Annotated in this window: 51 protein-coding genes (2 of these 51 cut by a window edge); 31 read left to right on the top strand and 20 right to left on the bottom strand. The window is 44.9% G+C overall.

Annotated elements, in window-relative coordinates; all coding sequences use genetic code 11:
• From R7Z10_RS09845 to R7Z10_RS09830, 4 genes are all read left to right on the top strand, one after another.
• Window positions 1-571: the 3' portion of a DNA polymerase III subunit delta' gene (locus R7Z10_RS09845; RefSeq protein ID WP_054729226.1), read on the top strand. The gene continues 392 nt to the left of window position 1, outside the view; only the last 571 of its 963 coding nucleotides appear in the window; its start codon lies off the left edge, out of view; it ends in the stop codon at window positions 569-571.
• The gene (locus tag R7Z10_RS09840; protein WP_005372957.1) at window positions 562-1329 is read left to right on the top strand and encodes a TatD family hydrolase; all 768 of its coding nucleotides are present in this window, start codon (window positions 562-564) and stop codon (window positions 1327-1329) included. Before R7Z10_RS09845 ends, R7Z10_RS09840 begins: the two co-directional genes overlap by 10 nt.
• Before the next feature lie 444 nt (window positions 1330-1773).
• Window positions 1774-3204, top strand: coding sequence for a PTS glucose transporter subunit IIBC (gene ptsG / locus R7Z10_RS09835; protein WP_005372959.1), 1431 nt, complete (start codon window positions 1774-1776; stop codon window positions 3202-3204).
• Between the two features lie 211 nt (window positions 3205-3415).
• Window positions 3416-3817 carry a hypothetical protein gene (locus tag R7Z10_RS09830; RefSeq protein WP_005396996.1) on the top strand — a complete coding sequence of 134 codons (402 nt, stop codon included), beginning with the start codon at window positions 3416-3418 and terminating at the stop codon, window positions 3815-3817.
• Window positions 3818-3885: 68 nt separating this feature from the next.
• Here R7Z10_RS09830 and R7Z10_RS09825 read toward each other — a convergent pair whose 3' ends face one another.
• The 3 genes from R7Z10_RS09825 to R7Z10_RS09815 all read right to left on the bottom strand — a co-directional run bounded on the left by R7Z10_RS09825 (window position 3886) and on the right by R7Z10_RS09815 (window position 6604).
• On the bottom strand, window positions 3886-3981 hold the full coding sequence (locus tag R7Z10_RS09825) for a MetS family NSS transporter small subunit (RefSeq protein WP_005372963.1): 96 nt from the start codon (window positions 3979-3981) through the stop codon (window positions 3886-3888).
• Window positions 3978-5444 carry a sodium-dependent transporter gene (locus tag R7Z10_RS09820; protein WP_005372966.1) on the bottom strand — a complete coding sequence of 489 codons (1467 nt, stop codon included), beginning with the start codon at window positions 5442-5444 and terminating at the stop codon, window positions 3978-3980. Before R7Z10_RS09820 ends, R7Z10_RS09825 begins: the two co-directional genes overlap by 4 nt.
• A 569-nt stretch (window positions 5445-6013) precedes the next feature.
• Entirely contained in the window at window positions 6014-6604 is a 591-nt protein-coding gene (locus R7Z10_RS09815; RefSeq protein ID WP_054574791.1) for an outer membrane protein, read from the bottom strand.
• A 127-nt stretch (window positions 6605-6731) separates the two neighbouring features.
• Here R7Z10_RS09815 and R7Z10_RS09810 point away from each other — a divergent pair, with 127 nt between their 5' ends.
• Both R7Z10_RS09810 and R7Z10_RS09805 read left to right on the top strand, forming a co-directional pair.
• Window positions 6732-6824: a YnhF family membrane protein gene (locus tag R7Z10_RS09810; RefSeq protein ID WP_005372970.1), complete on the top strand. Its 93-nt coding sequence runs from the start codon at window positions 6732-6734 to the stop codon at window positions 6822-6824.
• A gap of 44 nt (window positions 6825-6868) precedes the next feature.
• On the top strand, window positions 6869-8020 hold the full coding sequence (locus R7Z10_RS09805; protein ID WP_005372971.1) for a patatin family protein: 1152 nt from the start codon (window positions 6869-6871) through the stop codon (window positions 8018-8020).
• 108 nt (window positions 8021-8128) lie between these two features.
• Here the strand turns inward: R7Z10_RS09805 and pyk are convergent, their stop codons facing one another.
• Window positions 8129-9571 (bottom strand): pyruvate kinase, encoded by a 1443-nt coding sequence (pyk, locus tag R7Z10_RS09800; RefSeq protein ID WP_213905687.1) that lies wholly within the window; start codon window positions 9569-9571, stop codon window positions 8129-8131.
• A 410-nt stretch (window positions 9572-9981) separates the two neighbouring features.
• Here pyk and R7Z10_RS09795 point away from each other — a divergent pair, with 410 nt between their 5' ends.
• Window positions 9982-11199 carry an ROK family protein gene (locus R7Z10_RS09795; RefSeq protein WP_005385828.1) on the top strand — a complete coding sequence of 406 codons (1218 nt, stop codon included), beginning with the start codon at window positions 9982-9984 and terminating at the stop codon, window positions 11197-11199.
• A 363-nt stretch (window positions 11200-11562) separates the two neighbouring features.
• On the top strand, window positions 11563-12516 hold the full coding sequence (locus tag R7Z10_RS09790) for a chemotaxis protein CheV (protein ID WP_005372976.1): 954 nt from the start codon (window positions 11563-11565) through the stop codon (window positions 12514-12516).
• 72 nt (window positions 12517-12588) lie between these two features.
• Here R7Z10_RS09790 and R7Z10_RS09785 read toward each other — a convergent pair whose 3' ends face one another.
• The 4 genes from R7Z10_RS09785 to R7Z10_RS09770 all read right to left on the bottom strand — a co-directional run bounded on the left by R7Z10_RS09785 (window position 12589) and on the right by R7Z10_RS09770 (window position 18667).
• Complete coding sequence (locus R7Z10_RS09785; RefSeq protein ID WP_318104781.1) at window positions 12589-15663, bottom strand: error-prone DNA polymerase; 3075 nt, start codon at window positions 15661-15663, stop codon at window positions 12589-12591.
• A 27-nt stretch (window positions 15664-15690) separates the two neighbouring features.
• Window positions 15691-17094 carry a DNA polymerase Y family protein gene (locus R7Z10_RS09780; protein WP_318104779.1) on the bottom strand — a complete coding sequence of 468 codons (1404 nt, stop codon included), beginning with the start codon at window positions 17092-17094 and terminating at the stop codon, window positions 15691-15693.
• Between the two features lie 4 nt (window positions 17095-17098).
• The gene (gene imuA, locus R7Z10_RS09775) at window positions 17099-17791 is read right to left on the bottom strand and encodes a translesion DNA synthesis-associated protein ImuA (protein ID WP_170893518.1); all 693 of its coding nucleotides are present in this window, start codon (window positions 17789-17791) and stop codon (window positions 17099-17101) included.
• A 129-nt stretch (window positions 17792-17920) separates the two neighbouring features.
• Window positions 17921-18667, bottom strand: coding sequence for a YciK family oxidoreductase (locus R7Z10_RS09770; protein ID WP_005372980.1), 747 nt, complete (start codon window positions 18665-18667; stop codon window positions 17921-17923).
• A 254-nt stretch (window positions 18668-18921) separates the two neighbouring features.
• On the opposite strand from R7Z10_RS09770, the gene sohB reads away from it, so the two are divergent.
• The 8 genes from sohB to R7Z10_RS09730 all read left to right on the top strand — a co-directional run bounded on the left by sohB (window position 18922) and on the right by R7Z10_RS09730 (window position 28032).
• Complete coding sequence (gene sohB / locus R7Z10_RS09765) at window positions 18922-19983, top strand: protease SohB (RefSeq protein ID WP_170893516.1); 1062 nt, start codon at window positions 18922-18924, stop codon at window positions 19981-19983.
• Between the two features lie 208 nt (window positions 19984-20191).
• The gene (cmk, locus tag R7Z10_RS09760; protein WP_170893514.1) at window positions 20192-20872 is read left to right on the top strand and encodes a (d)CMP kinase; all 681 of its coding nucleotides are present in this window, start codon (window positions 20192-20194) and stop codon (window positions 20870-20872) included.
• Between the two features lie 110 nt (window positions 20873-20982).
• On the top strand, window positions 20983-22653 hold the full coding sequence (gene rpsA, locus R7Z10_RS09755; RefSeq protein ID WP_005385817.1) for a 30S ribosomal protein S1: 1671 nt from the start codon (window positions 20983-20985) through the stop codon (window positions 22651-22653).
• Between the two features lie 213 nt (window positions 22654-22866).
• Window positions 22867-23148, top strand: coding sequence for an integration host factor subunit beta (gene ihfB, locus R7Z10_RS09750; protein WP_005385816.1), 282 nt, complete (start codon window positions 22867-22869; stop codon window positions 23146-23148).
• A 269-nt stretch (window positions 23149-23417) separates the two neighbouring features.
• Complete coding sequence (locus tag R7Z10_RS09745) at window positions 23418-23714, top strand: LapA family protein (protein ID WP_005376663.1); 297 nt, start codon at window positions 23418-23420, stop codon at window positions 23712-23714.
• 18 nt (window positions 23715-23732) lie between these two features.
• A complete protein-coding gene (lapB, locus tag R7Z10_RS09740) occupies window positions 23733-24908 on the top strand; it encodes a lipopolysaccharide assembly protein LapB (protein ID WP_005376665.1) in 1176 nt (391 codons plus the stop codon).
• A gap of 84 nt (window positions 24909-24992) precedes the next feature.
• Window positions 24993-25694 (top strand): orotidine-5'-phosphate decarboxylase, encoded by a 702-nt coding sequence (pyrF, locus tag R7Z10_RS09735; protein ID WP_213973252.1) that lies wholly within the window; start codon window positions 24993-24995, stop codon window positions 25692-25694.
• A 499-nt stretch (window positions 25695-26193) separates the two neighbouring features.
• Entirely contained in the window at window positions 26194-28032 is a 1839-nt protein-coding gene (locus tag R7Z10_RS09730; RefSeq protein ID WP_318104774.1) for an extracellular solute-binding protein, read from the top strand.
• A gap of 60 nt (window positions 28033-28092) precedes the next feature.
• Here R7Z10_RS09730 and R7Z10_RS09725 read toward each other — a convergent pair whose 3' ends face one another.
• From R7Z10_RS09725 to dsrO, 10 genes are all read right to left on the bottom strand, one after another.
• A complete protein-coding gene (locus tag R7Z10_RS09725) occupies window positions 28093-28332 on the bottom strand; it encodes a hypothetical protein (RefSeq protein ID WP_005376679.1) in 240 nt (79 codons plus the stop codon).
• 206 nt (window positions 28333-28538) lie between these two features.
• Window positions 28539-29312, bottom strand: coding sequence for a hypothetical protein (locus R7Z10_RS09720; protein ID WP_005385811.1), 774 nt, complete (start codon window positions 29310-29312; stop codon window positions 28539-28541).
• 102 nt (window positions 29313-29414) lie between these two features.
• Window positions 29415-29993: a membrane integrity-associated transporter subunit PqiC gene (locus R7Z10_RS09715; RefSeq protein WP_054577654.1), complete on the bottom strand. Its 579-nt coding sequence runs from the start codon at window positions 29991-29993 to the stop codon at window positions 29415-29417.
• Complete coding sequence (gene pqiB, locus R7Z10_RS09710) at window positions 29993-31639, bottom strand: intermembrane transport protein PqiB (RefSeq protein ID WP_005376682.1); 1647 nt, start codon at window positions 31637-31639, stop codon at window positions 29993-29995. The genes R7Z10_RS09715 and pqiB overlap by 1 nt, the downstream gene beginning before the upstream one ends.
• Window positions 31632-32963, bottom strand: coding sequence for a paraquat-inducible protein A (locus tag R7Z10_RS09705; protein WP_025767235.1), 1332 nt, complete (start codon window positions 32961-32963; stop codon window positions 31632-31634). Before R7Z10_RS09705 ends, pqiB begins: the two co-directional genes overlap by 8 nt.
• Before the next feature lie 301 nt (window positions 32964-33264).
• Complete coding sequence (locus tag R7Z10_RS09700; RefSeq protein WP_318104772.1) at window positions 33265-34317, bottom strand: c-type cytochrome; 1053 nt, start codon at window positions 34315-34317, stop codon at window positions 33265-33267.
• A gap of 8 nt (window positions 34318-34325) precedes the next feature.
• Complete coding sequence (locus R7Z10_RS09695; protein ID WP_054574783.1) at window positions 34326-34937, bottom strand: c-type cytochrome; 612 nt, start codon at window positions 34935-34937, stop codon at window positions 34326-34328.
• 229 nt (window positions 34938-35166) lie between these two features.
• Entirely contained in the window at window positions 35167-38259 is a 3093-nt protein-coding gene (locus R7Z10_RS09690) for a tetrathionate reductase subunit A (protein ID WP_318104770.1), read from the bottom strand.
• Window positions 38260-38276: 17 nt separating this feature from the next.
• Window positions 38277-39407 carry an NrfD/PsrC family molybdoenzyme membrane anchor subunit gene (gene nrfD, locus R7Z10_RS09685; RefSeq protein WP_318104768.1) on the bottom strand — a complete coding sequence of 377 codons (1131 nt, stop codon included), beginning with the start codon at window positions 39405-39407 and terminating at the stop codon, window positions 38277-38279.
• Window positions 39404-40171, bottom strand: a complete 768-nt coding sequence (dsrO, locus tag R7Z10_RS09680) for a sulfate reduction electron transfer complex DsrMKJOP subunit DsrO (RefSeq protein WP_318104762.1) — start codon at window positions 40169-40171, stop codon at window positions 39404-39406. The genes nrfD and dsrO overlap by 4 nt, the downstream gene beginning before the upstream one ends.
• A gap of 179 nt (window positions 40172-40350) precedes the next feature.
• Here dsrO and R7Z10_RS09675 point away from each other — a divergent pair, with 179 nt between their 5' ends.
• From R7Z10_RS09675 to R7Z10_RS09610, 14 genes are all read left to right on the top strand, one after another.
• The gene (locus R7Z10_RS09675; RefSeq protein WP_318104760.1) at window positions 40351-42174 is read left to right on the top strand and encodes a PhnD/SsuA/transferrin family substrate-binding protein; all 1824 of its coding nucleotides are present in this window, start codon (window positions 40351-40353) and stop codon (window positions 42172-42174) included.
• A 25-nt stretch (window positions 42175-42199) separates the two neighbouring features.
• A complete protein-coding gene (locus R7Z10_RS09670; RefSeq protein WP_186584814.1) occupies window positions 42200-42802 on the top strand; it encodes a response regulator transcription factor in 603 nt (200 codons plus the stop codon).
• Window positions 42803-42904: 102 nt separating this feature from the next.
• Window positions 42905-43303, top strand: a complete 399-nt coding sequence (locus R7Z10_RS09665) for a hypothetical protein (protein WP_005376702.1) — start codon at window positions 42905-42907, stop codon at window positions 43301-43303.
• A gap of 64 nt (window positions 43304-43367) precedes the next feature.
• On the top strand, window positions 43368-45479 hold the full coding sequence (locus R7Z10_RS09660) for a protein-disulfide reductase DsbD domain-containing protein (protein WP_318104757.1): 2112 nt from the start codon (window positions 43368-43370) through the stop codon (window positions 45477-45479).
• Window positions 45476-45991, top strand: coding sequence for a protein disulfide oxidoreductase (locus R7Z10_RS09655; protein ID WP_206953378.1), 516 nt, complete (start codon window positions 45476-45478; stop codon window positions 45989-45991). The genes R7Z10_RS09660 and R7Z10_RS09655 overlap by 4 nt, the downstream gene beginning before the upstream one ends.
• Before the next feature lie 162 nt (window positions 45992-46153).
• Entirely contained in the window at window positions 46154-46786 is a 633-nt protein-coding gene (locus R7Z10_RS09650) for a methyltransferase (RefSeq protein ID WP_318104753.1), read from the top strand.
• A 25-nt stretch (window positions 46787-46811) separates the two neighbouring features.
• The gene (locus R7Z10_RS09645; protein ID WP_318104751.1) at window positions 46812-47567 is read left to right on the top strand and encodes a class I SAM-dependent methyltransferase; all 756 of its coding nucleotides are present in this window, start codon (window positions 46812-46814) and stop codon (window positions 47565-47567) included.
• Window positions 47568-47586: 19 nt separating this feature from the next.
• On the top strand, window positions 47587-48012 hold the full coding sequence (locus tag R7Z10_RS09640) for a GNAT family N-acetyltransferase (protein ID WP_029834000.1): 426 nt from the start codon (window positions 47587-47589) through the stop codon (window positions 48010-48012).
• A gap of 3 nt (window positions 48013-48015) precedes the next feature.
• A complete protein-coding gene (locus tag R7Z10_RS09635; protein WP_318104748.1) occupies window positions 48016-48576 on the top strand; it encodes a GNAT family protein in 561 nt (186 codons plus the stop codon).
• A gap of 230 nt (window positions 48577-48806) precedes the next feature.
• The gene (locus R7Z10_RS09630) at window positions 48807-49940 is read left to right on the top strand and encodes an efflux RND transporter periplasmic adaptor subunit (RefSeq protein WP_005385784.1); all 1134 of its coding nucleotides are present in this window, start codon (window positions 48807-48809) and stop codon (window positions 49938-49940) included.
• Entirely contained in the window at window positions 49933-51204 is a 1272-nt protein-coding gene (locus tag R7Z10_RS09625; RefSeq protein ID WP_318104746.1) for a TolC family protein, read from the top strand. The genes R7Z10_RS09630 and R7Z10_RS09625 overlap by 8 nt, the downstream gene beginning before the upstream one ends.
• Window positions 51201-52415, top strand: coding sequence for an ABC transporter permease (locus R7Z10_RS09620; protein ID WP_021822522.1), 1215 nt, complete (start codon window positions 51201-51203; stop codon window positions 52413-52415). Before R7Z10_RS09625 ends, R7Z10_RS09620 begins: the two co-directional genes overlap by 4 nt.
• A gap of 2 nt (window positions 52416-52417) precedes the next feature.
• Window positions 52418-53701 (top strand): ABC transporter permease, encoded by a 1284-nt coding sequence (locus R7Z10_RS09615; RefSeq protein WP_318104744.1) that lies wholly within the window; start codon window positions 52418-52420, stop codon window positions 53699-53701.
• Window positions 53702-53723: 22 nt separating this feature from the next.
• Window positions 53724-54428, top strand: a complete 705-nt coding sequence (locus R7Z10_RS09610; RefSeq protein WP_318104741.1) for an ABC transporter ATP-binding protein — start codon at window positions 53724-53726, stop codon at window positions 54426-54428.
• A 66-nt stretch (window positions 54429-54494) separates the two neighbouring features.
• Here the strand turns inward: R7Z10_RS09610 and R7Z10_RS09605 are convergent, their stop codons facing one another.
• A complete protein-coding gene (locus R7Z10_RS09605; RefSeq protein WP_318104738.1) occupies window positions 54495-55178 on the bottom strand; it encodes a topoisomerase I in 684 nt (227 codons plus the stop codon).
• Window positions 55179-55253: 75 nt separating this feature from the next.
• On the bottom strand, window positions 55254-56171 hold the full coding sequence (locus tag R7Z10_RS09600) for a leukocidin family pore-forming toxin (protein ID WP_005376731.1): 918 nt from the start codon (window positions 56169-56171) through the stop codon (window positions 55254-55256).
• A 1099-nt stretch (window positions 56172-57270) separates the two neighbouring features.
• Between R7Z10_RS09600 and R7Z10_RS09595 the strand changes: the two genes are divergently transcribed.
• Window positions 57271-57671, top strand: partial view of a DUF1852 domain-containing protein gene (locus R7Z10_RS09595; RefSeq protein ID WP_139059381.1) — the beginning only. It continues 574 nt past the right edge of the window; only the first 401 of its 975 coding nucleotides appear in the window; its start codon is at window positions 57271-57273; its stop codon lies beyond the right edge, outside the window.

Raw genomic sequence — 57671 nt, 5'->3', positions numbered from 1 at the left:
GCTAGAAGAGCCTGGGGCAAAGTGCTTGTTTTTGCTCGTTACCCACAATCAGGAGCGTCTGCTCCCAACGATTCGTAGCCGTTGCCAACACTGGGTTGTTGCGCCTCCGTCAGCGGAACAAGCGATGCAATGGATGCACGAACAAGGGGCGAAGCAAGTTCCTGCTTATGCCTTAAAACTGAATATGGGCTCTCCAATAAAAACATTGGATGCGTTAAATAATGGTGAGCTCGAAGCTTACTTGGCTTTTGAACGCAGTTTTATTAAGGCAATGTCTTCGCCTGTTTCAGACGTTTCTGAGTGTGCTTCTTTAATCGCTAAACACTCAGAGCAATCACTAGACTGGGCATGGTATTTACTGACAGATGCTCAGAAAGCGCAGTTTGGTGTATCAGAAGCTCAAATGCTTCCGGGCGCGACAAAGTTTCAACCGGACAACTATAACGGTTTGTACTCATCAGCGAAGGCGCTGATGAACCTGAAAGCTCAGGTGCAAGCCTTTCCTGGCCTGAACCTTGAGCTACTATCAATGAATTGGTTAATTGAATCACGAGAGGCATTATGTTCGTAGATTCTCATTGTCATTTAGACAAATTGAATTACGACGATCTCCACATCAATGTGGAAGACGTTATTAACAAAGCTAAACAAGCAAACGTAACTGAACTACTTTCTGTTGGAGTAACGCTGGATTCTTTCCCGAAAATGATGGAAATGATCGAGCCTTATGACAATGTTTATGCTTCGTGCGGTGTGCACCCACTTGATGTTGAAAGCGACTTTTCGATGGACGTATTGCGCCACCATGCGTCGAATGCAAAAGTCGTCGCTATTGGCGAAACGGGTTTAGATTATCATTACAAGCCCGAAACGGCCGCGTTACAGAAAGAGCGCTTTGAGCAACACGTTGATCTTGCAGTGGAGCTCAACAAACCTTTAATTATCCATACCAGAAACGCACGTGCGGATACTCTAGATATTTTGCGTAAGGGTGGGGCAGAGAAATGTGGTGGTGTTATCCACTGTTTTACAGAAGATCTTCCATTTGCTGAAGCTGCACTGGAGCTGGGGTTTTATATTTCTATCTCGGGGATTGTTACTTTCCGTCAAGCTACAGAGTTAAAAGAAGTGGTGAAGACTCTACCTTTAGAGAAGCTTCTTATTGAGACAGATTCTCCTTACTTGGCTCCTGTCCCTCATCGTGGCAAAGAGAATCAACCCGCTTACGTTGTCGAAGTCGCTTCTTATATTGCGCAACTCAAATCGTGCTCTCTTTCTGAAGTGGCACAAAAAACCACCGAAAACTTCCGAAATCTTTTTTTGCGATGAAAAAATAATAAGAGCATAAAAAAGGAGCTTAGGCTCCTTTTTTGTTGATAAAAACAACAGATACGCTCACGAGTTTAATGTTTACTAAAAATGTTGATTTAATAACATTCAAAAATCACAAATGTAATTTTGTTACTAAAAATAACATTGAGGCGTATTTTATTTACGCCTTAAAATTAATTATATAAATAATTAATTCTTTATAAAACAGTAATATAAGTGCAATGCAAACCTTTTCATCGGCTGTTTTTGGGTGTGATCCAAGACTTGTTTTGAAACTAAATTTCGTAACTGTGTGGAAAGTTTGAGGGTCATCAATATATATTTAGAGCCGGAAAATATAATGCAGTTGTGGTTACATTTTCATTGGGTGCTAACCTTTAGGCTACGGGGGTGTGCCGTTAGTGCCCAAATAATACTTATAAATTTATCAGGAGCATAAACATGTTTAAGAACCTTTTTGCTAACCTGCAAAAAGTTGGTAAGGCTCTGATGCTTCCAGTATCAGTTTTACCAGTTGCAGGTATTTTATTAGGTGTGGGTGCTGCCCATCTAAGCTTTATTCCAGAGATCGTTTCTAATCTTATGGAACAAGCTGGTGGTTCAGTATTCGGCCAAATGGCACTTCTATTTGCAGTAGGTGTAGCGCTAGGCTTCACTAACAACGACGGTGTTGCAGGTCTTGCAGCTATCGTTGGTTACGGCATCATGACGGCAACGCTAGGTGTAATGGCGGGCGTTATGGGTGTTGAGAAAATCGATACAGGTGTACTAGGTGGTATCCTTGTCGGTGGTGTGGCTGCTTGGGCATTCAACCGTTTCTTCAAAATCCAACTTCCAGAGTACCTTGGCTTCTTCGCTGGTAAGCGCGCAGTGCCAATCATCACTGGTTTTGCTGCGATCATCCTAGGTGTTATCCTTTCTGTTATCTGGCCACCAATTGGCGGTGCAATTTCTGCATTCTCTGATTGGGCTGCACACCAAAACCCACAGCTAGCATTCGGTATCTACGGTGTTGTTGAGCGTTCTCTAATCCCATTCGGTCTACACCACGTATGGAACGTACCGTTCTTCTTCGAAGCAGGTTCTTGTGTTAACGCTGCCGGTGAAGCTCAAAATGGTGTACTAACTTGTTACCTAGTTGCTGATGAAGCATCTCGTGCTGCTGGTAATGGCTTCGGTCAGCTAGCGGGTGGTTATATGTTCAAGATGTTCGGTCTACCAGCTGCAGCAATCGCAATTGCTCATTGTGCTAAACCAGAAAACCGTGCAAAAGTAATGGGTATCATGGCGTCAGCTGCACTGACTTCATTCCTAACTGGTATTACTGAGCCAATCGAATTCTCATTCCTATTCGTTGCTCCGCTACTATACGGTATCCACGCTCTACTAGCTGGTTCTGCATACATCGTTTCGAACACTCTAGGCTTTGTACACGGTACTTCTTTCTCTCACGGTCTGATCGACTTCCTAGTCCTATCTGGTAACGCTCAGAAGATGGTGCTAATGATTGCCGTCGGTCTAGTTTACGCAGTAATTTACTACGTAGTGTTCCGTGGTGTAATCACAGCGCTTGACCTAAAAACACCTGGCCGTGAAGATGAAACGGAAAGTGCAGCTGTAACTTCTGGCTCTGATATGGGCGGTGAACTGGTTGCAGCGTTTGGCGGTAAAGCTAACATTACTGGTCTAGATGCATGTATCACACGTCTACGTGTAGCAGTTGCAGATACAGCAGCTGTTGACCAAGACAAGCTAAAACAACTTGGCGCTGCTGGTGTTGTAGTTGTTGCAGGTGGTGTACAGGCTATCTTCGGTACTAAGTCTGACAACCTAAAAACTGAAATGGATGAGTGGATCCGTAACCACGGTTAATCGCAGTCATTCATAGTAATGCATAAAAGGAGGCTTCGGCCTCCTTTTTTAGTTCCTATTTTATTAACTGACAGTTCCTTTTTAGTGTGATCCTAAACTCATCTTTACTTTTGCCAGTCTTTTCATACATCGCGCTTACTCATCGTTGACATATTGAAGCACCACTATGTTTGAATAGCGCATGATGTTTTTTTAATAATTGATAACGTGTATGAAGAGCAAATTAATTTTATTAGCAGGACTAGTTTCTAGTACCGCAATGGCGGCAAATGAGCCAACGAACTTGTCTGTTGGTATGGCTGTCGATCAACAGTTGAGTGTTGTTGTTGAGTTAGATAATAAGTATCGCGGCATTATCGGTAACGATGGTATGGCGTTTGATTACATCGCTAAACGTGGAACATTCGATCAAAACATGCCAGTGACCTGGTATGTTGGCGTTGGTGGTTGGTATGAGTGGGATGATGAGTTTGGTGTGAGAGTACCACTTGGTGTGAACTGGGATTTATCACGCGGCTGGGACCTTTATGGTCAAATACACCCAGAGCTAGATCTTTACAAAGGTGCTGACTTGCAACTTGGCGGCGCCGTTGGCATCAAGTACAGTTTCTAGAATTGAACTAATGTATGTATAAAAAAACGCCGGTAACTACCGGCGTTTTTTATATGGAACTTAACGTTCTATTGTTTATCCATGGCTCGCTTGATGCAAACGGCAGCGCCGCCCCAAGTGATACCTAAACCAATAACCATCATAATAATTGCGCTGATTGTCATTTTGCTGTCTCCTTGCGGTTCACTGCGTTGATCACTAGACCAAAGATAAAGAGTGCGGCGATAAGTGCCCAGCCTAAAGTTAGATCATAGCCACCGTAGCCTTCAGTAATTAGGGCGTATAGCTTGGTCGCTAAGATAATGGCGAGCATGATTGGTGTAACGAAGCGTAAGCAGATCTCGAACCATTGACCAACAGAGAAATCAGAGCGCTCGTTAACGTAATTACGTACTTCTGGCACGCGCTTCAATAGCCACGCCATCAAGACAATCTCAACCAGACCACCAACCATGATGCCAACGTTGTTTGCAAAGTGGTCTACTAGATCGAGTAGCAGCAGACCGCCATTGGTAGCAAACGCCATAGAGACAACGAAGCCAATACCAATCACAACATTTGCAGCTTTTTTACGGCTCCACTTCAGCTTGTCGATAATGGCTGAAGTTACGGCTTCCATAATTGAAATATGCGAACTTAGACCAGCAACCACCAGTGCAAAGAAGAACAGTGGACCAAGAATATATGGGGCAGGTAGTAGGTTAATTGCCGCAGGTAAAGTAACAAAAGCCAAGCCAACGCCTGCAGATACCACCTCTGTTAACGGCTTACCTTGCTCTTGAGCCATGTAACCCAATACTGAGAAGATCATGATGCCGGCTAGGATCGAGAAGCCACAGTTGATCAACACGGTCATAAACGCGTTATTCGTTATGTCTGACTTTTCTGGTAGGTAGCTAGAGTAAGCTAGCATGATGGCGAAGCCGATACTTAGCGTAAAGAAGATCTGACCATATGCCGCTGCCCATACTTTCACATCCCAAATTTTGCTGAAATCGGGTTCGAACATGTAGTTCACGCCATCTAGAGCTCCTGGCAAGAAAATCATACGTCCGATTAAGAAAATCACCATCAAGAATAGGATTGGCATCATAATTTTAGATGCTCGTTCAATTCCTGATTTCACGCCTTTGGCAATGGCGGTGTAAGTAATTGCCCAAGCAATTACCATGGATAAAGCAATCTTCCATTGAATACTGCCTAAGTCTGTTGGTGAGTTGTCACCTAGCTTTAGGTATTCACTAAAGAAAAATGCGTTGGTATCGGTTCCCCAACCTTGAGTGAACGACAACCCAAAGTAAGAAATCGACCAACCGATAACAGCCACATAGTAAACGGCAATAACTGCAGCCACACCAACTTGGAACCAGCCAAGCCATTCAAATTTAGAATGAATTTTCGCAAGTGTTTTTGGTGCCGAGCCTCGGTATTTTTGTCCCATACTGAACTCAAGGATCATAAATGGAATACCGGCAGTGATCATGGCAAAAATGTAAGGAATAAAAAATGCGCCGCCACCGTTTTCATAGGCCATGTATGGGAAACGCCAAATGTTTCCCAAACCGATAGCAGACCCAACTGCTGCTAAGATGAATCCCGCCCGGGATCCCCATTGTTCTCGCTTCATATTTGACTCCTATAAGACTCCCTGAGGAATGAAGCTCTCTACGTAACACAGTAATAATTGCGCAAACAGTTGGAAGAAAGGACCGCTGTTATCCATCAGCTTTTCTATCCTTAATTCTAACTTCTTATAATTTTATAGAGCTATATTCTGGCTACTGTAAGAGAAAGTAGATTATTAATCTTAAAATTTTGATGTGTGTTTGATAAAACTGAAATATTTATCTGTTTTCACTGATCAGACTAACTTCTAATAATACTTAGCGCAATAGAATCTAAATGTTAATTCAGATGCGTGGTCTGGTTTTAATCTTGTTAAATTTGAGTTTGATTGTGGTTTTGTGTGGGTGGGTGGTTGTTTGTCTGGAATAAATGACTGGGATCTAATAATTGCTTTGGTATTTAAGACTATTTTGATTAATTAGGGCGTACGGCTATCTTTTGTGCACCTATCTAGATGATGCTTCGTTACTTTGCCAAACAATGGTGTTTAGACGATATCCTTTATCGGCTCTGTGCAGGACTCGTTCAGCGTTCTTTGTGACGAGCCCTACAGAGGAACATGCATAAAAATTAGAAGCGGAAACTAAAACCAACATTTGATTGGAATTGGTTCATCCAATCAGTATCGAACTTAATGATACAGTTTGAGCCGTCATTAGGTAGAGTACAGGCGCCAGATGTATCGTTATCAACGACCGTTCCTAACCATCTCAGTTGGGCTGTTAACGCAAAGTTCTTTGAAAATTCATATTCCAGCCCTGCAAAAGCGCTAGCCGAAAATCCGTATTTTTTGTCTACCCAATCCACATCGGCGTAAGAAGCCCCCAAGCCTACACCGATATAGGTTTGCCAATTTGCTGCGACAGGATAGTACATGCTGCTTTGGAAGTGCAGATAATGGATATCTGCCGAGTTGGACAGCTTTTCAAGTTCCGTCGATTGATTGGAGTAAAACAATCCGATCCTTCCTTTTTCTAAGGGAGTCTCGACTGAAAGAGCGTAATTCACTGCGGGGTCGAGATCGTATGTATTACCACTTTCATCCTCTACTTGGCCGCCTCCTGTATAGCCTATGTATGGCGTAACGATGATATTCGCTTGTGCATTGATAGCAGTACTCATCATCATGATTCCTACTAGCCAGCTGAGTTTTTGGTTCATGCCCTATCTCCTTATTATGACTAAGCTAATTGTGATGGGTTAGTCAAAATTGCGCGACTAAATTAAGCAAATCTTGAACATATTTCACACCGGTGTTATTAATTTGTTACATATTAAGGAGGTGTTTATGGAACACGATCTAAAATCCGCATTAATCATTGTGGTGACTGTTTTTGCAGTGCTTTTGTCATTTGGCATCATTGCTATTACAACAGCTTAAGATAACCACTTTTACCAAACGTTTTAACAAAATGGCGTGAGCCTATGATACGTAACAGCGGTATAATCACAGAAAGCCATGCAGAGCTTGATGTAAAAGTTTATGAGCACTTTAGGCATGGTAAAACTGCTTTAGTCACGCAAGGTGGAGGGCAGAGAGGGATTTTTACCGCTGGCGTTTTAGACGCCTTTTTACTTTCCAACTTCGATCCTTTCGATGAATTCTATGGCACCTCTGCCGGAGCACTTAACTTATGTTCTTACTTGTGTCGTCAACATGGCATGGGCAAAGCTTTTATTACCGAGCTGACAACGTCTCCTGAATTTTTTAATCTGTTTCGCTATATCCGAAAGCAGCAGTACTTAGGTTTAGAGTGGGCATTAGAACGGATTCAAGATTTCCCATACAAGCTTGACCTTGATTTAGGTCGTAGTGCACTGGGAAAACGAGGAGCGTTTGCTGCGGTAACGAATATAGAGACGCTATCAGATCAATATCTACCAATCTTGGATGACTCGTGGTTTAACACTATGCTAGCGACATGTGCGATTCCCAAGTTGTACCACGGACCTGTCGACGTAAATGGCAATAAGTTTGTTGATGGCGGCGTGTCTGCCTCTATCCCTGTTCAAGAAGCGTGGCGTCAGAATGCTCGCAACATTATTGTCATTCGCACAGAGCCGTTTTCAGAGATTGAAGCGAGAGCCCAAAGTGAAGTGGGGGATGTGCCTGTCGAATGGTATCGAGAGTCTATCAACTCAGTACAGCAATCATGGCAGCAAAAAGTGAATCAGTGGAAGCTGGATTGGGCGTCGTTCTTCCAACAAAAAATTAATGCAGCACATCAATCGAAGCTTGCAGGGAAAATGCTGTTAAATGGAGGTCGTTGGTTGTTCGGTGCCGATAACTTGTATCGTTTAAGTCATCTGATTGGTGAGAATTTTGATTCAGGTTTAGCCGACATGCTGATGATTCATTATCAAACATTTGAGCTCACTCAGGCCTTTATATCTGCTCCACCTGACGACACTTTTATTTTACAAGTTGCGCCTAAAGAGGGACTTCGTTCTTCTTCTTTGTTAAGTGACCAAGAGTCACTAGAGCATGACTATCAACTTGGGCTTCAAGCTGGGTTTAACCTAGTTCAACTCTATGACCAGCTGGATGTTGAAATTGATGGTAGAGAGAGTGCATAAACCTTCTTACGTTCACGATGTGCGCAATATACAAAGCATATAAATAAGGCTCCATTTTCGGAGCCTTATTTGCGGGTTCTTGTGGTTAACTCCGGTTAGGTATAACTACTACGCTTGTAGAATGCGCATGCAGTTGGTTGAGCCAACAACATCCATTACATCGCCTTGAGTAATAATGACTAAATCACCTTTGTGCAAGAACCCTTGCTCTTTAAGGCTAGTAATAGCTGCTTGAGCCGTTGGTAAACCCGCATCATTTTTTGACTCGAAATATACAGGTGTCACGCCTCGGTATAATGCTGCTCGATTTAGTGTCGATTCATTCCGTGATAAGGCAAATATTGGCAAGCCAGAGCTTAAGCGAGACATCATCAACGCAGTCCTGCCGGACTCAGTTAACGAGATCATCGCTTTAATTCCTTCCATGTGATTCGCAGAGTACATGGTTGCCATTGCGATGGTTTCTTCAGCGGTTTCGAAGGTTCTATCTAAGCGATAGGTTGATAGACTTGCCTCCGACATTTTTTCTGCCCCCACACATACTTCGGCCATGGATTTGACCGTTTCTACAGGATATTTACCTGCAGCGGTCTCTCCAGAAAGCATCACCGCGTCAGTGCCGTCTAGAACCGCATTGGCCACATCCATCACTTCAGCACGCGTTGGCATTGGGCTAGTAATCATGGACTCCATCATTTGTGTCGCAGTAATCACGATACGGTTTAAACTGCGTGCGCGGCGAATCAGTTTTTTCTGGACACCTATGAGCTCAGGGTCACCGATTTCTACACCAAGGTCACCACGTGCAACCATCACTACATCGGATGCGAGAATAATGTCGTCAATAGACTCATTGGTCGCGACGGTTTCTGCTCGTTCGACTTTAGCCACTAACATGGCTTCAAGGCCTGCATCTCTGGCTAAGCGTCGAGCGTAATGCATGTCTTCGCCGTTACGCGGGAATGAAATAGCAAGGTAGTCTACTTGAATTGCTGCGGCGGTAAGAATGTCGGCTTTATCTTTCTCTGTGAGCGCATCGGCTGACAATCCGCCGCCTTTTTTGTTGATCCCTTTATTGTTGGACAGTGGACCACCGACAATCACACGGGTATGCACTTTATTACCCTCTACTTTGGTAACTTGCAGCTGAACGCGTCCATCATCGAGTAATAAAATGTCATTTGGTGAAACATCTTGCGGTAGTTCTTTATAATCTAACCCTACAGATTCTTGATTGCCTTCACCTTTTGGTAAATCACTATCTAATGTGAATTTATCGCCCACATTCAAAATGACTTGGCCGTCTTTAAACGTTGATACACGGATTTTAGGGCCTTGTAAGTCACCAAGAATAGCAACCTGACGCCCAAGTCTTGCTGCAATGGTACGGACTTTGTTCGCACGTTGAATGTGGTCTTCACTGGTTCCATGTGAAAAATTCATACGGACAACGTTTGCACCGGCTTTGATGATCTCCTCAAGTATATTGTCCTTATCCGTTGAAGGACCCAGCGTAGTGACAATTTTTGTTCGTCTTAATTTGGAAGTCATAGATTCTCCGATGAATGTGTGTGTAAAGGTAACTTGAACTCTATCCTTACTTTACGCAATCGCTCTCAAGGTTAGCCTCGTTGCTGAGCCCACACCTTAAAGCTACTTGAATATAAGTATATGCACAGAATGTTTACATTAAGAGTAACCCCGGTAAAACAGACAGATATTCGACAGGCAATGGCCTTATTGATAAAAATGCGCTGCTTTAAAGGCACTACTTCATAATTTAGTGAATAAAAATAAGTTATTTTTCAAACAATTTAACAGGAGTAGATTCTTCGTTATTTGATTGAATACACAAACAAACAGGTTTATACGTGATGCTTGTCACGGGGATTTATTAATTCACTTCACAATTAGTTCGCAAAGTAAAAAAATTGTCCCGTTATAGAATTTCGGAGTGCAAGATGTACATGGCTCAACCGGGCCATATTGATCATATCAAACAGGTCAATGCTGGTCGTGTATATAAACTAATTGACCTAAAAGGTCCTATTTCTCGAATTGATTTGTCCAAGCAGAGTGAGCTTGCTCCTGCTAGTATCACCAAAATCACTCGAGAATTAATTGAAGCGCACTTGATTCATGAAACGACAGTACAAGAAGCGACGAGTCGTGGTCGACCTGCTGTCGGTTTGCAGGTCAATAATGAAGGCTGGCAATTTTTGTCAATGCGTTTGGGGCGGGGTTATTTAACCATTGCTTTGCATGAGTTAGGCGGTGATGTACTGATCGATACTAAAATCGAGATACACGAGCTTGATCAAGACGATGTGCTTGAGCGCCTGCTTTACGAAATTGATGAATTTTTTCAGACTTACGCGGATCAACTGGATCGGGTTACCAGTATTGCCCTTACGCTGCCTGGTCTCGTGAACTCAGAGCAAGGTGTCGTTTTGCAGATGCCTCATTACAATGTCGAAAATCTTGCTCTTGGACCAGAGATATACAAAGCAACAGGCTTGCCAGTTTTCATTGCCAATGACACGCGAGCTTGGGCATTAGCAGAAAAGCTTTTTGGTCATTCTCAAGATAATGACAACTCCGTTCTTATCTCTATCCACCACGGTTTAGGTGCGGGCATCATTCTGGATGGGCGCGTTTTGCAAGGCCGTCACGGTAACATTGGTGAACTCGGGCATATTCAAATTGACCCAAATGGAAAACGTTGTCATTGCGGCAATATAGGCTGTTTGGAAACCGTTGCCAGTTCTCAAGCAATTCGTGAAGAAGTCGTAAGACGAATCGCTGATGGCGAAGACTCTATTCTTGCTAAACAAGAAGAAATGAGTATTGAGAGCATTTGTGAAGCCGCTGCAAACGGTGATCCTTTGGCCGTCGATGTGATTGAAAAACTTGGACGCTACTTAGGCTCTGCAATTGCTATTGTGATCAACTTATTTAACCCTGAGAAAATCTTGATCGGTGGTGTGATTAACCAAGCAAAAGATGTGCTTTATCCTGCGGTTCGTCGCTGTATCGAAGAGCAGAGTTTACCTGTTTATCACCAAGATCTTGAGCTGGTGGAGTCTCGTTTCTATAAGCAAGCCACAATGCCTGGTGCCGCGTTGATTAAGCAAGCGTTGTACGATGGTCAACTATTGATGAAGGTTGTGGAAGGTTAAGTACTTTTTAACATGATGATGTGCCTGGCTGTTGAGACTGCATTTGTAGGTGATTTAGGGTGAGACTTAACGGCTCACCCTTTTTGATCGCCTATTACTAGAAAGGGAATTTGAGTTATGTTGCATTGCTATATCTGCGCCATTCATGTAATTTCCTAAAAAGCTCAAGTAAATAAACAAAATGGCTTTCAATGTGCTGCGTGACTTTGCGTCTGATGCAAAGAGAAGTAATACGCTAAAACTGTTGTACTTTAAAGCTGTGCTCGAAAAGCCAAATATTTTAAGGTTATTTGGTTATATAACCTTGCTGTGTCTGTACTGATTTCGAGTAAAATAAGAATTATCCATAATTTAGGTAGTAGTATGTCCGGAGTGTTAAATACGGTTGACCAGCGTACAAACTTGGTTGGTGAAAATCGACTAGAGCTTCTGCTGTTCACTTTAAATAGTCGCCAATTATTTGCGATTAATGTGTTCAAAGTGAAAGAGGTCATCAAGCTTCCACCGTTAACCAAGCTCCCTGGATCGCACTACAATATTCGTGGGGTTGCTTCTCTACGAGGTGAAGCGGTACCAGTGATTGATTTACGAGGCGCAATTGGTTTTCCTGCTTTACGTGGTGAAGCGGAAGAAGAAAATTTGATCGTGACAGAGTACAACCGCACGGTGCAGGGCTTCTTAGTCGGTCCGGTTAAAAACATTATTAATACGGCATGGACTGAAATTCAGCCGCCTCCTTCCACGTCTGGTCGCTCGAATTACCTCACGGCTATCACGCAAATCAAAGAGGGGGATGCCTCTCAAATTGTCGAAATTATTGACGTTGAAAAAGTTTTAGCAGAGATCGTGCATTACGACGTGACTATTTCGGAGGACATTCTCGATCAAGAACTGGCCCAAGCAATGGTCGGGCGTAATGTTCTGATTGTGGATGATTCCTCTACAGCTCGTAATCAAGTTCGCGATACGCTTTCTCAATTGGGTATGAATATCATCGAGTGTCGTGACGGGCTAGAAGCGTTAACGGTTTTAAAACGTTGGTGTGATGAAGGTAAAGATGTAGAAAAAGAGCTGTTGATGATGATTACGGATGCTGAAATGCCTGAAATGGACGGTTATAAACTGACCCATGAAGTGCGCCAAGATCCACGTATGTCTAAGTTGTTTATCACATTGAACACTTCTCTGAGCGGTAGTTTTAATGAAGCCATGGTACAAAAAGTAGGCTGTGATCGCTTTATATCTAAATTCCAACCGGATCTGCTGGTTGAAGTTGCTCAAGACCGATTACGCCAGATGCTTTCTAAAAGTGCATGATTAGATCTAGTGAAATCAGAGGGAGCGCACCTCTCTCTGATTTTTAACATCTCTCTCCTTAATTCCTCTGTACTAATGGAAATCCCGAGATTTACTTTGTAGATTGTTCAAGTAGTGCGTGCAATCAATCAACTTGCCAGCAATAACGTGCGTGACTTCTCCCTCTCTTTCAAGAATGCCTTTCACCATTAATACTTTAGCGCCTAAATACGCTTGCTTTTGGGCTCGTGCTGTCGCTTGCCAAACGACCACATTAATGTTGCCCGTGTCATCTTCTAGCGTAAAAAATGTCACGCCAGCGGCGGTGCCTGGAGATTGTCTTCCTGTTACCACGCCTACCACTGTGACCAGTGACTTATGCGGCTTCTCTGCCAGTTGCATCATGCGAGTAAAGTGAGGGAGTTTGCCCGTTTTTTCTAATAATTTAATTGGATGGCGGCTAAGAGATAGTCCCGTGCTTGCGTAATCCTCAGTTAAATTTTCATATTCAGAAGGTTGAATCTGGTAGCTAACATTGGGTTCTTCGACCTTGTGAAACAATGGTAGGTCAGATAAGGAATCCATTGCTGCCCAGCGAGCGTTATAACGATTCCCTGACAAGGCCTGAAATGCATTGGCTGAAGCCAATAATTCAATGTCACTTCGGCTTCTTAATATCTGCTTTACTTCTTGAATCGATCGGTAACCATTAAGTGGTTTGCGCTCAATAAGCCTTTGTGCGCTTTCTGCGTTAAAGCCTTTCACCAAGCGAAAACCAAGTTGCACGCCGAGCCTGCCATTCGGACGTGAGACGAGATGATGTTGATATTTTGAATGATTGACGCACACCGGCAATACTTCGATGCCATGTCGGCGAGCATCTTGTACTAATTGCGATGGGCTATAAAATCCCATTGGTTGGCTGTTCAGCAATGCAGTGTAAAATTCGGCTGGATAATAATATTTTAACCATGCAGAACAATATGCCAGCACTGCGAAAGACGCTGAATGACTTTCAGGGAAGCCGTACTCACCAAAGCCGCAAATCTGATCGAAAATGCGCTCAGCAAACGCTAAGTCATAGCCTCTCTCTTGCATGCCATTGATCAGTTTTGGTCTGAATTTAGCGAGATCGCCATTCTTTTTCCATGATGCCATCGCTCGACGGAGTTGATCGGCCTCGCCGCCGCTAAACCCTGCGGCTACCATGGCTAGCTTGATGACTTGCTCTTGGAAAATAGGGACGCCCATAGTCCGCTCAAGAACGCTTTTTACTTCTTCCGATGGATAACTGACAGGCTCTTTGTGATCTCGTCGTTTTAAAAAAGGATGCACCATATCACCCTGAATAGGGCCTGGACGAACAATTGCAATTTGAATCACTAAGTCGTAATAACAAGCAGGCTTTAGGCGAGGAAGCATGCTCATTTGTGCACGAGATTCTATTTGGAATACGCCTATCGTGTCAGCTTTTTGGATCATGCGGTACACGTGTGGATCATCTTGTCGGCGAGTGATCTCGGAAATCGAGAGGGATCGCTGGTGATGTTTCTCGACCAGTTGAAAGCACTTTTTGATGGCGTTTAACATGCCGAGTGCGAGTACATCGACTTTTAGTAGCTTCAAGCTTTCTAAATCGTCTTTATCCCATTGAATGATAGTGCGATCTTCCATCGAGGCATTTTCAACAGGTACCAACTCATATAAAGGGCCAGATGAAATTACAAAGCCACCTACGTGCTGAGATAAATGGCGTGGGAAGCCAATGATCTCGTTGACCAATTGGATAAACTGCTGCCCTTTGAGAGATTCTGGTTGTAAGCCAAGTTCAATAATTTGAGCTTGCCAGCCTTGGCTGCGATCTCGGCGATTAACGTTCTTAACGAAAAAATCTAATTGCGTCTCTTCAATCCCTAGTGCTTTACCGACTTCACGCACGGCACTTTTAAAGCGATAGCTGATCACGGTTGCAGCAAGTGCTGCACGCTCACGACCATATTTTTTGTAAATATACTGGATAACTTCTTCACGGCGCTCGTGTTCAAAGTCCACATCAATATCCGGCGGTTCCTTACGTTCTTTACTGATAAATCGTTCGAATAAGACAGCGATTTGTCGAGGATCGACGGCGGTAATTTCCAGGCAATAACACACCACAGAGTTTGCAGCGGAACCTCGCCCTTGGTAAAGAATGCCTTGCTGTTTCGCGAACATTACGATGTCGTGAATAGTAAGGAAGTAGTAGTGGTATTTAAGCTCTTGAATAAGCGCCAGTTCATTCTCGATGGTTTGATTGACTTCTGCTGGCACGCCTTCAGGAAAACGCAGCTTTTTACCACGTTCGACCAACATACGTAAGTAAGAGTCGGGTGTATAACCATCTGGGATCAGCTCGGTAGGATATTCGTATTTTAAATCGGAGAGCTTAAACTCGCATAAATCGGCGATGTAAGTACTTTCTTCCAGCCATTCTGGTTTGTAAATCCGAATCAACTTTTTAAAAGGACGAAGCGCTCGCTCAGTATTCGAAATACGGTCAAAACCGAGTTTATCGACGCTACACCCATGTTTTATAGCAGTAAGTACATGCTGTAATGGCAAGCGTTCAACGTCATGCATGAGAACGCCTCCGCAGGCAGTTATAGGTAATTGAAATTCATGTGCTAACTGCTCGCAGTGCGCAATGTACTCAGTATCGTTGTTACTCAAATGGCGCTGAATCGCTACCCACAAACGATTAGCGTGGTGTTGATTGAGCCAGCGCCCCCAATAGTGATCACTCTCTTGATGTGTGGGCAGCCACAATACCAAACAATGTCGAACCGACATCAAATCCCATTCGAACAGTTGATAGTTGCCTTTTTCACTGCGTCTTCTTGCGTTTGTGATGATACGACACAACTCGGCATAAGCCTTGCGACAAGGGCAAAGCAGTACGATTTGGCATTCATCATTTAACCAAAACATACTTCCAACGATTTGTTTGATATCGAGTTTATGTTGTTCGATGGTTGCATGGGCTTTGACAACGCCCGCGACTGAACATTCATCCGTTATAGCTAGAGCTTGATAGCGATAGAAAGCAGCTTGGAGTACCAGATCTTCTGCATGAGAAGCCCCAGTCAAAAAAGAGAAGTTAGACTGACAAAATAGTTCCGCGTAACTCATAATGATCCAACAAAAATAACTGTCGATTTAACAAAAATAGCCATGAAGAAACCAGTGCTTGTGCTGATCGCGAAATATCCATAACCAGCGGCCTTGCTTGGTGTGTGCAATGTAGTAATCACGCATGATCTCATCACCATCCCACCACCCAGAAACTATTCGCTCAGGTCCGTGGACCAAAGAAACTTGTTCTTGCAATACAATGGGAGTGGGTAATTGCATTGCGGGGCGTAGTATGGAGGGTATGGCGTGCCCCTTTTTATCTGGAGCATCAGCAGGGCGATACTGACTGGCCTTTTCTGGTCTAGGATCGCAAGCAATATTGGGTTTTAAAACGGCACTTTTCCCCAATTTAGCTTGCAGTAAAGAGAGCAGCTCTAAAGCATTCATGTTTCCTTTCTGCCCAGCAAAGAGATCGCGTGATGCACTAAGAGGCTCACCTTGACGGATGACTTTTAACGTTAGCCCTGTGACTGGGCCATTAAGCGAGAGTGATTCTAAGCTTAAACTCGCTAACTGTTGCCAACGCTGACATAGGTAATCACCTTGCGCAGAAGTGAGTTGAAGGTGTTGCTCTTGTTTCTCACGCTGGTGGAGTGTTAAACACAGTTCAAAAGCGACCTTATCTCTTAATTTAAGAAAGGTTTCGAGTTGACGAAGTAATTTGGCCAACGGTTTTTCAATCCACTGAACGTTTTCGATCTCAAACAACAGCTCTAAATAAACTTGGAAGGATTCGGTAGGGTGATAAAGTTCGACAGGGTGTTTAAACTGCCCAGTCAGTCGACCAACGTAGTTCACCAAATCGATATCAAAGCGTCGTGCGATGTCTTGCAATGGCAGTTCAAGCAGGTTTTGCAATGTGGTGACGCCTACACGTTGTAACTTCTCTACTGTAGCGCTTGATAAATCTGCCAGTGTTAACGGTAATGGTGATAGGACTTTTTGTATGGCAGATTTGTCTTCACTGATGACGTTCGCTCCTGATATTGCCATCAATTTGGCAGCAAAAGGCGAAAAACCACATCCGAATTGAAAACTCAGTTTCAGCTCCGATAAGTGAGCTCTGACTTTATTCCAATAGTTTTCAAGCCCTTCATACAGAGCGAGCATTGGAGTAGCACGCAGTAAAATACCTTGGTTTGGCATCAACACAACGTCAGATGTGATCAAATACAGCCATTGAGCAATTTCTTGTAACTTGCTCCATTCGGTGTGCGGATGATAAGGATGCACTTGTAAATCTCGACACAAGGACGCAGCACTGCCTAGTCCCATACCTGGCTTAATGCCTTGTTGTTCGGCAATCTCGTTGTATTGAATAATCTGGCAACGTTGGCTTTCGACAATCACCACGGGTTGTTCTTGGTTATCACCAAAGAGTGCGTCTAGCTGCAGGCGAGGGAAGTGCAAGTAAATCCACAGAGCCATATCACTAACCTTGGTTCGCCAGTGGGAAATTGACCACAGTCGAGTGCACAGTTTCAGATGATGGTTTCACCAGTTGCGGGTAATGGTGTTGGAATCCGATACTAACGCTACCTCTACTCCAGCCTCCTTTCCTTTTCAGCACTTCAACATGAATCCCTTGCTCGTCGCCTTTCAGTTTTAAACTGAGTGACACAGGCAAAGACAAGCGGTTGATAGTATCTGTTTTAAGCATAAAGAGAGGGCAAGTACCTTGTTCACTCGCTACCTGTAAGCGTTTCACTTGATGTATTTCAAGCTCTTCTTGCCATAACAAAACATTACTGCATACCCCACTTTTCAGACATTGCTCTGCAGCCCAAAGAGCATCTTTGGGATGAGCTGGATTAACGACCCACACTTGGTTTATATCCAAACCGATGTAGTGTAAGAACAGAGAATTCACTAACGCGGGAGGTTGAATAAATGCAGTCACACCATTGGTCTGGGTGGCTTTTAAATAAGGAGCGAGCAAACGCAATTCACCAATACTACCAATAGATTCCATCTCCACTACGCCATGAGGTGGAAAGCCTCCGCCGAGCAAATCATCTAATTCAGAAAAACCGGAACTAGTCTGCAACTGCTGAGGATCTGCTTTCGTTAAATTTGCTTGCCAAACAAGGTGTTGGCTTTTTAAGTTCTGAATAATATCTTGCATAATAAATACCTGTATATACATACAGTATATTTCTGTGGGAGAAAGTCGCAAGATTTTTATGAAGAGAGAAATGAAAAAAGGCAGCGTTTGCTGCCTTTTCAATCGATTATGTGAGGTAACCTGAATGAGTTATTTACGCTTCGGTTGAGCGTCGATGCACTGACCGTTCACATCGGTAACCGCAGGATCCATTAAGTGCAAATATAGCGGCATGATATCCAGTGGCGTTTTGAGAGTATTCGCATCTTCACCCGGATATGCTTTTTCACGCATGCGAGTACGAGTGGCACCAGGGTTAATTGCGTTAACGCGGATCGGTGTATCACTCAGCTCGTCAGCTAAAACTTGCATCATGCCTTCTACGGCAAATTTAGAGATAGCGTATGGCCCCCAGAATGCGCGGCCAGAGTGGCCGACGGTTGAAGAGGTAAAGATAATACGCCCAGCTTCTGATTTACGCATCACAGGCAGTAGTGCTTGAGTCATTAGCACTTCGGCTTTCACGTTGATCTGCATGATATCGTCGAAGTCTTCCTCTTTGATTTGATCAAATGGACACAGCGAACTCAAGACACCTGCGTTGTGTAATAGACCATCCAAGCGACCAAACTGTCCTTCGATTGTCTCTGCCATATCAATGTAATTCTGCTGAGTTGCACCCTTGAGATCCAATGGAATGATAGCAGCTTGTGGATAGCCAGCAGCTTCAATCTCATCATAGATAGATTCAAGGTTTTGCACATTTCTACCCAAGAGAATAACAGTTGCACCGTGCTCGGCATAAGAAAGCGCGGCTTGACGGCCGATGCCATTACCAGCGCCAGTAACAAGAATGACTTTACCTTTTAGAGCATCAGCTGAAACGGAGTAGTTCACGGCGATAAATCCTTATTATTGTAAGAGGGTCCATGATAGTTAATTGACGCTAAAAAACGCCTGTTTCTCAATGGAAAATCTTGGTAATCGTGACAAGATGGTTACAATACACCAATTCATGTGTTATACCAATTCCAGAACTTTCGTTAGGTATGCTATCAATCAGAACAAGTGGTTACAAACCGCGCTGCCTTCTCGCTGATGTTTCTGCGTAACATACTAACGTCATCTGAAATGAGATAAAGGAGCTCTCGTTGGAATTTTTATTAGATTATGGTCTGTTTCTGGCCAAAATTATCACGGTGGTTGCTGCGATAATTGTTCTGCTCATTATTGCAAAATCGGCTGGTGGCAAATCGGGTGCGGCGAAAGGGGAGTTAGAGATTACCAACCTTTCAGAGCAACACAAACAATCTGTTGAGCAGTTAGAGCATCATTTGCATGACGATGCTTTCATCAAGGCTCGAGATAAAGCCGTCAAGAAAGAAGAAAAAGAGAAGAACAAATCTCGCGAGAAAGAAATCAAACAAGCGAGCAAAGACGGTTCATTAGATAGCAAGCGTGAACCACACCTATTTGTTCTTGATTTCAACGGTAGCATAGACGCAAAAGAAGTCGCGTCTCTACGTGAAGAAATCACCGCTATTTTGGCTGTCGCACGTGAAGGTGATGAAGTGTTACTTCGCTTAGAGTCTGGCGGTGGTATGGTTCATGGTTACGGCCTTGCCTCTTCTCAACTGGACCGAATCAAAGCTGCGGGTCTTCCTCTGACCATCTCTGTTGACAAAGTTGCGGCAAGTGGCGGTTACATGATGGCATGTGTAGCAGATAAGATTGTTTCTGCACCATTTGCAATTGTGGGGTCTATTGGCGTTATCGCACAAATTCCTAACTTCAACAAACTGTTGAAGAAACATGACATTGAGTACGAACAACTAACAGCGGGTGAATATAAACGCACGCTAACGATGTTCGGTGAGAATACCGATAAAGCGCGCGATAAGTTTAAGCGAGAACTTGAAGAAACACATGTCTTGTTTAAAGACTTCATCCGTGAGCGTCGTCCTAGTTTGGACCTAGACAAAGTAGCCACTGGTGAGCACTGGTTCGGTACACAAGCGAAAGAGCTTGGTTTGGTGGATGACATTAGTACATCTGATGATATCGTTGTTGCAGCATGCAAAGATAAAACTGTACTTTCTGTGCATTATGTACAAAAGAAAAAACTGGCCGACAAGCTAGCAGGTGTGGCGGGTAAAGTCGCTGATAGTGTGATTTTAAAGTTAGCTGAGCGTGGTCAAAAGCCGATTGTTTAATCGAGCTTAAGTTCATGACATTTAAAACGGCGAGGGCGGAAGCTCTCGCCGTTTTTGTTGAACTTTATGTTTGTTGATGAATCCAATTACGCATTAGGTGTAATGCTTTACACGACATTTTTCCTCGCTCCAAAGACTGATTACCCGTATAATGTGCGCCTCGAAAACCGAGCAAATTGCTGAAAAGAAACTATTGGTGGAGAAGAACATGTCCTCTCAAACTCCGGTTGTAACCGTAGATGGACCTAGTGGTGCAGGTAAAGGCACTTTATGTATGTTGCTGGCGAAAAAGTTGGGTTTCCAACTCTTAGATTCTGGCGCAATTTATCGTGTACTTGCACTCGCTGCGATTCACCACGGTGTCGACACCGAGTCAGAAGATGCTCTTGTCCCACTAGCAACACACCTAGACGTTCAATTTATCGCGGAAGGTGACTTAGTTAAGGTCATTCTAGAAGGCGAAGACGTGTCAGGGGAGCTTCGTAAAGAAGAAACGGGTATGGCAGCATCTAAAGTTGCGGCTTTGCCACGTGTTCGTGAAGCATTACTACGTCGTCAGCGTGCATTTGAGACCACTCCGGGTCTGGTTGCTGATGGTCGTGATATGGGCACAATTGTATTCCCGAGTGCGCAAGCAAAAATCTTCCTTGATGCGAGTGCTGAAGAGCGTGCAAATCGACGCCTTAAACAGTTGCAAGAGAAAGGGTTAGATGTTAGATTTGCTGACCTTTTAAGCGAGATCCAAGAGCGTGACGACCGAGATCGTAACCGCCCAGTGGCGCCATTACGCCCTGCTGAGGATGCGCTTGTGCTAGATTCTACGTCGATGACTATCGACGAAGTAGTAGAAAAGGCACTACAATATATCGAATCGAAGCTAGCTGAGTAATAATACTCGACTAGGCTAAGAGCGTTGGTCGCAAGGATGATGACTGGCGAATTTAATAACCCCATGCGGTAGGATACCCGTGGAAGTTTAATTTATTGAAGATTAATTAAATGACTGAATCTTTTGCTCAACTCTTTGAAGAGTTTCTAAACGAAACAGAATTCCAACAAGGCAGCATCGTTAAAGGTACTGTAGTAGCTATCGAGAACGGTTTCGTTCTTGTTGACGCTGGTCTTAAGTCTGAATCTGCTATCCCTGCTGAACAGTTCAAGAACGCTGCTGGCGAACTTGAAGTTGAAGTTGGCGCTGAAGTAGACGTAGCTCTAGACGCTGTTGAAGATGGTTTCGGTGAAACTCAACTTTCTCGTGAGAAAGCTAAGCGTCACGAAGCTTGGATCGTACTTGAGAAAGCTTACGAAGAAGCTGAAACTGTTGTTGGTATCATCAACGGTAAAGTTAAAGGCGGTTTCACTGTTGAACTAAACGGTATCCGTGCTTTCCTTCCTGGCTCTCTAGTAGACGTACGTCCAATCCGCGACACTGCTCACCTAGAAAACAAAGAGCTAGAGTTCAAAGTTATCAAACTTGACCAAAAACGTAACAACGTAGTTGTTTCACGTCGTGCAGTTATCGAATCAGAGAACAGCGTTGAGCGTGACGAGCTTCTAGAAACTCTACAAGAAGGTTCTGAAGTTAAAGGTATCGTTAAGAACCTTACTGACTACGGTGCGTTCGTTGACCTAGGTGGCGTTGACGGTCTTCTACATATCACTGATATGGCTTGGAAGCGCGTTAAGCACCCATCTGAAATCGTTAACGTTGGTGACGAGATCCAAGTTAAAGTTCTTAAGTTCGACCGTGAGCGTACTCGCGTATCACTAGGTCTTAAGCAACTAGGCGAAGATCCATGGGTAGCAATCGCTAAGCGTTACCCAGAAGGTCACAAACTAACTGGTCGCGTAACTAACCTAACTGACTACGGCTGCTTCGTTGAAATCGAAGAAGGCGTTGAAGGTCTAGTTCACGTTTCAGAAATGGATTGGACTAACAAGAACATCCACCCTTCTAAAGTTGTTAATGTTGGCGACGAAGTTGAGGTTATGGTTCTTGAAATCGACGAAGAACGTCGTCGTATCTCTCTAGGTCTGAAACAGTGTAAAGCTAACCCATGGCAGTCATTCGCTGAAGCACAAGCTAAAGGCGACAAAGTTACTGGTAAGATCAAGTCTATCACTGACTTCGGTATCTTCATCGGTCTAGAAGGCGGCATCGACGGTCTAGTTCACCTATCTGACATTTCTTGGAATGTTGCTGGCGAAGAAGCTGTACGTGAGTACAAGAAAGGCGACGAGATCTCTGCAGTTGTTCTAGCAGTAGACGCTGAGCGTGAGCGCATCTCTCTAGGCATCAAGCAAATGGAAAATGACCCATTCAATGCTTACGTTGCTGACAACAAGAAAGGTGTTCTAGTTAACGCTACTGTAACTGCTGTTGACGCTAAAGGCGCTACTGTTGAAATCGCAGAAGGCGTTGAAGGTTACATCCGTGCTTCTGAAGTATCACGCGATCGCGTAGAAGATGCTTCTCTAATCCTAAGCGCTGGTGATGTTGTTGAAGCGAAGTTCACAGGTGTAGACCGTAAGAACCGCGTAATCAACCTATCTATCAAAGCTAAAGACGAAGCTGACGAGCAAGAAGCAATGGCATCTATCAACAAGCAAGATGACAATGCATTCGGTAACGCAATGGCTGACGCTTTCAAAGCTGCTAAAGGCGAATAATATACTCGCTTAAGCAAAAAAGGAGCCGCAAGGCTCCTTTTTTATATTTGGTCATATTTAAGTAGTAATACTAATGACAGTAAACTATCTTAATAAAAGGCATTTCTTCATTGCGCATTTTGCATAAAATTTGTCTAGAATTGTCAGCAAGTGTTTGTTGGAATTAGTATTACTTACTATAATAAGTGATAAAGATACTCAAAGAGGGCAACTATGACTAAGTCTGAACTGATTGAAAGACTCTGCGCTGAGCAAACACACTTATCAGCGAAAGAGGTAGAGGATGCTGTAAAAGATATTTTAGAGCACATGGCCTCTACACTAGAGAGCGGTGACCGTATCGAGATCCGTGGCTTTGGTAGTTTTTCTCTTCATTACCGCGAGCCTCGCGTAGGTCGTAACCCTAAAACGGGCGATAAAGTGGAATTGGAAGGTAAATACGTTCCACATTTCAAACCTGGTAAAGAACTTCGTGAGCGTGTAAATATTGGTTAATGCACTCTTATTAGTTTGAAAAAAGCGGCATACGTTTGTGTATGCCGCTTTTTTGTAATGTATCCAAGTTAGTCATACATCTAAGATCGTTTACTAATCTAATTGTGGATTCAGCTGTTTTCTATACCCAAATAACTTTAACTTCTAAGCATGTCTACAAACTAAGCATCTTGAGGTTACTTGGGTATAGATTATTGCTAATATACGTAGTCTGAAGAAGCATTTTCCTGCATAATCTTACCGACTTACTCCTAGAAGGGTGATGTAACATGAAAATTATAAAAATCGTTGCTGTTTTAGCTCTCTTTTTAATTGCATTGGCGTTAGGTTCCCAAAACCAAGAGCTCGTGACTTTTAACTATCTTCTAGCAAAAGGAGAGTTCCACTTATCTACGCTATTAGGTGTAGTATTTGTGGTTGGCTTTGCTTTAGCGTGGGTTATCTTTGGTAGCATCCAACTGAAAACTCAGCTACAGGTCCGTCGTTTAAAGAAAAAACTGAAAAAGTACGAACCAACTGAATCAAACAACGCTGCTGATAAGCCAGCCATTGAAAAGCAGGCATAAGGATAAGGCTTAACTTTAATGCTTGAACTACTCTTCTTGTTGTTGCCTATAGCTGCTGCGTATGGCTGGTATATGGGGCATCGCAGCGCTCAGCAAGACAAGCAGAAGCAATCTCATCAAATCTCTCGTCAGTATATGACGGGTCTTAATCTGCTGCTCTCTGACCAATCAGATAAGGCTGTCGATCACTTTATTGAATTGCTCCAAGTTGATAACGAGACCATTGATACTCACCTTGCGTTGGGTAACCTGTTCCGGTCTCGTGGTGAAGTCGACCGCGCAATCAGAATTCACCAAAATCTTATTTCTCGTTCAGGCTTAACACTGGACCAAAAGAACCTCGCCCTTCAACAGTTAGCGAAAGACTACATGGTCTCTGGTTTTCTTGATCGTGCAGAGAAAATCTTCGAACAGTTAGTCGAAGAGCCAGATTACAAAGAGGCGGCTCTTCAACAATTAGTGACCATTTATCAGCAAACACGAGAATGGGAAAAGGCGATTTATTACGCGAACCAATTGGCTAAGTTAGGTAATAAACGCTCAAGGATGCGTGCAAATATTGCCCATTTTTGGTGTGAAATAGCCATGCTCGACCAAGCTGATGGGAATACTAATAAGGCAATACAGCATTTTAAAAAAGCGTTAGCGGAAGACCCGAAGTGTGTTCGAGCAAGTATTGCTTTGGGACGAATTTACCTAGAGTCTGAAGACTATAAGCACACCATCAAATATCTGACAGGGGTACTTGAGCAAGATAAAGACTTTATCAGTGATGTCTTGCCAACTATTGCAGAATGCTATCATCATCTGGGTCAGGAAGATGAACTTGTCGAGTTTCTGAGAGCTTGTATTGATAAGAAAGCAGGCGTATCAGCCGAGTTGATGTTGGCTCAATTAGTTGCTCATCACGAGAACGTTGGGGCTGCTCAAGAGTTACTGACGAAACAATTGCTGAAAAACCCAACCATGAAGGGCTTCTACCGTTTAATTGACTACCACATTGCAGAAGCAGAAGATGGTCGAGCGAAAGACAGCCTATCAACACTACAAGCGATGGTGGGTGAACAGTTAAAAGTGAAACCGCATTACCGATGCCGGAAGTGTGGATTTTCTACCCATTCCCTTTATTGGCATTGTCCGTCCTGTAAAGGATGGGGGACGATCAAGCCAATCCGCGGATTGGATGGTGAATAATTCTTAATGCAGCTGGCAGAGTTTCTGTCCGCTGCATTTTTTTAACTTTTTATTTAATAAGAACCAAAACAGTTAGGAGATGAAATGATCGACCAAAAAGTTATTGTCGCACTGGATTATGATAACCAAGAAGATGCACTTGCGTTTGTAGATAGAATTGATCCTGCGTCATGCCGACTAAAAGTTGGCAAGGAGATGTTTACGCTATTTGGTCCTGATTTTGTACGTGAACTCCATAAACGTGGTTTCTCGGTATTCCTAGATTTAAAATTTCACGATATTCCAAACACCTGCTCGAAAGCAGTTCGCGCTGCGGCTGAAATGGGTGTATGGATGGTGAACGTACACGCGAGCGGTGGTGAGCGTATGATGACGGCATCACGTGAAATTCTTGAGCCATATGGTAAAGATCGTCCACTTCTTATCGGTGTAACGGTGCTAACCAGTATGGAACAAAGTGATTTAGCTGGTATTGGTTTGAATGTTGCGCCTCAGGAGCAAGTGATTCGTCTAGCAACCTTGACCAAAAACGCGGGCTTAGATGGTGTCGTATGTTCAGCGCAAGAGTCCTCACTACTGAAGAGCGAACTAGGCCAAGAATTTAAATTAGTGACCCCTGGTATTCGACCTGCTGGCTCAGAACAAGGTGACCAACGCCGTATCATGACGCCAGTAGACGCTATCCAATCAGGTTCAGATTATCTTGTGATTGGTCGCCCTATCACTCAAGCGTCAAATCCTGCAGAAGTGCTGAAGTCGATCAATGAGAGCTTATCTAACATGTAAGCACTGTCTCGATTGTATGGAGAAAAGTGAGGCTAAGATGCCTCACTTTTTACATCGAATGAAAATACTAATCGCGGTAAACAACCATTCCTTTTAACCAGCTATGTCTGATCATTTACTCGCTGTAACTGGTATATCGGGGCCAATTGAGATAAAGGTTCTGCGGTTTATTCTGAGTAAAGTAGGGCTTGGTACTATGCCGATCACACTTTTGTAACATAACTCACTGTGATGCCTCGAAAATGCAACCATGTGTTATTGATGGCTTGCGTTACAAATGTCTAAAGAATACTATGGCGAAGATGCATTCACTGCGTTGTAAGGTCTAGGATGACCTAGTGAAACTCTTTGAAATTAATATAGAAGCTGGCAGGACGTCACTTCATATTACGTTCCTATTATTTCCTATCTGCGTATTTTAAATCGCAGCTTTCTGTGAGCTTTCACACGCTGTCTTCCTTGTTACGACCTTAGTGCGCAAACACAACAAGGAAGAAACATGACTAAAAAACTGCCATTTTCAGTACTAGCAACACTGACCGCTGCCAGTTTTCAACTGAGTGCGGCAGAATTGCCAGCTGATATCGAATGGATTTCAAACAACAACGAACCTCTATTTGCCTCTGAAGAAGCGGTACGAGGTGGCACCTATCGCACTTACATTCAGAGCTTTCCGCAAACATTACGAAGTGTTGGTCCAGATGCGAACTCAGGTTTGCGCCAATACTTAATGGATGGTTCACCAAAACTGGCTCAGCGTCATCCAAATACTGGCAAATGGATCCCTCAACTTGCTAAGTCATGGGCATTTGGAGAAGACAACAAAACCGTATTCTTTAAACTCGACGAAACGGCCGAGTGGTCAGATGGTGAAAAAATTACAGCAGATGATTACGTCTTTATGATGAAGTACTACACGTCAAAAGACATTATCGACCCGTGGTATAACGACTTCTTCACAAACAGTATTGTGAGTGTTGAAAAAATTGATGACTACACGATCAAAGTCAATCTTGCTGTAGCTCAAAGTCATGACTCACTTATGGTTATGATTAACATGCCAAGTAATGGTTTTCAGCCTCGTCCTGAACACTTCTTTGAAGGAGAAAAGGACGCAAATAACGATGGCATGCCTGATAACTTCGTCAGAAAGTTTAACTTTAAATCTGAGCCAACCGCAGCGCCTTACTACATTGATCAAGTGAAGAAAGGTAAGAGCGTGACATTCAAACATGTCGGTGAAGATTGGTGGGGATACAACAACCGCTACTATAAAAACCGTTATAACGTTGAAAAGGTTCGCATTAAGGTGATTCGCGATCCTGATATTGCCATGAAACACTTTGAGAAAGGCAACTTAGACTACTTTGAGATGGTGCTACCAAGCTTTTGGCATGACAAAACCAATAGTGATGTGTACAAAAAAGGCTATATCCAAAAGTACTGGGGCTTTAACGAAGCACCGCAAGGAGCTGGTGGTCTTTGGATGAACACAGCGATGCCGATGTTGGATAACCTAGAAGTGCGTAAAGGTGTTATGGCAGCCACTGACTATGACGGCATGATTGAAAACATCATGCGTGGAGATTATTCACGTAAACCGCATGGACTCGGCTTTGGTCATGGCGAATACGATGTTCCTAACAATACACCGCCAAAGTTTGATGCTGATGCGGCGGTTAAACACTTCGAAAAAGCGGGCTTTGACAAAGTGGGCGCAGATGGTATTCGTATTAACGACAAGGGCCAACGCTTGAGCTTTGCTATCACCTATGGATACAACTCTTGGACACCGCGTATTGCATACCTGAAAGAGCAAGCGAAACTTGCTGGTCTTGAGTTCACGTTAAACTTGGTGGATGGCTCATCTGCGTTTAAATACATTCTTGAGAAAAAGCATCAGCTAGCGTTTTTGAATATGGGCTCTGGTGAGATCCCTGCGTATTGGGAATACCTACACTCGGATAATGCAAATCGACCACAAACGAATGCTCACACCAACTACAGCAGCCCTGAGCTAGACAAGTTAATTGAAGCGTATGATTCTGAGTTTGATCAGGAGAAGCGTTACGACTTGTCGCATCAAATCCAAAACTATGTCAGCAAAGCGAACATCATCGTTCCTGGCTACATGGTGCCTTATTCTCGAGTTGCTCATTGGCGCTGGGTTAAAATTCCTAAAAACGGCATGACAAAAGCGACAGAATGGGTGCTTCATCCAATGGATATCGGTAATTTCTGGATTGATAACCAAGTAAAAGAAGAGACAGAAGAAGCGATGGACGAGGGTAAAACCTTCCCAGAATTAACGGTAATTGATGATCGTTACAAATTGTAAATCAGTAGTTTAGATAGAAAATGATAGCCCCGGTAATGAATTTTATCGGGGCTTTCTTTTTTACTTAATAAGGTAAGACGCTTCTAAAAGGTAGGTTTTTGCATCACCAAGCAAAGAGAACGCTTTATCGATGGTTTTAAATCGATCATCAAGCGAGTCGCTTGATATCAGCTGGCTGAATGTTTGCAACGAGAAAGCTTCGTTTGCTTTGAAGAACTGATGTACGTTTTCAAGCTGAACTTTATGAATATGCTCCACCTTATTTAGGGCGGTGGTTAAATCGGAAATGTTAATCGACATTGCTACTCGGGAACCTTATCAATAAGACCTATATGAGGTCATAGAGTGGGGTTTTATATTTTGCGACAGAGAGTAACACCGAAGAGCAATTTATAGTCTGATGAAGATCAATTTGCCTTATTTAAGCATCTGTAACGCGACACTAGACGTGTGCCTAGAGCTAGTACACGTTACAACGCTTGAATATAGGCTAGGGTTTCACCTGATCAAAAGTAAAAGCCAAGTCCGACTAAAAGCCCTTGAGAAGCTGTATCATATTCAAATACTCCCTCATTTTTGTAATCAACCCAGGTCGACTTGTAAGCTAAGTTGAGATCAGACCATTCGTTAAAACGATAACGAACACCAGTTTGAATGGCATAAGTGAAGTGAGTATCGTTGCCAAGTCCGGCGTCGATACTGGCATGAAATCGCCAGTTTTCGCTCAATTCATCAATGAGTCGCAAGCCAACTAAAAAATCGACCCAATCTTCTTGTAATGACAGTCTATCTTCTAGTACCCGGTTATCATTGCGATACAGTTTGCCGGTGATGTCATTGTCCCACCAACGTAATCCAAACATATAATCCAGTTTACCAAATGAATATTGTTCGCGTTGGAATGCCTTTGCTTCTAGAACACCTTGCCGTATTTCGATGTCCGCACGATAACGAGCGTTAGGCAGAGCGCCCTTGATATTATTAACATCACCACTTAAGTTCATGAAACTATAATCTATGTAGTAGCCCCACTTACTTTGGTAAATACTCTCGAATCGCAACATCGCCCCAATATCGAGGTGGTCTACGATGAACTTAGGATCGACATCCACCTCTGATGAAAAGCGACCAATACTGGTATCCCCGTGGATATTCAGTCCTAGCATGTACACTTCTATGCTATTTCGCCAACGAGATTCTTGTGTCTCGGCTGAGAGCGCTACTGATGTAGGTAATACAAGAATGAGTGAGGAGAGTGATAGCAGGTTACATGGTTTCATCCAATTTCCTTTTCGGCTTTTCGTCAGCTTTCAGCTTAGTAGAAGTCGCTACACTCTGCATAAAAAAGGGAAGCAACTTGCTTCCCTGTAATTAACATTGACTTAGAGTTGTTTGGCAATGTTTGAGGTTAGGCTTTCTAAGCCTATGGATAAAGCGTTGACGAGCGCTTCATAGCCCTCATCTTGAAGCGGCTGTGAGATTTGTATTGGCGCGCTGTTTTCTACCTTACCTTCGGCATTAATGAGTAACCATTCCCCCTCAATTTCGATATTACCTTTGTAGCTGCCATTAAATTTATTTAACGTAAGCTGGAGTTTGGCTTCACCGCTTTGATCCAACAGATTATTCATTTCAGCCGGCCAGTAATGACTTTGCTTGTGACGCAGATCCGCGACGACTCTCTGAGTGATTTGCTCAGAAATACTGTGCGCCCATTGATTGTGTTTCGCCTGAATAACTTGGGTCTCAGAGGTTCGATAAACAATGCCACTATCATTCAAATAACTCGCCAATGTCACTGGACGAACAACTAAAGTTGGGCGCTGAGCGATATCAGAAGAGCTCAGCGTCACTGGTTCCACCTTAGGTAGAAGGTACATAGCTCCTTTAGTTTGCGGAGCGCTACTGCAACCCGTTAGACCGACAAATAGCGCGATAGACAGAAAGAATACTCGTTTCATTAGTTTTGGCCTTTAACTGGTATTGGGTCACTGATTTCATCTTCTCCAAACACAAGAGAGTTTGGCTTTTCGTTTAGCTGTTTAAGTACGGGTTTAAACTCTGTCATCACGCTTTCTAATTCTTTTAGCGTGGCTTCCATTTCGCTGTACATGGTTGAGTTGGGCCCATAACCATCGAGTGTTTTTTGTAATTGCTGTAAGCTTTGGCGAATATCTGTTGGGATCTCTTGCGTCTCTTTTTGATTCAAAAGTTTATCAATACTGTCCGCCACGCGTTCTGCTGAAGCTAACGTTTTTTCGGACGTTTTTAACGTTGAATTGAGAGAGTCTAGTGTTTCTTCCATTGGTAAGTTATTAATCTTATTTAGGAAGTCGTTCACTTGGCGCTGAACCTGCGCAAAACCACCACGCATGGTTGGGAAAACATCTAAATCAGCAAACTTACTCGGTACGTAAGGCTCGTCGTTTGGATAGAAGTCGGCGTCAACATACAGTGCGCCTGTTAATAAGTTACCTGTTTTTAAAGTACCACGTAGGCCTTTAGCAAACTCACTCTTCAATTTATCTTTTAACATTGGTAAAGATTGGGATTGGAAATCGCCATAAACACGGCCGAGCTCGATACGTACCAATACAGGGATTTTTTTCGCAGAAAAGTTCTCTTCTGGGGTTGGAAGTCGCATTGGTACACGCATCACAGTACCAATTCTCAAGCCTCGATATTCGACAGGTGCCTTACGTTTAAGTCCTCGTACCGATTCATCAAAAAGCATAACGAATTCAATATAATCATCGTACATGCCTTCTCGAAGTTGTTTAATATCATCGTACAAGCGGAAGTTGACCATATTTTCAGTGAGCTGTTCACCGGATTCAAGACCTGGAACGGTATCGAAGGTAACACCACCCGTTAGCATGCTCTCTAATGAGCCAAACTTGACTTCGAACCCTTCAGCGTTGAGCTGTAAATCTACGCCAGAATTCAGCCAGAACTTGGTACGAGTGCGCACTAAGCTGTCATAAGGCTTGAAAATAAAGAGTTGGTATAACGCTTTGCGAGTGTCAACATCAAAGCTGGTTTTCTCTACACGACCAACCGTAAAGCCTTTATAAATGACGGGGTCACCAACGCCTAGCTTACCAGCCTCGCGGTGTGTTAACACAAGGCGTAACCCCTCTGCATCAGGAGAGGCCACTGGGGGAACATCTAAGACCGTAAAGCGCTCTTTCTCTATCTTAGATTTACCCGGTTGAAGTTGGATGTAAGCGCCAGAGAGCAAGGTCTCTAAACCTGAAACGCCATCACGGCCAATACGAGGCTTCACCACCCAAAACATGGTGTCATCTCGCAGCATGCGTTCTGCATCCTTGTTCATTTGTGCCTTAGCGATGATGTGATCGTAATTTTCACTGAGAGTGACTTCAGTAATCAGTCCGACTTTTACATTCAATGCTCGGATTTCGGTTTTGCCAACCTCAATCCCATCTGCGGTTGGCAGTTGGAGAGTAATTTGTGGGCCTGTACTGTTGATATATTGGAACAGCATCCACGCTCCCATGGCTAGCGCAAGGATCGGGACAATCCATATCGCAGAAATCTGCTTTTGCGGTTTTATTTGAGCGGTTACGTTGTTCTCATCACTCATATTTGGCTTTCTCGTTTAAGTTGTCAGAAATCGGCTCCTGCACTTCGTTTTGTGGCAATTGCCACAACAAACGTGAGTCAAATATCATTGCAGAAAGCATAGTAAAAATGACCACTGCCGCGAAAGAGAGCGCAGCAGGACCTGGATAAATCGCCATTAAGTTTTGCAGTTGAACCAGTGCAACTAAGATCGCGACGACGAAGATATCGATCATAGACCAACGACCAATAAACTCAGTTATGCGGTAGATCTTTAAGCGTGAAATACTCTCTTCGTGCGGAAGATATCGCGCTTTTTGCGCATTGTAATACAGCCACGCGAGTGCCAGCATTTTCGCCATTGGAATAAATACGCTAGCAAAGAAAATTACCATCGCAATAGGGTAAGAACCTAAATGCCAAAGCAATATTACCCCCTCCATGATAGTTGAACCTTCTGCATGTCCAAGGCTTACGGTGTACATCATAGGGTAGAGGTTTGCAGGGATATAGAAAATGACTGAAGCAAACAAAAGCGCCCAAGCTTTTTGTAAATTATCTGCGGGGTTGTATTTGTGAATAGGGCTTTTACAACGAATGCAGTGTTGGTGTTTTTTAGCTTCAATAGGGTTGAGCTGGTGACACGTATGACAACCAATATGGTTGTGGTTATGGTGCGTGTCACCCTCTTTTACATCAGAGAGCTCGATAGCTGGAATAAAGTGTCCCCAGAGCCAGCTTTTGTCGACCATTGATATGCATTTGACTACCAGAACGGTATATACACAAAACGCCCAGAATGAAGTGCCCATTCCTATGTCTGCGAGGGAAGCGATTTTAATTAAGCTGACCAACACGCCAATCAAAAAGACATCCACCATTAACCAGGGTTCGACTCGAAACAGAAGACGGCATAAAACTTTTGCCATTCGTTGCTGCTTTTTAGAGGGGGTATGTTTACGTGCTTTTAATGCTTCAAGGTGAAGAAAGAGAATGAGGCCAACATAGATTGCAGGTAAAACGATAACTGTTGCGAGTAACAGCACACCCAAAAGCACATTTTGAAACTCAGCCAGCATTTTGGCAGCGTGCAACAAGGTGATCTCTTGCGACAACCCTTGCACGCTGAACGACATAAAAGGGAAAGAAATGCTTAGCACTAACATGATCAAACATGCCGATGATATGGCGATCACGCTTTGGTAAGGCTTGGCATTCACTTTAGTCAGCGAATGCGAACATCGAGGACATTGTGCTTTTTGCCCCTGTTCGATATCGGGAATGCGAACAACAAGGCCGCACTCTTCGCATGAAATTAACTGACGGGAATTAGGTTGAATACTCATCGGGTAGGTTTTAGATTCATTTGCTTTAAGAATACTCTTTTTTCACTAGGCACGCTTGTTTTGATTCAGGAGTTTACGAGTTTCTTACTTTTGGCATTAGAGCATATGGGAGAGCTAAGACATAAACGAAGTCGCGTTTGGTACAAGATTTTACGGCGAAGATGAGTATGTTGGAAGCCGAAAATAATGTGATATTGCTTGTCTGTGGAGGGGTAATTACTTGTTTTTAAGGGTAAGTAACCCTGCCCAGATAATCTGAGCAGGGAAAAAGAGCATTTTATTTAAGGTGCTTAGTTGTACTTTACTTGACCGTTCCGCTCTTAAAGGCATTGGCCCCGACTTGCGTACCGTTGAGCGTTTTGCCGTAATAGCCTTGGTGCTGGTGATATTTCTCCGCGTTTGCGGTGACATTGCCTTTGAATCGAGGATCTTGTGGACGCTCATGGCTGTTGACGTATGCTGCGACATCCCAAGCTTCTTGCTCTGTCAGCTGCACACTTTTCCCAAGCGGCATGTTTTCGTAAATAAAATAGGCTGCAGTGTTAATCCGGTGCATACCTGCGCCCCAGTTATACGCATATTCGCCCCAAAGTGGTGGAATGTATGAATAGTCGTTGGTGTCTTTGATGCCTGAACCGTCGGCGCGATGGCAAGTTTCACAGTTCTTTTCGTAGACCAATGCGCCTCGCTCTATTGATGGTTCTTGCTCAGGGGCGGCGATTTTTGGGTAGCCACGCCCAGAGAGGTTACCCCGCTTTTCAATTGGTAATGCTTGTGCGATGGCTTCGGGCAACGGGAAGTCTCTTGCTTTTCCACCAATTTGCAACGTTTTTGCGTCTAGCTCTGGAATGGGTTCATCCGCCATACCATGTTTGTCAAGCAAGCCGCCCATTGCTAACCAGTAGGCGTAAGCACTAAGGGCAACAATTTCTGTCGAATCGTAAGCGGGCGCTTTACCGTTCATGGAATACTCGAAACAACCCTGGATACGGTCAGCATAGCTGTTTACGCGATCGTTTTTCTTACGATATGCCGGGTATGCCATGTAAGCTGCCCACAGTGGCGCAGCGTTTGCTTTTCGTCCTGCCTCCATATGGCAGTTCACACAGTTTTGTTCGTTGCCAACGTATTTTCCGCGCATTTGTTGTGAGTTAACAAAGAGCGAGTAACCGCGTTTTACTTGCTCACCAAATGCGGTGTTTGGAATTGTACTGAGATCACGCGGTTTTAAGTATTCACCGTGCTTTTCTTTTTCTATCGCAGGTAGCTCTTTCTGGCGGTCCGGTAACGGATCGTTAGCTAGTACGAGCGTAGAAATGAAAGGCAATGCGAACAAAGAATAGAAACGTTTCATGTCTGCTCCTAGTAACGTAATGAGGCAAAGTAGTACGAAAGGTTTTCAATCTCTTCGTCAGTGAGATTTTTTGCGATGGTCCCCATCATATTGAGCGGGTCACCACTGCGAGTGCCGTTTTTCCATGCCATCAATTGCGTTTTTAAGTAATCAGCATGTTGGCTTGCGAGGCGAGGGAACTTGTCGACGCCCATACCGCTGGCTCCATGACAAGTTGCGCAAGCTGGAATGTTTCTATCCCAATCGCCTTGGAAAATTAATTTACGATACGGGTTACGAATATCAGCTTGGTCGCCGCGTTGTTCTGGATTCGTGAACTCATAGCTCGGGAGGTTAGCAAAGTACTCCATCACTTCCTTCCGATCTGCGGGATCGCTGAGTTCCTTCGCCATGCCTTGCATGACCACATTTTGGCGTTCGCCACTAAGGAATAGTTCGATTTGAGTGTTGAGATAATTCGCGTTTAAACCAGCGATCATAGGCGCGATATTTGGCTGTCCCATGCCATCTTGGCCGTGACAACCGCTACATACGCTGGCTTTTTCCGGAATAGACGAGGCGCTTGCGCCCATAGTGGTTGCTAACAAACAGGCCACCACCACTGGAAGAATTTTTGACATGCTGACTCACTTTAATTTTTATTAATATGTCTAAGTGCTACTTGGTAGTCACATGGACGATATTGTCGGCCTTGCCAATAATGAAAGGTATTGTGGATTTCCACATATTTAATAAGTGTAAATGGCCGTATTTGTTTTTATTGGTTGTTCTATAAGCGATAAAAACAAAGTGGTGAAGAGCTGCACAAATCGGCAGCTCTAAGTGGTAGAGACGTCTTAACGTGCGGCGTTACGCTTTGCGGATTTTGGCCGGCAGGGACTGACGTGCCGCCGCGCCCACTACCCAATCCAACAATACACCTTTACCTTCTCGGGTAGGATCAATTAAGCCAATGTCGTTAATGTTGACGCCATCTTGGCTGCGCGTTTTTACGGGTTGTTGTTTATCGCCGATCCAGTGCGAGCGTTGTCCTAGCTCGGTATGACCAAACCCATGTTCAAATCCGAGTGTGCTAGGGCTAATCCCGCTGACTATCATCGCAAGTGCTTTGGTGCTTGCAGATGGTGTCTCGATAACAAACTCATCACCCGTTTTAATGCCCGCACGCTCGGCATCGATTGGATGGATGTACACTGGGTTTACGCCTTTAATCGAGTTCAACCTTGGCGATAGGTTGGATACCGCACTGTGAATGTTGGATTTAAAGTTCGTCAGGCTGAAAGGCCATTCTGAGCTTGGGAACTGGTCTTCCATTGATGTGCCATCGGCCAGTTTTTGTGGATGCCATGTTGGGCAACCCGTGTAGAAATCACCGGTCATGGTGTTTCTTGCGCTGCCGACACGTTCATTCCATATCGCGACAGGTCGTGTCCATTTGTGCTTCATTTGCTCACCTTGATACGCTTCGGTTGCATTTTCAAAACGTCCACCGCGAGCAAAAATAAACGCCACACGTTTCATCTCATCCGCTGTCAGCGTCTTCTGCATGGCTGGCATTAAACGCTCTAGGCCGGACCACGCAATGTCTTCTGCCGAAACTTCAGGCACCCCGCCTTTCACATAAGCCAAGTTTGCCGCGGAACGTAAGTAGAAATCTTCAGCGCTGTGGAGAGCGTGCCAATTCCCTTGCGCATCTTGAATCGCGTTGTCACCAAAGCCGCCTAGTTGCATTTTCTTGGCGACATCAATCAAAAAGTTTTCTAAGCAAATCGAACGACCATCGGCGGTTTTCTCTGTTCGCGCTTCCACAATCGGCCAACGAGCGGTGACGGTTTTCACCGGAACGTCGTGCCAAGGCGTTGCCATACCCCAGCTTTCGTAGGTGACCGTGTCAGGTACAATATAATCCGACAACGCGGTGGTTTCGTTAATGAACGCATCAACAGACACAATCAAACCGAGTTGTTTTGGATCTTTAAGCTTGTCTTCCAGCAGCGTTTTCAAACCGGGTACACCATACATTGGGTTCGCCATGTGGTTGATCCACGCTTTTACGCGGTATGGATACCCATCAATAGCCGCAGATAGGTGCTCTGTCAGCAGTGGCGCGGCAAACGGATACCAAGGCGCGCGAGTTGGATAAGGGGATTCACCAGCCTCAACGCGACGTTTGTATTCGCTGGTTTTGTGGTATGGGAATTTACTGCGCGATAAAAAGACGCCTTTCGGGCCGACTTTGCCAACAAATTTGGTGAAGTCGTAACGAGGACCCGCAGCGGAAGTTGGATAGCCACCCGCTTTGGCCATCGCGCCGCCTTTCATGTTGATATTACCAATCAACGCATTGAGCATCATGATAGTAAACGAGTTATAGAACCCATTGGTGTGCATGTTGCCACCGTGGGTATCGACCACCGCTTTTGTTCCGTGACTGGTAAAGCGCTTTGCTAGTTCAACAATTTGTTCGACAGGGATTTCACATTGTTGGCTGTAGAACGCAAGGCTGTATTTGAACGCCTCTTCTTTGAGTCTTTGTAGAGACGATTTTACGCGCACTTCGCCCGATGCAAGCGAAACCGTTTTATCGACAAACAGTGCCGCTTCCTCAGCTTGGGTATGAACACCAAATTCGCCGCTTTGCTCATCCACGATGACGTACGGGTCGGAGTCAGACAACGCTTCGCCCTCGAATGGCAGATTCAAGTCCGACGCGCGTAAAAACGTGCCGTTTCTCGGGTGCTGATTATCGCTTATCACGAGATGCGTAGCATTACACCAGTGCGCGGTGCCGGCTCGTTTCATCGCGTTTGCCCCCGGCTGCGCCAAGAAGGTTTTGTTGTATCGTTGGTTTTCGATGATCCACTGGATCATACCAAGCACGAGGGCAGAGTCGGTGCCCGGTTTGATTGGTATCCAGCGGTTGTTGTCACCGGCAGCCAAGCTCGATGAACCCGCAGGCAAACTTGGCGTGATGATGGAGTATTCCAAGCTACCTTCTGTTCGCGCATTGGCGAGTTGGCGCGCCTGACGCTTAAAAGGGTTGCCAGCTTGCGCAGGCGACATACCGATGAAGATGATGTATTCCGCATTATCAAAATCTGGCTTTAAGTGTGCGTTCTTATCTAAGTCGTTCATAAATGCGCCGCTGCCAGCACGAAATGCGTAGCCGCAGTAAGAGCCGTGATGCCCAAAGTTACGTGTACCATAGCTGTTGAACGCGAAGCGTTTGAATATGTCGTCTCGGCCTTCGTTACCGGCGTTGGTCATTAACAATTGGTTGGCTTTCGGTCCATATTCTGGGTTTTCAGGATCTACGGGCGTTGTTAAATCGTGAATGTCGCGTAAGCCATCAACATGGCCTTCACCAAATAAATCACCACCTTCTACGATTTCTTCTATCAATTGCTCGTAGCTGATCGGAATCCATTTTCCTTCGCCGCGTTTTCCAACTCGTTTCAGTGGCTGAGTAATGCGGTACGGGCTGTTGCGAATTTCTAGCATCCCATTGCCACGTGCGCATGCTGTTGAACGACCGTCAAGGCCCGCTTCTCCTGCCAAACTTAAATAAGCATCTTTGACTGGCGTTTCGAACGGAATGTGTTGCTGATGAGAGAGTGGGTGATATGGGTTGCCAGTAATACGCAAAATCTCGTCGTTGCGGTTATCAATGCGTACACGCAATCCGCACAGTGACCAACAACCAAAGCACATCGATGGTGCAACGCGCTGATTTGGATTAGGGATTAGGTTGCCTTTGCTGTTGACCGTGTACTCTGGTTCAAGCGAGTTACCGTGGTGAATATCACGCGTTTTTTCTCCCGCAGTGCCTTCGAGCGCACCCTCGACCATGTGTTTGGTGGTGGTGGCGTAACCCGCAGCGAATGCGCCAAGCCCACCCACTGCAATGCCTGATTTCAAAAACTGACGGCGTTTGTTATCCATGATGAAATCCTCTTTGATTAGCGTTCAGTTAAGGTGGGTGATGAGGCTTTTACTTCGATCTTTTGTTTTGGCTGAACCAGCTCCGAACCGAGCAGTGCCAGTGCAAGCCATAATCCGAGCATGCCGATAATGCCTATCCAGCCATTTCCATCCATAGTGAGTTGGTATGGATACAGCCCTGCATCGAACTTGGCGATGGTTTGCACTTCCATGATGGTAAACCAGCGAATCAGCCATGCACTTTCCAGTGCGGCAGCAGACACAAAACTGAGCCCTATGACGTGACGAAATCTGGCTGATGCGGACTTTTTGGTATCGCGCAAGAAGATGAAAGCGAGCAAAACACAACCTAAAACGACAAAAGTGAGCAGGGCAATGTTGTGCATCCATTGTTCGCTAGAATAGAGCGAAAATGCGGAATCGTTGGATGCCCAAATCGGTAGCAGTATCAGCGTTAATACACCGCTGGTAACCACTGATTTTTTCAGTAAATTAGTATCGCCAGATGTCAGCGTCTTTGACTGACTAGGCAGCAGTAACCAAATCAGCAGAGAAAATCCGACCGCGCCCATAAATGCAGTGACAAACCAAAGAATTGGTGACGCGGGTTGGTGCCATAAAGAGCGCGATTTAACGACCGCAATTTCAGCCCCTGTGTAGACTGCAATGGTGATGCCTGATAGCACTGTGATGGCAGATACCATAAGCATGGCTCTACGAGAGAGCACCCATTCACCCAGTGACAGCTTTGAAATTAGAGGCAGTACTTTCCCTGGCTGATTACGTAAGTTGATCAGATCCTGGCGGAGATACAGCCATGCAGTCACTACCGCTAAACCTGAGAAAACAGGCAAGAAAAGAGATCCTAAAGACATCCATGACCACGGTGTGATGTGCGCGTAAAAATGCCATGCGCGTCCCGGTTGGTGTAAATCACCAGTTAACGCTAATGGCCCCACGATGGCGCCGATGGCCAGCGTCAGCACAAGCGCAGTGCGCAGTCTGTGGCTGGTGTGTTTTTCAAATAATAGGGCGATTAGGAATAAAATAGCAGCCGCATAAGCCGAACCGATGTAGAAGAAATACTGTACCGCCCACGGGAGCCAAGCCATCGCTTGAGGTTGGACTAACACTTCGGTGATGTTCATGCTCGCTCTCCTTGTGGGTCGTAAATAGCTGGCTGCCCGTCGATGTGGCTGGTGAAGCGTTCATCCATGCCGATATAAAACACGTGTGGATTGGTACCTTCATTGGGTTTCAGCACTTTGATGTCGTCCTGATGTTCTGTGATTAAGCGGCGAATCTCGCTTGTTGGATCATTTAAATCACCAATCACACGCGCACCGCCAACACAGGTCTCCACGCAGGCAGGCAATAGGCCTTGCTCTAGACGATGCGCACAGAAGGTGCACTTATCTGCGGTGAGGGTGTCTTCATTGATAAAACGAGCATCGTAAGGGCAAGCTTGTACGCAGTACGCGCAGGCGACGCAGCGGCTGTTATCCACCATGACAATGCCATCTTCGCGCTGAAAGGTTGCTTGAACCGGACACACTGCCACGCAAGGTGGGTTGTCGCAGTGGTTACAAAGGCGCGGTAGCATAAAGGCTTTTGCTTCTCGCGTGGCTGTAGAGCCATCATCTAACGTAACTTCGTATTGCTTTACGGTGGTTCGGAATTGACCAATTGGCGCTTGGTTCTCGATGCTGCAACCCACAGTGCAAGCCTGGCATCCGACACATTTACGCAAATCTATCACCATGGCATAACGCTTGCCGACTTGCCCTTTTCGGTCAGCGGACTGGTTATTTCGAATAATGTTTCCCGCAGTTGCCGTGCCAATGCCTGCGACTGGAATTAACGCGGCTCCGGCTGTGACCGCGCTGAGAAAGCGACGTTTGGTGGAATCCATAACTCACCTGCTTTTTTTGTTGTATTTGAATTGACTGATTCCATTGTGAGAAATGCACTGCGAGGCTTATATTGTGGATTTCCACATACTCAGATCAAACTTGATCTAAAACAAATGTGGTTTAGGGAAGGTAGCTGTTATTCTTGTCGTACTCTCTTGACGGAACGATTCGACTCATCATGAAAAAAGCACTGTGGCTTCAGCTTTGGATTCTTTGCTTAGTTGCCTTTGCATCTTTGGCTCACGGCGCAGTTTCTGAACAAGCAGATCTGCAAGAGCAAAAAGCAGAGCAGCCACAGGTCAAGAAAAAAGTCGAAGTGGGCGTGTTAGCGATACGCGGCCATCTTTATGCCGAGCAGAGATGGCAACCGACCATTGATTGGCTCAATCAGCAAATTTCCGATGTGCATTTTGTCCTTCATCCCCTTAACTTGGATGAAATGGGCGAAGCGGTGAAGTTTCAGAAGATGAATTTCATCTTAACCAACCCAGGTCAGGCAGTGCGGTTGGGCAGGCAATACGCGCTGTCGTGGATGGCAACGCTAACCAGCAGAGCACCACAAAACTCGAATTACGGCATTGGTTCGGCGCTGGTGATTCGAGCCAATTCAAGTTATCAAACGGTGCAAGATGTCTCAGGGCGTCCTGTTGCGGCGGTATCAGAAAAAGCGTTTGGTGGTTATCTGACCCTGCGCTATCAAATCGTGGAAATGGGACTCGATCCGAATGATTTTTTTGCGGATGTTCGCTATCTCGGTTTCCCAATTGATGCCAATCTCTACCAATTACGTGACGGCAATGTTGAAGCCGCTGTCGTGCCTGCTTGTCTACTGGAACAGATGCAAAATGAAGGTCTGTTACAGCACGGTGATTTTCGAGTCTTAAACCAACAGCCAAATGAACATTCTTCGTGCGCTGTTTCTACGCCGTTATATCCAAACTGGTCGTTTGCCAAAACAGAACGCGGCTCGTCTCTTCTGGCGAAAAAAATCGCGCAAGTCTTACTTGCTATGCCGCCAGAGCACCCCGCCATTATTGCCGCTGGCGCGTCAGGCTGGACATCGCCAGTTAGCTTGTTGAGCATCGATAAACTCTATCAGGCGTTGGATCTACATCCATTGCAGCAACCTTGGTGGAGTGAGGCGCTGCGCTGGTTGCGCAGTCATCAAGAATGGGCGTGGGCACTGTTCATGTTTGTGATTGTATTGAACGCGTACCACTTTTGGCTTGAGTATCGTTTTAGCAAAAGCAAACAAGCATTAGAACTGACATCGCTAAGGCTGAAAGAGAAAAGCGAGCAGTTAGAACATTCGCAAAGAGTGGCGATTGTCGGGGAAATTGGCAGCAGTCTGGCTCATGAATTAAATCAACCGCTGGCAGCCATTCGTAATTACAGTGAAGGTGGGTTGCTGCGTCTTGCAAAGAAGCGTCCGCATGAAGATATTGTGCCTGTGCTAGAGAAAATACAGGGCCAAGTTGAAAGAGCCGATGCAATTATTCAGCGATTAAGAACGTTGATTCGTAAGCGCAGTGTCGACAAAACGTCGTGCGATCTTCAAGTACTCATTGATGACACGATTGAGTTGCTCCATTTTCGAATGCAGAAGCAAAACACTTCGATCGTGACCAGTATAGAAGGGAACATGCGTCCGTTACTTGTCGATGCAGTTGGCGTACAACAGGTTTTAGTTAATGTGATCAGCAACGCGATTGATGCGTGTACTTTGTTCCAAGAGAAATATCACTCATCAGGCTATCAAGGTAAAATTGCCCTGCATTGCGATTACCAAATCAATCAACTCTCTATTCGAGTGTTAGACAATGGTACAGGGTTGCAGCAAGAGAATCCGACTCAAGCGTTTGTGAGTAGCAAAGAAGAAGGGCTTGGGCTAGGGTTAGCCATTTGTCGCGATGTGATGGAAATGCATGGTGGCGAGTTTGTCATCAGCTCGATAGCACCACATGGTTGTTTGGTTGAGCTTGTGTTTCCATATCAAAACTAATCTGAACTAGGCATAGGAGCACTCAATGAGCAGCGGTGAAAAGCAGCTACCTGTTTTTGTAGTCGATGATGATGAATCGGTGCGTGACTCGCTCGCTTTTATGTTGGAAGAGCATGACTTCAACGTGACGACTTTTGCTGATGGGCAATCTTTTCTCGATAAAGTGAACATTCATCAGGCCGGATGCGTGATCCTTGATAGCCGAATGCCCAACCTTCGTGGCCAGCAAGTGCACCAAATTTTAAATAAAGCCAACAGCCCGTTAGCCGTTATTTATCTGACAGGGCATGGTGATGTTCCGATGGCGGTCGATGCATTGCATGCTGGGGCGGTCAATTTCTTCCAAAAACCAGTCAAAGGCGATGAACTGGCACGAGCCATTTTGCAGGGACAGGCGCAGTCTGCCACAAACCTCGATATGGCAGCAGCTAAATCGGCTTATGAATCGCTCACACCTAGAGAAAAAGACATTTTACGTTTGATTATTGAAGGAAAGCGCAACATTCGTATTGCTGACGAACTTTGCATAGCAATGCGAACGGTTGAAGTACACCGAGCTAATCTATTGAAGAAGTTCTCGGCAAAAACCGTCGCAGAGTTGGCATATATTTATGGCAAGCTAGATTAAAGCTTACCGAGTGAAGCCTCTTAAGGCTATTTAGAGGATACAACTTGAGCTTTATGACGACTCGCGTATTATCTTCTTCGTTCTTACTTTATCTGAATTCTTATGAGTTTGTTGACTAAACGACATCACACGCCACATAAGCGGGCAAAATGGCTACTGGCGATTATTGGCTGGGTGGTCGTTGTGTGTCTGATGCAAAATTCAGGCTTTGCATCGTCATGCTCTATGAAATATGAGACGGAATCGCCCGCGGTTTCACTTGCTGATGAGCGTTCGAGCGTCAAGTCGATTGATACTAAAGAAACTAGCAAGTGCGAATTGTCTGAAAAGTTAATTCAGTTTTCTCAACATCAACTCGATGTATTTATTGTTGTTCTGTTTGTCGGTCTTTTTGCTTCGGCAATTTGGTTGTGCAGTGCCTATATTGGTGCGCAACATTGGACGGAACCGATAGGCCGTAAGTATCGAGTCCATCTGACTTTCTGTGTGTTCCGAGAATAAAAGCGTGCTTTCTGACCACTAGCGTCAGTTATTTAGCACCTTTGTCTTTTAACTAGGAATCACTATGAATCAAATTACTAAACTGACTCAGTTTGCGTTCATGTTTTTTATGACGCTTGCTTTGAGTTTGCTCTCTCTGAGTATTTCAGCTCAAACTACTGATACAGGTTGGCTAACCAACCCACAACATCCTCCAGTGCAAACGCGCTTTGTGCTCACTGGTCAACAAGATCCGCAAGCCAAAACACTTACAGGTTATTTGGATGTCAAGTTAACCGGAGACTGGAAAACTTACTGGCGTTCACCTGGTGAGGGCGGCGTAGCACCATCTATTGATTGGCAAAATTCACAAAATTTATCCAAAGTGGATTGGCAATGGCCGCACCCACAAAAATTCGAACTATTAGGTATCGAGACTCTTGGGTATAAAGGCGATACTTTGTTCCCCATGACGCTGCACGTCGAAGACATGTCCAGACCTGTCACGATTGATGCGGTACTGACACTTTCTTCTTGTACGACGATTTGTGTGCTGACCGACTATCAAATTCAATTGACGTTCTTGCCTTCTGATCTAACAGTCGATGAAGGCGTGATGTTCAGTTACGCTCAAGCAGTGAGTAACGTGCCGCAGCCATCGCCGTTTATTGATGTTACTCAGGCGAGTTGGGATGCGAACCAATCGAAACTACAAATCAAGCTACAGAACAGTCAGGGTTGGCAACAACCACAAGTGCTGGTGGATGGCGTCGATAAAGCAACGCGAGACTATAGCTTCAAGCTTGAAGGAATGCATCAAGAAGGAAACATCGTCACCGCGAGCTATATCGTTGATACTTGGCTGGGCGATGTGGAGTTAGGTGGTCAGTCGCTGTTTGTGACCATCAAAGACACCAATTTACTAGCAGAAGAAACCACTCAAGCAACTGCTGAGGCAATAGTTGAACCGTTGCTGAGCACGTCTCTAACGAGTGTTTTTCTATTCGCGTTGCTCGGCGGTTTAATTCTTAACATTATGCCTTGCGTTCTTCCGGTTTTGGGGATGAAGCTAAGTAGTATTGTTGCCGCTCAAGGTATCGAGCGTCGTCAAATTCGCGCTCAGTTTGTTGCCTCGTCACTTGGTATATTAACGTCGTTCTGGATTCTCGCTGGTTTTATTTTGGTGCTCAAGCTAACAGGTAATGCCATTGGTTGGGGCGTGCAATTTCAAAGCCCCTGGTTCTTAGGTTTGATGGTGTTGGTCACCACTTTGTTTGGGGCCAATATGCTGGGGCTGTTTGAAGTCCGTCTATCATCGGGTACCAATACATGGCTGGCCTCGAAAGGTGACAACTCGTTAGCTGGACACTATGTGCAAGGGATGTTTGCAACCTTGCTTGCTACGCCGTGTTCTGCGCCTTTCCTAGGAACGGCCGTGGCGTTTGCTTTGGGTGCCGATGTGGTTACGCTGTTTGCTATTTTCACCGCCTTAGCGTTGGGGATGGCGTTGCCTTGGATTATGGTGGCAATTTTCCCAAGTATTGCGCTTAAATTGCCGAAGCCGGGTCAGTGGATGAACGTGGTCAAAAACGTATTTGGTGTGATGATGTTGGCCACCAGCGTTTGGCTACTGTCTTTGATGGCCAATCACCTCCCAGTGTTTTGGGTCATTTTCGCCGGTTTAGTCGCGTTTATTGTTCTGATGATTCGCGTTAAACGCGTTCATGGCGATAAAGCACTCGTGCTATCCGGCTCTGCATCGCTTATCTTAATTGCTGGCGGGCTGCTACTTGGTAGTATCACTGCCGACCAATGGGCGACACCGCTTCCTGAGGACTTGGCGTGGCAGAAGCTTTCTAACTCGGCGATTGAAGATCACGTCAATAATGGGCGAGTGGTGTTTGTGGATGTCACTGCGGATTGGTGTGTCACGTGTAAAGCGAACAAGATCGGTGTGATCTGGCAAGATCCTGTCTACTCATTGCTACAAAGCCCTAATGTGGCGACGTTAAAAGGGGATTGGACACATCCGGACGGCTCGGTAACGGACTTTTTACGAGCTCATGGGCGTTACGGTGTGCCGTTTAACATCGTCTATGGCCCGGCGGCGCCACAAGGTATCCCGTTACCCGTGATTCTGACTGATGATGTTGTTTTAAGCGCCGTGAAACAAGCGAGTGGGGGATCCATTCAATGAGTTCGACAAAGCAGCGTAGAACAGTCCGATATTGGCTCGTTCAAATCGTACAGATGGTGCTCATTGTCACCGTTATTTCTATCGCGATGGATTGGTATCGCACCAAAGATATTCCTAAACAGGAGGCTCCACCATTGAGCTCCGTATTGAGCGATGGTGAATACTTCGATGCAATCGCGCAAAGTTATGAACAACCTGTCGTTGTTTATTTTTGGGCGACTTGGTGTCCCGCTTGTAAATTTGTAAGCCCAAGCGTGAGCTGGCTGAGTGATGACTACACCGTAGTTGGCATTTCTGGCTCGTCGGGACCGAATGAGCGTGTGGCGCAGTTTATGAGGGCAAAAGAATATCGTTTCGAAAATATAAACGATCCTTCAAGCGATATTATGCGTGAATGGAAAATTAGCGTGACCCCAACCATTTATGTTTTAAGAAATGGTGAAATTTCCTCCGTCACAACTGGCGTTACTACTCCGATAGGAATACTAGCGAGAATTTGGTTAGCTCGATAACGCAATAAAAATCCGATATTCAAAAATATCGAGTATCGGATTTTTTTGTTGTCCTAAACAACCAGTCTGTCACATACCATAAAGAACTAGTTAACCAATAAGTGTCTAGATGCTTATTGCGTGCTACATTCGAGCATCGTTCTGGTTATCAAGGAGGAAACGATGAACGTAGCAAAAATGTATGATGATGTGTCGGATCGCTATCAAAAGTTGGTGGATGACAGTCACTACGTCGGTCCACGTTGGATTTCTGAGAAGTTAAAAACCTTTCCCATCGAGCAAGGCTCGGTTCTCGACCTAGCCTGTGCGACTGGCAGTATCGGCCATGTCGTAAAAAGTCACTATCCAGAACTCGCCATCCATGGCTTAGACATCTCGTCCAAAATGGTTGATAAAGCGCGCCAAACTAACCTCTATCAAAGCGTCGCGGTTCATAATCTCGATGAGCCATTTTCCCCTTTGTTTGAACATACCTTCGACCTTATCACCGCACTTGGTTTTACTGAGTTTCTAGCAGAGCCTCAACAACTTCTGGAGTGTATTTCGCATAAGCTAACTGCGAATGGACGATGTTTTATCAGCTTTCAATACCACGATCCGGATGGACAAGATTTGCCTCGAAATACTTATAGTGGATCGGTCGTGCATAAGGCATATACCGAAAGTGAAGTTGAACAACTCTGTCAGCAGGCGGGGTTGGAAGTGGTTTCCTTAGAAAGTGTGATTGGTTACGTATCTGGTGTTGGTTATGTGTGTCGATACTTGATGCTAGAGCTGAAAAAGTCACACCGCTGAAATAAGTAACAAACAAGGACTGTTTTTGAAAACACAAGATTTAACCGAGTTCGGGTCGGGCATTGAATACGATGCCCAATACGAGCAGCATTACCATTACGACATTGCTTTCATCACAAGGTTAATCGAAGAAACCAATGCTCGAAGTGTACTGGATGTCTGTTGTGGTTCCGGCATTGTCACGATTCCAGTCTCTGAGCAACTCAACGAAGCCATTGGCATTGATATTTCTGAAGGGATGCTCAAACACGCAAAGGACAAAGCCAAAAGTAGGAGTAACTTACGTTTTCTTCATCTCGACGCAACCCAGTTTTCGTTAGGTAAGAAGTTTGACCTAGCCATAATGACAGGGAATGCATTCCAAGCCTTTTTAAGTGACGACATGCTGGCAGGCGCACTGAGCTCAATATCAAGACACCTCGAAAAAGGTGGGCGATTTGTTTTCGATACGCGGTTACCAACGCCAGAAAATCTAGAATTGGATCATGAGATGGCGCTGTGGCAAACCTATGTTTCTCCAACTTATGGTGAAGTGAATTATTTCGGTATGAAGGCCGAGTATGACTTGCAAACGTCCATCATGTATTTGAACAAAGAGCGCCATTTTGAAAGTGGAACGATTGAGCATTCCAGCATTGATTTAAAATATCGTCCGCTGGAATACATAGAGGTTTTCCTTGAACAAGCGGGATTCAGAATTATAGAGAAGTACCAATCTTGGTCAGCGCAAGTATTTGAGGCGAATGCCAACTCGCTTGTCTGTGTGGCTGAGAAAATATAAACCAATGTTGAGGGATACAATGCAAGGGTTTCGAATTACTACATTGTTAGATGACATGGATTTAGGCGTTATCTACGAGTTCATTTCAAACAGTTATTGGGGAAAGGGCATTCCAAGAGAACGCCTTGAGAAGTCATTGCGCCATTCGTTCTGTTTCGCGGTTTTGGATGACAGAAATCAACTCGTCGCTTTTGCTCGGTTAATTACCGATCGCACCACGTTTGCGTATCTTGCCGATGTGTTTGTTGTGGAGGCACACCGTGGTAAAGGCATCAGTAAGTGGTTGATCTCAGAAATTGTTGCTCATCCAGAACTACAAGGCTTACGCCGTATGATGCTTGCAACCCGCGATGCTCATGGGTTGTACGAACAGTTTGGGTTCACTCCTATTGCTCCAGTAGAAAACTTCATGCAAATCTGGAAACCGAATGTTTATCAGAGCTAAACCATGATGAGAGTTGAATCTCAACAAGTGGCAATCAGACACCTCAAAACAACAGACGCTGCTCCTCTGTTTGAAAACTATTTAGGCGATGAGCAAGCATGCCGCTTCTTCAATCGCCAAGCCCACCAAAATGTTAATCAAACCCTTGAAGCTATCGAAAGATGGCGTGCTCAATATGATCAAAAGTCTCCCAATCTATTAGTCTTCACCATTGAAGAACTTACTTCTCAAACTCCTATAGGCTGTCTGGTGCTGATACCTGAGCAAGACAGCAGTGAAATCCATTTTGGTATTTCTGCTCGCTATCAGGGAAAAGGCTATGCAACCCAAGCCTGCAAACTTGGCGTTGTTTACTTGCAAAGCTTAGGTATAACGCGCATTCGCACTGCCCCGCATATTGGCAACCACGCAAGTATTCGTGTGTTGGAGAAATGTGGCTTTATCAGCCGAGGCATTTTAAAAGCGCATGCGGTTTTTCCTGCTTTAGGTCGTGAGGCGCAAGACTGTATGGATATGCGATTGGAGGATACAGAACTGCGCCATTTTGCACGTTGTTCAGAATGAAAAGGGGGGGGCGGTTGAAACGAGCGGTTACAGAGCTTGTTAGTCGCCATCGTAGACAGCGTCTTCGCTGAATGACTCCTCGAGATTTTTTTAGTCTTTGATTGTCAGAGGTGACTGACAAAACCATACCAACTGTGACAACCAAACCGCTATTAAAGCAGGATATTATTCCTTCAACTTTGTGTTTTAGGAGTAGTCATTAGACTACCCAATAATTGTTGGAATAAATAATGACGAAACGTTGGCTTGTCTCCGCTGTGAGCATTGCGCTGCTCGGCGGTGGTACGTATTTCTATCTCCAATCTGCCGCTCAACCAGAATTGCTGCCTACATTGATTGTGGAAAAAGGCACGATTGAAAAACAAGCGGTGGCTGTTGGTAAAATTGTCCCTGCACACTCCGTGTCTATCAAGTCACAAATCGACGGTATCGTCGGTGAAATTTACGCGAAAGTTGGTGAAAAGGTGAAGCAAGGCCAGCCGCTGATCAAAGTGCGTCCAAACCCAACCCCCCAAGCATTAACGGATGCATCGGCAGAACTCATGCGTAGTGAAGCCGATCTGGAATCCGCCAAACAAAAACTGTCCAACTTAGAAAGCTTGGTCAAGCAGGACATTATTCCAAGTAACTACGACGAATACGTAAGTGCGCGCTCGGCAGTCAAATCTGCGCAAGCGGACGTATTGCAAAAGCGCCAGAATCTCGAACTCATCCGCAGTGGTGAGGCGTCTATCGGTGATGCGCGTTTAACGTCGACGATCTACGCGCCAATTGATGGCACGGTACTCAACCAGAAAGTTGAGGTCGGAGAGCCGATCATCTCGACTCAATCAAGCCAAGCCGCGACTGAAATGATGTCATTGGCCGACATGAACAGTCTGATTTTTAAAGGTAGCGTCAGTGAGCATGATGCTGCGCAGTTGTCTCCGGGAATGCCCGTTATGTTGACGGTTGCGCCTTATCCTGATGTGGCGATTTCTGGTGTGCTAACCAAAGTAGCGATTCAATCTGAGAACCTTAACTCACCAGAAGGCAACGCTTCGGCTAAAAGTTTTGATAACGGTTTTGAGGTTGAAGTGGGAGAACTCAAGATCCCACAAGATGTGTTGCTTCGTTCTGGTTTTTCATCGACGGCTCAAATCATTCTGAAGACTTCTGAAAACGTGCTCACGCTACCGGAGCGCGCTCTGCAATTTGATGGTGACGCACCGAATGTTCTGATCCCCGATAGCTCAGAACAAGGGTTTCATAAACAACCTGTGAAACTCGGTCTGTCAGATGGCATCAATGTCGAAGTGCTTGACGGCGTGGAGCTTGATGAAGAGGTTATCGACAACAGTATGATGGGAGCGGCGCATGGTTAAGCTGCAACGATCAACAATCGCCTTTGCATTGTTGGCTGCCACGCTCAGTTTGCCGACCTACGCAATTTCTATTGAACAAGCTTGGCAACAAGCAAAGCAGAACGATCCAAATTACGAAAAAGCGAAAATCGGCGTCCAGCTTGGCGAGGTTGGCGTACAGAGCAGCCGCAGTGCGTTATTGCCGGGTTTAAGTGCCAGTGCGTCAGCGGATTGGAATGAGTCCTCAAGCCATTCGAACAGTTACGGCGCTACCTTAACTCAAACTATTTGGGATAGTAGTTTGTGGTCGGAACTGGATCAAGCGAATGCCAATTATCTCAAAGTACAGTTAGAGTTATCTCAAGCGCATAACGAGCTTGCGCAAAAGTTGCTCACCGCTTACCTAGATGTGGCAAGCGCACAGGGCGACCTCAAATTGGCGCAGTCCAAGCTGGAGGAGGGGAAAGAACTTCTCAACATCATTGAGAAACGCTATCGAGCAGGCAAAGTGAAGTCGGTTGATGTTGAAGAGATGCGAGCGAATCAAGTTTCTGAGCAAGCAAGTATCCTCAATGCAAAAGCCGATCTCGAAGTGAAAAAAGCAGAGCTTGCGGCGTTAATCAATCAAATGCCGGAGAGTGTCGACCAAATTCGAACGGATTCTTTGATTCAGCCACCGATGCTGGTGGACTCTCAGGAGCAATGGCTAAAGCTGGCGAAAGACAGTAGTCCAGAGCTGTTGGTGGCGGCGCAGATGGTGAAAGCGAGCGAGTTCGCGAAAGATTCAGCTAAAGGTGGATACTACCCAACCGTCAAAGGCAGTGTGGGCTACAGCGATGGTGATAGTCGTTCAAACGGCGAGTTTAACGCTGGGATTAGTTTGAGTTTGCCGATTGACCTCAATGGTGCAGTGCGAGCGAAAGTGGACGAAGCATCGTTGAACATTTTAAGCGCCAAGCAAGATATGCATAGAGTGGAAATTGATATTCAGAAACGAGTTATTCAGCAGTTTACGCAGGTCGATATCAACTGGAATCAAGTTTTGATAGCGAACGAGCTGGTTGAGTCGCGCGCCAGAGTGTTGCAAAGCAAAGAGAAACTTTACGACGCTGGCCTGCTTGAAGTGTCGGAAGTTATCAGCGCACACAACAGCTTGTTTGAGGCGAAAAACAGTCTGCAAACCAACTTGTACAGCTACTGGCGTAAGAGAATCGGCTTACTGCAAACCGCAGGGAAACTCGATGACGATACCATGGCGTTGATCTCTCGGGCTTTTCATTCATGAGCAGCCTATTGCAACAAACTTGGCAAACGTTGATGGCGCACCGCATGAAGAGCGTTCTAGCCATTATCGCGATTGCTTGGGGCGTGATCTCTGTGGTGGTGTTAATCGCACTTGGCGAAGGCTTTTATCGCCATCAGACTCAGTCGTTTTCATTTATGATCAACAATGTGCAAGTGGTGTTTCCGTCGAGTACCAGTAAACCGTGGCAAGGGTTACCTTCAAGGCGACAAATTGATATTCCACAAGAAAAAGTCGACATGATCAAACAGTCAGGCTTTGTGCAACAGGCGTCGAGCGTTTACGCCAAATGGGATGCGAATATCACCAATCTCAAAGGACAGAATTTATCGAGTACGGTCAGCGGTATTGATACGTCTTACTTTCCTTTAATGCAACGCAAGCTGCAATCCGGTTCGAGAAACCTGTCACCAAGTGATATGGACAACCACACTCGCGTGGCAGTGTTAGGCGATCAAATTGCGCAAATGGGCGGAATCCAAATCGGGGATAGGCTCAAAGTCAACGGCATTCCGTTTTTGGTGATTGGGATAACCGTCGGTGAGGACACTGGCATTTCATTCGGCGATAGCCGCACGGTTTTCATTCCTCAAACAACGTACCGCGATTTGTGGGATGCGAAACCTTGGATGGTATTGATGAAGCCGAGAGACGGGATGGATGCACCGTCGTTTCGACAAAATATCGTGAACTTTTTCGCCAAGCAGCTTCATTTTGACCCAAGTGATAAAGATGCGGTCGAATTACCCGATTTTAGTGAAGGTGCGGCGGTCATCAGTGGAATTTTGCGTGGCATTCAGATTTTTCTCGGAGCGAGTGGCGCGATGACCATGGCGGTCGGTGCGCTTGGTGTTGCCAACATCATGTTTTTATCTGTTACGGAGCGCACGCGTGAAATCGGTGTGCGTTTGGCGATCGGGGCGACTCAAAAATCCATACTCAGTCAGTTTATTCTTGAAGGGCTTATTTTGGTAGCTGTGGGCACGGCATTAGGTCTGATGTTTTCGTATGCCGTGGTGTCTGTCCTAAGCAGCATGGCATTACCGGAATGGATTGGTTTACCTGTGATCACGCCAGATTCTATTGCTTGGTCTTTACTTGTGACGCTTATCTTGGCATTGATGGCATCGTATTTCCCAGCAAGGCGAGCATCGCGTCTCACGCCAGTCATTGCTTTGAGTGCGAGGGCCTAGTCATGTTGTTACCGATGAGACAAATTTTCCAAGAAATGGCCGCAGAAAAGCTGAGATTGGGTTTGACCATTCTGGCTATAGCGTGGGCGACCCTCTGTATCGCTGCTATGTTGGCGGTAGGTGAGGGCATTCGTCAGGGGGTATTGAAAACCGCACAAAATGGTAACGGCAACTTGATTTATTTGACCGGAGGGATGGCCACCGTCGACCACGGTGCTTTTCACCAAGGTAAGTTTCTGACGTTAAAAATGGACGATTCAGAGATCGTTCGAGCATTACCCGATGTAAAAAGCGTTGCGCCAACTGCGAAGTGGAAAGAGCGCATCACCGTTGGTGACAGAAGCTCATGGCAAGAGCCGTTAGCAGTCACGAGCGAGTTTCAATCCATGACCAATTTGGTGCCGATGGCGGGGGGACGATGGTTAAATCCACTCGATCAAAAAGAGACGCGCAAAGTCGTTGTACTGGGTTATGAACTGGCAGCCGACTTATTCAACCCGAATGAGGACTTTAGTTGGTTTGCGACAGTCACATTGCAAGTCAACCCTGTGGGGCAAAAGGTAAAAATCGGCAATGAGCAGTTCACCGTTGTGGGCGTATTGGAGAAAAACAGCGCCCAAATAGAACTGGGGGATCTTATCAACTATTCCAGCTTTGTGCCGTTAGCGACGTGGAAGCGATTTCATGTCAACGGTGAAATTGGTGGCATCAATGTGCAACCACAAGCCGATGTAGACCGAGAAGCCTTAGCAAAGACGATCAGGCAAGTGATTGCCCGTAAGCACGGGGCAAGTGTCAGTGATGAACAGGTCGTCCAAGTCGATGATATGTTCCTTAAACAAAAGAGTATGCAGCAGTTTCTGATAGGTTTGCAGAGTTTTCTTGGCATTATCGGCTTCGTGACGTTAGCTGTTGCTGGCGTTGGCATCGCCAATGTGATGTATGCCACCGTAAAGCGAACTACGCGTGATATCGGTGTGCGCATGGCGGTCGGTGCAACCCCAACGGCCATTCGCATGCACTATTTAGTGCAGTCTTTATTGACAATGATGATGGGGGGCGCGCTTGGCTTAGGCGTGACGTACGCGCTGGTGTCTGCCATCAGTTCCATTCCTTTAGAGGGCAATGCCTTTTATGAACAACTGGGTAAACCTGTCCCTGAGTTGTCGTGGGTCGTTGTCGCGATTGTCATCCTCACCTTAGTGATAATTGGTGTGGCATCTGCATGGTTACCTGCAAACCGAGCCGCAAAAGTCAGCCCGTTGGAGGCGCTACAAAGTGAATAACAACAATAACTCTGGAGAGAACATGTCGAACCAGCCGCTTGTTGAGCTAACCAACATCTGCAAATACTACTCAAGCGGAGAGGCGGAAGTACGTGCGCTCGACGGCGTAGACTTAACCATCAATCAAGGTGAGTTTCTTTCGATTCTTGGCCCGTCTGGCTCGGGTAAATCAACGCTAATGAACATGCTCGGCTGTTTAGATAAGCCCACCGATGGCGAGTACCAACTTGGCGGCCAAAACGTAGCAAGTTTAAGTGCGAATGAGTTGGCTGGCATTCGTAACCAAAAGATCGGGTTTGTCTTCCAAAGCTTTAACTTATTGGAATACGCGACGGCGCTTGATAACGTGGCACTGCCGTTGGTTTACTCTGGCATCAAAGCCAAAGAACGTCGCCAGCGCGCAGCTAAATTGCTAGAGCAAGTCGGGCTAGGGGATCGTTTAGACCATAAACCAAACCAGCTTTCTGGTGGTCAAAAGCAGAGAGTTGCGATTGCAAGAGCCTTGGTCAACGATCCGCAAATCATCCTAGCTGACGAGCCAACCGGCGCGCTCGATTCAAAATCTGGTGCTGAGATCGAAGCTCTGTTCAACCAACTCCACGCCGAAGGCAGAACATTGATCATCGTGACGCACGATAACGCCCTCGCAGAACGCACCAAACGCATCATCACCATCAAAGATGGCAAGGTGATTTCGGATAGAGCGCCGGTAAGTAGGGAGAAATGAGCTTTTCTTAATTGAGAACTGAGTTTTAAGGGAAATAGCGATACAGAGGCTATCTCCCTTTACTTTTTATTCGCGATGTTCGTTTTGTCTCTCTTTTATCAAGTCATGCTTTTGTTCTTTAAGTAGAGTGATTGCGAGCTTAGTGTCCTCAATCAATTTACTGTTATCGTTGAGATCTTTGCTCTTCAAAGGCAAAACTAGATAATGAATGCTGCCATCTGCATTCTGTACTCCGGTAGCGATGATGACATCACCTTCAGACGCCGTACCAAAATACTCTGATACGACTTTGGTTTCGCTGACACCGTAGCTATCCAAATAGGATGACTCCGTATTGTCAAACAAGATAGGAACCCCTTGCCTAGCTAATGTTCGCAATTGTTTTTGCTTTTGCTCGTCGAATGGATAGTCGGTCGTACTGATGTAACTTACCTGTTCAGCTTCAATAAAATCGTACAGTTCATTGCTCAGTTCATTTAATGGGGCAGATATCCAAGGTGTAGTTGGAATGACGTCGGAAGTATCATCATTGCGACTTAGTGGTGTTGGAGCGGTAACAACCTTTTGAGCAGCATTGCTCTCAGGAGGCGTTACACTTATTGTCGCAGCGTCTTCTGTCTTGATTTGCTCATCAAGGCTTGCAACAGGTTCGGTCTGGGCATTCTTGTTATTTGAATTAATTAGAAATATGGCGAGTACTGCACCAAGTGCTAGCGCCGATCCAGTCAAGAGTTTTTTGTTACTTGTCATGTGTCATGTCTTACCGTTTATTTCATTAGTAAATATAGCGGCCACTTATTTATTCCGTGGCCGCAGGCTAATAAGTTAGTGGTAGAGATCGTCATTCCAAGAGATAGTTACGGCTCGGCTAGTCTCTGTCCATTGACTGCTATCGCGATTTTTCTTCCAGGTATTTTCTGGAGTGGTATACCAGCTACACCAGTCGCGACCAAAGTAGTAATTGGTTTTTCGCCAACCAGCAACCAGCTTGACCTCTGATGTATCTAGGCCATCTTGAATGTCATTTTTTCTATATACGACGCCGACTTGTGGTTTAAAGTCTGAACGCATAACGACAGGTAACTCATTGTAATCAATCAAATTACCCATGTCACAACTGGTCCAACGATACAATAACCAGTCTTTAGCTGGCGTATTATGGCGGATAGTCTTGTTTTCAATTAACCAATTAATGCTTTCGTTAGCTTGGTTAAAATCGGCAACCGTTTGAAACTCTGGCTGGTCGTACGTTACACGGTTGCTCCAGGAGATTCCCCCACTAATATTTGGAGAAGTAGAAGCACTGAATCCAAGGTTAAAATCTAGCGACTCACTGACAGATGCCGTTGCAATGGTGTTTTCTGGAGCATGGCTCATGTGGCGTAAAGGGGCGCCATTTAAATAGCTCAGTGCCAGCTTAAAAGCCGTTGGAACGGTGTAACGGTAATCTCCCCCAGTGGCAAAACCATAGATTTGTTCTTTGTTTGGAACATTAGTCATGTCGAAGCCAGAGCCGCCATTTAGGATCAACTTAGCTTCTTTAGCGCCATTTGGTAGTAAAGATTGGTTCCAGACATTTTCTAAAGAATAAATTAAGCGGATTTTTTTCGAGCGTGCATCACCATCATCAAGCTGAAGCAACGTCGAAGTGTAAGATTTTAATGTATCTTCAGCATGTGCTGGTGCTAAAGAACCAAGTAAAGCGAGTGCGATAATACTCGCGGAAAGATGCTGTTTTTCCATTATTGTTTCCTATTAGTCAGCCCATAAAGACTTTTGTTTTAAACTATCTTGATGGGCACTTTATAATTATGGACAGGTTATAAATTCAAGCTCAATAAATGAGCGGTGAAATAGTGCATCTTGTTTTTTATTAAAAAAAGAAAAAGGATAGATTCGTGGGATTAATGTCTCATAGTTTTTAAATTCACCTCTCAACTATAATAAATAAGAATTTGGTTATTAAGTTTTGCCTTTTTAAGTTATTGCTTAATTTTAATTTTCTAATGTTATATTGAGCTTTTTTATTGATAAAAGTGAATTTTATAAATGTTAGTCATGTTATTTTTAGGGTTTTTGTTATACCAAACTAAGTAAAGTATCGTTATGTGGTCATCTCGGGTTTATGGTTTTAATTCAAATTAAAACAGTGGCTTATGTTTTTTGTTGTTGTTTTTTAGAGCTTAATGTAATAGTTGAGTGATAAAGTCCGTCAATGAAGTTGCCATGTTCGTGTATGAAGTTATATGTGCTTTTACAGCAGGGAGTTAAACTTTACGTTTAAGATGGTAAAGATAGAAAAAGAAATAAATAAGATAATTAAATAATCATGTTTCCGAGAATATAAATGTAACGTACTTCTAATTAAACGAATGCTTGAATAAACGATGGAGTGTGAAAAGTACTATTTAAGTTACGCTGTCCTATATTCCAGTTGGCGTCTTGTTTATACAATGCGTTTTCTCGGCTTAAAACTGGTTTACGTACTGCTAATCCCTTATCAGTTTCTTAATTACACATATTGGCAATATGCTCGCCAAGTTACGTGTATTGGTGTCAATGAAAAACAGTATCTACGATAGCTCTCTCAGGGTTGGAACTGCCACTATGAATTTCCTTCATGTTCAATGTGAAACAATACCAATATTACTCAACTCGTGAAGCAAGTATAAAAAACGGACTGCTCTGGTGTTAGGCACTGCGACCACCGTTTTTAGTACGAACTGTTCGTCGTGAACGCTGCGCAACCTAACGATTGGGAAAACCAAAAAACAAAAAATGTCCCCATGCACAGAGTTAGGAAAAGTCTGCTTTATCTAAGGAAATAGGATACCAACTCACGATGAATAACGATTTCACATTTGCTATCAAAAGCATTCGCTTTGATGAGAATTACCAACCATCAGACAACACGCGAATCACTACCAACTTTGCTAATCTGGCTCGCGGAAACTACCGCCGAGAGAATCTGCGCAATGCGCTCCGAATGATCGATAATCGTTTTAATGCGTTGGCATATTGGGATAACGCGCAAGGTGACCGCTACTCCGTTGAACTTGAAATCATCTCCGTTGATATGGATATCCAAGGTAGTGGAGAAGCCTTCCCATCGATTGAAGTGCTCAAAACTAACATTGTTGACCACAACACTAACGAGCGTATCGAAGGCATTGTGGGCAACAACTTCTCTTCATACGTGCGTGATTACGACTTTAGCGTTTTGCTGTTGGACCACAACAAAAA

Origin of the sequence: Vibrio sp. Vb1018, from assembly GCF_033338775.1 — a bacterium.
Lineage (GTDB): Bacteria > Pseudomonadota > Gammaproteobacteria > Enterobacterales > Vibrionaceae > Vibrio > Vibrio alginolyticus.
The sequence above is the reverse complement of the archived record's forward strand: the minus strand, read 5'-3'. Positions and strand labels throughout refer to the sequence as shown.

Coding starts and splice junctions, on each gene's coding strand:
- R7Z10_RS09840 (WP_005372957.1), top strand. CDS start 562: ATGTTCGTAGATTCTCATTGTCATTTAGACAAATTGAATTACGACGAT.
- ptsG (WP_005372959.1), top strand. CDS start 1,774: ATGTTTAAGAACCTTTTTGCTAACCTGCAAAAAGTTGGTAAGGCTCTG.
- R7Z10_RS09830 (WP_005396996.1), top strand. CDS start 3,416: ATGAAGAGCAAATTAATTTTATTAGCAGGACTAGTTTCTAGTACCGCA.
- R7Z10_RS09825 (WP_005372963.1), bottom strand. CDS start 3,981: ATGACAATCAGCGCAATTATTATGATGGTTATTGGTTTAGGTATCACT.
- R7Z10_RS09820 (WP_005372966.1), bottom strand. CDS start 5,444: ATGAAGCGAGAACAATGGGGATCCCGGGCGGGATTCATCTTAGCAGCA.
- R7Z10_RS09815 (WP_054574791.1), bottom strand. CDS start 6,604: ATGAACCAAAAACTCAGCTGGCTAGTAGGAATCATGATGATGAGTACT.
- R7Z10_RS09810 (WP_005372970.1), top strand. CDS start 6,732: ATGGAACACGATCTAAAATCCGCATTAATCATTGTGGTGACTGTTTTT.
- R7Z10_RS09805 (WP_005372971.1), top strand. CDS start 6,869: ATGATACGTAACAGCGGTATAATCACAGAAAGCCATGCAGAGCTTGAT.
- pyk (WP_213905687.1), bottom strand. CDS start 9,571: ATGACTTCCAAATTAAGACGAACAAAAATTGTCACTACGCTGGGTCCT.
- R7Z10_RS09795 (WP_005385828.1), top strand. CDS start 9,982: ATGTACATGGCTCAACCGGGCCATATTGATCATATCAAACAGGTCAAT.
- R7Z10_RS09790 (WP_005372976.1), top strand. CDS start 11,563: ATGTCCGGAGTGTTAAATACGGTTGACCAGCGTACAAACTTGGTTGGT.
- R7Z10_RS09785 (WP_318104781.1), bottom strand. CDS start 15,663: ATGAGTTACGCGGAACTATTTTGTCAGTCTAACTTCTCTTTTTTGACT.
- R7Z10_RS09780 (WP_318104779.1), bottom strand. CDS start 17,094: ATGGCTCTGTGGATTTACTTGCACTTCCCTCGCCTGCAGCTAGACGCA.
- imuA (WP_170893518.1), bottom strand. CDS start 17,791: ATGCAAGATATTATTCAGAACTTAAAAAGCCAACACCTTGTTTGGCAA.
- cmk (WP_170893514.1), top strand. CDS start 20,192: ATGTCCTCTCAAACTCCGGTTGTAACCGTAGATGGACCTAGTGGTGCA.
- rpsA (WP_005385817.1), top strand. CDS start 20,983: ATGACTGAATCTTTTGCTCAACTCTTTGAAGAGTTTCTAAACGAAACA.
- ihfB (WP_005385816.1), top strand. CDS start 22,867: ATGACTAAGTCTGAACTGATTGAAAGACTCTGCGCTGAGCAAACACAC.
- R7Z10_RS09745 (WP_005376663.1), top strand. CDS start 23,418: ATGAAAATTATAAAAATCGTTGCTGTTTTAGCTCTCTTTTTAATTGCA.
- lapB (WP_005376665.1), top strand. CDS start 23,733: ATGCTTGAACTACTCTTCTTGTTGTTGCCTATAGCTGCTGCGTATGGC.
- pyrF (WP_213973252.1), top strand. CDS start 24,993: ATGATCGACCAAAAAGTTATTGTCGCACTGGATTATGATAACCAAGAA.
- R7Z10_RS09730 (WP_318104774.1), top strand. CDS start 26,194: ATGACTAAAAAACTGCCATTTTCAGTACTAGCAACACTGACCGCTGCC.
- R7Z10_RS09725 (WP_005376679.1), bottom strand. CDS start 28,332: ATGTCGATTAACATTTCCGATTTAACCACCGCCCTAAATAAGGTGGAG.
- R7Z10_RS09720 (WP_005385811.1), bottom strand. CDS start 29,312: ATGAAACCATGTAACCTGCTATCACTCTCCTCACTCATTCTTGTATTA.
- R7Z10_RS09715 (WP_054577654.1), bottom strand. CDS start 29,993: ATGAAACGAGTATTCTTTCTGTCTATCGCGCTATTTGTCGGTCTAACG.
- pqiB (WP_005376682.1), bottom strand. CDS start 31,639: ATGAGTGATGAGAACAACGTAACCGCTCAAATAAAACCGCAAAAGCAG.
- R7Z10_RS09705 (WP_025767235.1), bottom strand. CDS start 32,963: ATGAGTATTCAACCTAATTCCCGTCAGTTAATTTCATGCGAAGAGTGC.
- R7Z10_RS09700 (WP_318104772.1), bottom strand. CDS start 34,317: ATGAAACGTTTCTATTCTTTGTTCGCATTGCCTTTCATTTCTACGCTC.
- R7Z10_RS09695 (WP_054574783.1), bottom strand. CDS start 34,937: ATGTCAAAAATTCTTCCAGTGGTGGTGGCCTGTTTGTTAGCAACCACT.
- R7Z10_RS09690 (WP_318104770.1), bottom strand. CDS start 38,259: ATGGATAACAAACGCCGTCAGTTTTTGAAATCAGGCATTGCAGTGGGT.
- nrfD (WP_318104768.1), bottom strand. CDS start 39,407: ATGAACATCACCGAAGTGTTAGTCCAACCTCAAGCGATGGCTTGGCTC.
- dsrO (WP_318104762.1), bottom strand. CDS start 40,171: ATGGATTCCACCAAACGTCGCTTTCTCAGCGCGGTCACAGCCGGAGCC.
- R7Z10_RS09675 (WP_318104760.1), top strand. CDS start 40,351: ATGAAAAAAGCACTGTGGCTTCAGCTTTGGATTCTTTGCTTAGTTGCC.
- R7Z10_RS09670 (WP_186584814.1), top strand. CDS start 42,200: ATGAGCAGCGGTGAAAAGCAGCTACCTGTTTTTGTAGTCGATGATGAT.
- R7Z10_RS09665 (WP_005376702.1), top strand. CDS start 42,905: ATGAGTTTGTTGACTAAACGACATCACACGCCACATAAGCGGGCAAAA.
- R7Z10_RS09660 (WP_318104757.1), top strand. CDS start 43,368: ATGAATCAAATTACTAAACTGACTCAGTTTGCGTTCATGTTTTTTATG.
- R7Z10_RS09655 (WP_206953378.1), top strand. CDS start 45,476: ATGAGTTCGACAAAGCAGCGTAGAACAGTCCGATATTGGCTCGTTCAA.
- R7Z10_RS09650 (WP_318104753.1), top strand. CDS start 46,154: ATGAACGTAGCAAAAATGTATGATGATGTGTCGGATCGCTATCAAAAG.
- R7Z10_RS09640 (WP_029834000.1), top strand. CDS start 47,587: ATGCAAGGGTTTCGAATTACTACATTGTTAGATGACATGGATTTAGGC.
- R7Z10_RS09635 (WP_318104748.1), top strand. CDS start 48,016: ATGATGAGAGTTGAATCTCAACAAGTGGCAATCAGACACCTCAAAACA.
- R7Z10_RS09630 (WP_005385784.1), top strand. CDS start 48,807: ATGACGAAACGTTGGCTTGTCTCCGCTGTGAGCATTGCGCTGCTCGGC.
- R7Z10_RS09625 (WP_318104746.1), top strand. CDS start 49,933: ATGGTTAAGCTGCAACGATCAACAATCGCCTTTGCATTGTTGGCTGCC.
- R7Z10_RS09620 (WP_021822522.1), top strand. CDS start 51,201: ATGAGCAGCCTATTGCAACAAACTTGGCAAACGTTGATGGCGCACCGC.
- R7Z10_RS09615 (WP_318104744.1), top strand. CDS start 52,418: ATGTTGTTACCGATGAGACAAATTTTCCAAGAAATGGCCGCAGAAAAG.
- R7Z10_RS09610 (WP_318104741.1), top strand. CDS start 53,724: ATGTCGAACCAGCCGCTTGTTGAGCTAACCAACATCTGCAAATACTAC.
- R7Z10_RS09605 (WP_318104738.1), bottom strand. CDS start 55,178: ATGACAAGTAACAAAAAACTCTTGACTGGATCGGCGCTAGCACTTGGT.
- R7Z10_RS09600 (WP_005376731.1), bottom strand. CDS start 56,171: ATGGAAAAACAGCATCTTTCCGCGAGTATTATCGCACTCGCTTTACTT.